Annotated in this window: 45 protein-coding genes, 1 pseudogene and 1 CRISPR repeat array (1 of these 47 cut by a window edge); of the genes and pseudogenes, 21 read left to right on the plus strand and 25 right to left on the minus strand. The window is 70.0% G+C overall.

The genetic code is table 11. From position 1 onward, the window contains the following. From flgL to H566_RS0119690, 5 genes are all read right to left on the minus strand, one after another. Positions 1–388, minus strand: the 5' end (the start) of a protein-coding gene (gene flgL, locus H566_RS0119670; protein ID WP_028312777.1) for a flagellar hook-associated protein FlgL. It extends 824 nt beyond the left edge of the window; the window shows 388 of its 1,212 coding nt (coding positions 1–388); it begins with the start codon at positions 386–388; its stop codon lies beyond the left edge, outside the window. A gap of 16 nt (positions 389–404) precedes the next feature. Then, complete coding sequence (flgK, locus tag H566_RS0119675) at positions 405–2,300, minus strand: flagellar hook-associated protein FlgK (protein ID WP_084545308.1); 1,896 nt, start codon at positions 2,298–2,300, stop codon at positions 405–407. A 175-nt stretch (positions 2,301–2,475) separates the two neighbouring features. After that, the gene (flgJ, locus tag H566_RS0119680) at positions 2,476–3,411 is read right to left on the minus strand and encodes a flagellar assembly peptidoglycan hydrolase FlgJ (RefSeq protein WP_028312779.1); all 936 of its coding nucleotides are present in this window, start codon (positions 3,409–3,411) and stop codon (positions 2,476–2,478) included. Between the two features lie 106 nt (positions 3,412–3,517). Further along, positions 3,518–4,609, minus strand: a complete 1,092-nt coding sequence (locus H566_RS0119685) for a flagellar basal body P-ring protein FlgI (protein ID WP_245591428.1) — start codon at positions 4,607–4,609, stop codon at positions 3,518–3,520. Between the two features lie 34 nt (positions 4,610–4,643). Then, positions 4,644–5,369 carry a flagellar basal body L-ring protein FlgH gene (locus H566_RS0119690; RefSeq protein WP_051379040.1) on the minus strand — a complete coding sequence of 242 codons (726 nt, stop codon included), beginning with the start codon at positions 5,367–5,369 and terminating at the stop codon, positions 4,644–4,646. A gap of 178 nt (positions 5,370–5,547) precedes the next feature. On the opposite strand from H566_RS0119690, the gene H566_RS0119695 reads away from it, so the two are divergent. Then, complete coding sequence (locus H566_RS0119695) at positions 5,548–6,366, plus strand: hypothetical protein (RefSeq protein WP_028312782.1); 819 nt, start codon at positions 5,548–5,550, stop codon at positions 6,364–6,366. 121 nt (positions 6,367–6,487) lie between these two features. Here the strand turns inward: H566_RS0119695 and flgG are convergent, their stop codons facing one another. The 6 genes from flgG to H566_RS0119725 all read right to left on the minus strand — a co-directional run bounded on the left by flgG (position 6,488) and on the right by H566_RS0119725 (position 11,109). Beyond that, positions 6,488–7,270 (minus strand): flagellar basal-body rod protein FlgG, encoded by a 783-nt coding sequence (gene flgG, locus H566_RS0119700; protein ID WP_028312783.1) that lies wholly within the window; start codon positions 7,268–7,270, stop codon positions 6,488–6,490. A gap of 71 nt (positions 7,271–7,341) precedes the next feature. After that, complete coding sequence (gene flgF / locus H566_RS0119705) at positions 7,342–8,094, minus strand: flagellar basal-body rod protein FlgF (RefSeq protein ID WP_028312784.1); 753 nt, start codon at positions 8,092–8,094, stop codon at positions 7,342–7,344. A gap of 9 nt (positions 8,095–8,103) precedes the next feature. Beyond that, positions 8,104–9,327, minus strand: a complete 1,224-nt coding sequence (flgE, locus tag H566_RS0119710) for a flagellar hook protein FlgE (protein ID WP_028312785.1) — start codon at positions 9,325–9,327, stop codon at positions 8,104–8,106. Positions 9,328–9,340: 13 nt separating this feature from the next. Then, positions 9,341–10,063 (minus strand): flagellar hook assembly protein FlgD, encoded by a 723-nt coding sequence (locus H566_RS0119715; protein WP_028312786.1) that lies wholly within the window; start codon positions 10,061–10,063, stop codon positions 9,341–9,343. A 2-nt stretch (positions 10,064–10,065) separates the two neighbouring features. Further along, positions 10,066–10,470, minus strand: coding sequence for a flagellar basal body rod protein FlgC (gene flgC, locus H566_RS0119720; protein ID WP_028312787.1), 405 nt, complete (start codon positions 10,468–10,470; stop codon positions 10,066–10,068). A 24-nt stretch (positions 10,471–10,494) separates the two neighbouring features. Then, positions 10,495–11,109 (minus strand): flagellar basal body protein, encoded by a 615-nt coding sequence (locus H566_RS0119725; RefSeq protein ID WP_028312788.1) that lies wholly within the window; start codon positions 11,107–11,109, stop codon positions 10,495–10,497. 180 nt (positions 11,110–11,289) lie between these two features. Between H566_RS0119725 and flgA the strand changes: the two genes are divergently transcribed. From flgA to H566_RS29220, 3 genes are all read left to right on the plus strand, one after another. Beyond that, positions 11,290–12,117 (plus strand): flagellar basal body P-ring formation chaperone FlgA, encoded by an 828-nt coding sequence (flgA, locus tag H566_RS26550; RefSeq protein WP_084545309.1) that lies wholly within the window; start codon positions 11,290–11,292, stop codon positions 12,115–12,117. A gap of 104 nt (positions 12,118–12,221) precedes the next feature. After that, a complete protein-coding gene (gene flgM / locus H566_RS26555; protein WP_028312789.1) occupies positions 12,222–12,524 on the plus strand; it encodes a flagellar biosynthesis anti-sigma factor FlgM in 303 nt (100 codons plus the stop codon). Positions 12,525–12,541: 17 nt separating this feature from the next. Then, positions 12,542–13,003: a hypothetical protein gene (locus tag H566_RS29220; protein WP_028312790.1), complete on the plus strand. Its 462-nt coding sequence runs from the start codon at positions 12,542–12,544 to the stop codon at positions 13,001–13,003. A 412-nt stretch (positions 13,004–13,415) separates the two neighbouring features. Here H566_RS29220 and H566_RS0119745 read toward each other — a convergent pair whose 3' ends face one another. From H566_RS0119745 to flhA, 4 genes are read right to left on the minus strand one after another with little or no spacing between them, the layout of a single operon-like run. After that, positions 13,416–14,129 carry an RNA polymerase sigma factor FliA gene (locus H566_RS0119745; protein ID WP_028312791.1) on the minus strand — a complete coding sequence of 238 codons (714 nt, stop codon included), beginning with the start codon at positions 14,127–14,129 and terminating at the stop codon, positions 13,416–13,418. 16 nt (positions 14,130–14,145) lie between these two features. After that, complete coding sequence (locus H566_RS0119750; protein ID WP_156924508.1) at positions 14,146–14,919, minus strand: P-loop NTPase family protein; 774 nt, start codon at positions 14,917–14,919, stop codon at positions 14,146–14,148. 4 nt (positions 14,920–14,923) lie between these two features. Next, positions 14,924–17,077, minus strand: a complete 2,154-nt coding sequence (gene flhF / locus H566_RS0119755) for a flagellar biosynthesis GTPase FlhF (protein WP_028312793.1) — start codon at positions 17,075–17,077, stop codon at positions 14,924–14,926. Then, positions 17,074–19,188 (minus strand): flagellar biosynthesis protein FlhA, encoded by a 2,115-nt coding sequence (flhA, locus tag H566_RS0119760; protein WP_425387962.1) that lies wholly within the window; start codon positions 19,186–19,188, stop codon positions 17,074–17,076. The genes flhF and flhA overlap by 4 nt, the downstream gene beginning before the upstream one ends. A gap of 255 nt (positions 19,189–19,443) precedes the next feature. Here flhA and H566_RS0119765 point away from each other — a divergent pair, with 255 nt between their 5' ends. The 3 genes from H566_RS0119765 to H566_RS26560 all read left to right on the plus strand — a co-directional run bounded on the left by H566_RS0119765 (position 19,444) and on the right by H566_RS26560 (position 24,688). Next, a complete protein-coding gene (locus tag H566_RS0119765) occupies positions 19,444–21,363 on the plus strand; it encodes a methyl-accepting chemotaxis protein (RefSeq protein ID WP_028312795.1) in 1,920 nt (639 codons plus the stop codon). Between the two features lie 157 nt (positions 21,364–21,520). Next, positions 21,521–22,921 carry a lactonase family protein gene (locus H566_RS0119770; protein ID WP_084545311.1) on the plus strand — a complete coding sequence of 467 codons (1,401 nt, stop codon included), beginning with the start codon at positions 21,521–21,523 and terminating at the stop codon, positions 22,919–22,921. Positions 22,922–23,017: 96 nt separating this feature from the next. Continuing rightward, a complete protein-coding gene (locus tag H566_RS26560) occupies positions 23,018–24,688 on the plus strand; it encodes an amidohydrolase family protein (protein ID WP_084545312.1) in 1,671 nt (556 codons plus the stop codon). Between the two features lie 34 nt (positions 24,689–24,722). Here H566_RS26560 and flhB read toward each other — a convergent pair whose 3' ends face one another. The 7 genes from flhB to flhD form a co-directional block, all read right to left on the minus strand. After that, positions 24,723–25,868, minus strand: coding sequence for a flagellar biosynthesis protein FlhB (gene flhB / locus H566_RS0119780; RefSeq protein WP_028312797.1), 1,146 nt, complete (start codon positions 25,866–25,868; stop codon positions 24,723–24,725). 349 nt (positions 25,869–26,217) lie between these two features. Continuing rightward, complete coding sequence (locus tag H566_RS26565; RefSeq protein WP_051379042.1) at positions 26,218–26,946, minus strand: protein phosphatase CheZ; 729 nt, start codon at positions 26,944–26,946, stop codon at positions 26,218–26,220. Between the two features lie 16 nt (positions 26,947–26,962). Further along, positions 26,963–27,358 carry a chemotaxis response regulator CheY gene (gene cheY / locus H566_RS0119790; RefSeq protein ID WP_028312798.1) on the minus strand — a complete coding sequence of 132 codons (396 nt, stop codon included), beginning with the start codon at positions 27,356–27,358 and terminating at the stop codon, positions 26,963–26,965. Positions 27,359–27,467: 109 nt separating this feature from the next. Then, positions 27,468–28,499 (minus strand): flagellar motor protein MotB, encoded by a 1,032-nt coding sequence (gene motB, locus H566_RS26570; protein WP_084545313.1) that lies wholly within the window; start codon positions 28,497–28,499, stop codon positions 27,468–27,470. 10 nt (positions 28,500–28,509) lie between these two features. Further along, positions 28,510–29,361 (minus strand): flagellar motor stator protein MotA, encoded by an 852-nt coding sequence (gene motA, locus H566_RS0119800; RefSeq protein ID WP_028312799.1) that lies wholly within the window; start codon positions 29,359–29,361, stop codon positions 28,510–28,512. A gap of 151 nt (positions 29,362–29,512) precedes the next feature. Continuing rightward, positions 29,513–30,109 carry a flagellar transcriptional regulator FlhC gene (flhC, locus tag H566_RS26575; RefSeq protein ID WP_084545314.1) on the minus strand — a complete coding sequence of 199 codons (597 nt, stop codon included), beginning with the start codon at positions 30,107–30,109 and terminating at the stop codon, positions 29,513–29,515. A 74-nt stretch (positions 30,110–30,183) separates the two neighbouring features. Continuing rightward, positions 30,184–30,519, minus strand: coding sequence for a flagellar transcriptional regulator FlhD (flhD, locus tag H566_RS0119810; protein ID WP_028312800.1), 336 nt, complete (start codon positions 30,517–30,519; stop codon positions 30,184–30,186). Positions 30,520–31,032: 513 nt separating this feature from the next. Here flhD and H566_RS0119815 point away from each other — a divergent pair. From H566_RS0119815 to fliK, 6 genes are all read left to right on the plus strand, one after another. Then, positions 31,033–31,893 (plus strand): flagellin N-terminal helical domain-containing protein, encoded by an 861-nt coding sequence (locus tag H566_RS0119815; protein WP_028312801.1) that lies wholly within the window; start codon positions 31,033–31,035, stop codon positions 31,891–31,893. A gap of 133 nt (positions 31,894–32,026) precedes the next feature. Then, complete coding sequence (locus H566_RS27775; RefSeq protein ID WP_051379043.1) at positions 32,027–32,446, plus strand: flagellar protein FlaG; 420 nt, start codon at positions 32,027–32,029, stop codon at positions 32,444–32,446. A 36-nt stretch (positions 32,447–32,482) separates the two neighbouring features. Continuing rightward, entirely contained in the window at positions 32,483–33,931 is a 1,449-nt protein-coding gene (gene fliD / locus H566_RS0119825) for a flagellar filament capping protein FliD (protein WP_034412266.1), read from the plus strand. Positions 33,932–34,039: 108 nt separating this feature from the next. Beyond that, positions 34,040–34,537, plus strand: coding sequence for a flagellar export chaperone FliS (gene fliS / locus H566_RS26585; RefSeq protein ID WP_051379045.1), 498 nt, complete (start codon positions 34,040–34,042; stop codon positions 34,535–34,537). Between the two features lie 31 nt (positions 34,538–34,568). Continuing rightward, complete coding sequence (locus H566_RS26590; protein ID WP_051379046.1) at positions 34,569–34,877, plus strand: flagellar protein FliT; 309 nt, start codon at positions 34,569–34,571, stop codon at positions 34,875–34,877. A gap of 16 nt (positions 34,878–34,893) precedes the next feature. Beyond that, positions 34,894–35,997, plus strand: coding sequence for a flagellar hook-length control protein FliK (gene fliK / locus H566_RS30225; protein ID WP_028312803.1), 1,104 nt, complete (start codon positions 34,894–34,896; stop codon positions 35,995–35,997). A gap of 1,259 nt (positions 35,998–37,256) precedes the next feature. Here the strand turns inward: fliK and H566_RS30510 are convergent. Continuing rightward, positions 37,257–39,794: pseudogene (locus H566_RS30510) on the minus strand (glycosyltransferase); the annotation flags it as partial. 250 nt (positions 39,795–40,044) lie between these two features. On the opposite strand from H566_RS30510, the gene H566_RS0119850 reads away from it, so the two are divergent. The 5 genes from H566_RS0119850 to H566_RS0119870 all read left to right on the plus strand — a co-directional run bounded on the left by H566_RS0119850 (position 40,045) and on the right by H566_RS0119870 (position 44,828). Continuing rightward, entirely contained in the window at positions 40,045–40,347 is a 303-nt protein-coding gene (locus H566_RS0119850; RefSeq protein WP_084545315.1) for an EscU/YscU/HrcU family type III secretion system export apparatus switch protein, read from the plus strand. Further along, positions 40,344–41,090, plus strand: coding sequence for a flagellar brake protein (locus H566_RS0119855; RefSeq protein ID WP_028312805.1), 747 nt, complete (start codon positions 40,344–40,346; stop codon positions 41,088–41,090). The genes H566_RS0119850 and H566_RS0119855 overlap by 4 nt, the downstream gene beginning before the upstream one ends. 205 nt (positions 41,091–41,295) lie before the next feature. Next, positions 41,296–42,999, plus strand: a complete 1,704-nt coding sequence (locus H566_RS26600) for a glycosyltransferase family 9 protein (RefSeq protein WP_034412268.1) — start codon at positions 41,296–41,298, stop codon at positions 42,997–42,999. Next, positions 42,996–43,757 (plus strand): hypothetical protein, encoded by a 762-nt coding sequence (locus H566_RS0119865; RefSeq protein WP_028312806.1) that lies wholly within the window; start codon positions 42,996–42,998, stop codon positions 43,755–43,757. The genes H566_RS26600 and H566_RS0119865 overlap by 4 nt, the downstream gene beginning before the upstream one ends. A gap of 99 nt (positions 43,758–43,856) precedes the next feature. Then, positions 43,857–44,828, plus strand: a complete 972-nt coding sequence (locus H566_RS0119870; protein ID WP_028312807.1) for an FkbM family methyltransferase — start codon at positions 43,857–43,859, stop codon at positions 44,826–44,828. A gap of 3 nt (positions 44,829–44,831) precedes the next feature. On the opposite strand, the gene H566_RS0119875 is transcribed toward H566_RS0119870, so the two are convergent. Then, positions 44,832–45,737: a ferritin family protein gene (locus tag H566_RS0119875; RefSeq protein WP_034412270.1), complete on the minus strand. Its 906-nt coding sequence runs from the start codon at positions 45,735–45,737 to the stop codon at positions 44,832–44,834. Then, positions 45,725–45,955 carry a hypothetical protein gene (locus tag H566_RS29225; protein ID WP_156924509.1) on the minus strand — a complete coding sequence of 77 codons (231 nt, stop codon included), beginning with the start codon at positions 45,953–45,955 and terminating at the stop codon, positions 45,725–45,727. The genes H566_RS0119875 and H566_RS29225 overlap by 13 nt, the downstream gene beginning before the upstream one ends. Positions 45,956–46,487: 532 nt before the next feature. On the opposite strand from H566_RS29225, the gene H566_RS0119880 reads away from it, so the two are divergent. Genes H566_RS0119880 through H566_RS0119890 form a run of 3 tightly spaced genes read left to right on the plus strand, consistent with a single transcriptional unit; the run spans position 46,488 to position 48,826 of the window. Then, positions 46,488–47,033: a cytochrome b gene (locus tag H566_RS0119880; RefSeq protein ID WP_051379048.1), complete on the plus strand. Its 546-nt coding sequence runs from the start codon at positions 46,488–46,490 to the stop codon at positions 47,031–47,033. A 51-nt stretch (positions 47,034–47,084) separates the two neighbouring features. Then, positions 47,085–48,428, plus strand: a complete 1,344-nt coding sequence (locus H566_RS0119885) for a hypothetical protein (RefSeq protein WP_028312810.1) — start codon at positions 47,085–47,087, stop codon at positions 48,426–48,428. Between the two features lie 17 nt (positions 48,429–48,445). After that, on the plus strand, positions 48,446–48,826 hold the full coding sequence (locus H566_RS0119890) for a c-type cytochrome (RefSeq protein ID WP_028312811.1): 381 nt from the start codon (positions 48,446–48,448) through the stop codon (positions 48,824–48,826). Positions 48,827–49,039: 213 nt separating this feature from the next. Continuing rightward, positions 49,040–50,112: a CRISPR direct-repeat array (repeat unit 29 nt; unit sequence CGGTTCATCCCCACGCCCGTGGGGAACGC). Positions 50,113–50,116: the final 4 nt, after the last annotated feature.

Consider the following 50,116-nt stretch of genomic DNA (forward strand, 5'->3'; position numbering starts at 1 on the left):
CGTCCTGGGTGTTGGCCAGGTTGACGAGTTCGGACAGCTTGCCGCGCAGCGCGGTGGCGATCTGCTTGCGGTCGCTCGCGGTGAGCCCCGCGTTGCCGAGTTGCAGCATCGACTCGCGCGCGCCCTGGATCGTGTCGCTCATGTTCGACAGCACCGAGTCGGTGAACTGCATCGTGTTCTTCGCGTTGGCGATGTTGCGCGCGTACTGGGCGTTCGTGTCCTTCTGCACCGTGAGCTCGGAGGCACGCACCGCGCCGCTCGGATCGTCGGCCGCCGAGTTGATGCGCTTGCCCGAGGCGAAGGCGAGCTGCGCCTTGTACAGATCGGACTGGGCGCGCGCCAGGCCGATCGCGCCGACGGAATTGAGGGTGTTGGTCGAGATGCGCATGCGTGTCTCCGGTCGTTCAGCCCGCCAGCGTCAGCCAGGTCTTGAACATCTCGTCGGCGATGGAAATGGACTTCGCGGCGGCCTGGTAGGCCTGCTGGTACTTGAGCAGGTTGGTCGCCTCCTCGTCGAGGTTGACCGAGCTGACGCTCTGCTCCTCGGTGGTGATCTGGTCGAGCAGATGGGTCTGGGCGGTCGACTCGATGGCGATCGCCGCCGCGCGGTTGCCCACCACGCCGGCCAGCTCGGTGTTCAGGCTGGTGAGCGTCTGCCCGTCGGCGATCGGCGACTTGGCGATGTTGGCCATCGCCACGAGGTTGCGGTTGTCGCCGGTGCTGTACGAGGTCGGTCCGACCGTGAAGCTGTCGCCCGCGCGCGCCGCGCCGGTCATGGCGAGCGTCCAGCCGTTGAGCGAGAAGTTGCCGTTCTGGTCGAGCGAGCCCGCCACCTCGGCGCCGCCATCGACGCTGTAGGTGAAGTCGGTCGCGCTCGTGAAGGTGAGCTTGACCGGGCTGAGCAGGCTGGTGTCGCGCTCCGGCCCGTTGACCGTGACCGAGCTGATCGCGCCGGTGCCGAGGTTGGTGCCGGTCGCCTGCCCGATCACCGGATTGGACGAAGCCAGCTTGTCGGTATCGCGCAGCAGCATCTTGAAGTTCGAGGCCGCCTCGCGCGTGGGCTGGAGGATGAACACGTCGCCCGTCTGGGCCGGCACGTCGCCCACGTCGATCGAGATGCCGTCGTTGCTGGTGATCGAGGTCGGTGACGGCAGACCCGAGAACTTCTGCGTCGTGCCGTCGCTCAGGCGCGTCAGGGACCATTCGCTGCCGTCGTAGGCAAGGCGGTAGTCCGAGCCCTTGAGCTTGCTCGCATCGCTGACGCTCAGGCTCACGCGGCCGGTGGTGGTGGGCAGCGCCACCACGCGCGTCGGCCCGACCGAGAACATGTCGAGGCCGGCATCGCCGTTCTTGTCGTTGCCGAGCGCCTGCTGCGTATTGAAGGCCGAGGCCACCGAGGCCGCGATGCGGCCGATGTTGTTGCGTGCGTCGCTGATGTCGCTCTGCACCAGCAGGTCGCCGCCGATCGTGCCGCCGAGATCGACGCTGGCCTTGAGCTGGTGCGACGACTTGCTGCGGTCGGTGATGGCGATCGCATAGCTCGACGGATCGCTCTCCGACGGCTGAACCGCCAGCGTGCTGACCGAGCCTTGCAGCACCAGCGGATCGCCCGAGGCGAGAAACAGCTGCACCCGGCCGTCGGGCATCGCCAGCGTGTTGACCTTCACGTCCTTCGAGATGTCGCGGATGAGCGAGTCGCGCTGGTCGAGCAGATCGTTGGGCGTGAGACCGGCGCCGGTCTGGGTGGCGATCTGGTCGTTGAGCATGCCGATCTGCTGCGCCATCGCGTTCACGCGCACGACCGAGGTCTGCAGGTCCTGGCCGATCTGGCTCGTCATGCCGGCAAGCTGGGTGTCGAGATCGGAGGTGCGCACCGCGAAGGAATTGGCCTTCGACAGCACCGACTGCCGGTCGGCCTCGCTGGTCGGGCGCGCGGTCGCGTCCTGGATCGCGCCGAAGAAGTCGTCGGCGGCCTGGGTGATGCTGGTCTCGGTCTGGGTCAGCAGGTCGGCCACGCGGTTGAGCAGGCCTTGCTGGACCGTGGCCGAGCTTGCCGACGAGGTGGCCGAATTGACCTGCGCGCTGATGAGCGCATTGGTCGAGCGGGTCACGCCCGTCACGTCCACGCCGATGCCCTGCACCGTCGAGCCGACCTGCGAGCCGATGGCGGCGCGCTGGGTGATCGACTGGCGCGCATAGCCCGGCGTGTTGACGTTGGCGATGTTGTGGCTGGTGGTGGACAGGCCCAGGCTCGCGGCGCTCAGGCCGGAGCGGCCGATCGACATCAGGGATGCGGTCATGCTCGTCGCCCTCGTGGATTGGCGGAGGAGGCGCGATTCATGCGCCCGACGCCTGGTTTTCGGCTGCCGGCGGCCGGTCTGTAGCCGGGCCGATCGGCGGAACAGCGGGCCGCTTCCGCCGGGTTGGCGAACGGCTCGCGCGGCGGACCGGACGCGGCGGCTGCCGCGGCCGGCGTCATGCGGTGCGCGACAGGCGCAGCGCGGTGTTGATGGTGGCGGTCAGCTTGTCGGCATAGGCCGGGTCGGTCGCATAGCCGGCGGACTGGAGCGCGGTGGCGAAGCCGCGCGCCGAGGTCTGCTGCAGCACCGGCGCGTAGCGCGGCTTGCTGCCGACGATCTGCGCATAGTCGGCAAAGGAATCGGCATAGCTGTCGTAGGCGCGGAACTTCTCGGTGCGCCGCACCGCCTTGCCGTTCACGTACTCGGTCGTGACCGCGTCCACGGTCCTGCCCTTCCAGTCGGGCGTGGCCTTGATGCCGAACAGGTTGTTGCTCTGGCTGCCGTCCACGCCGGTGATCTGGCGCTTGCCCCAGCCGGTCTCGAGCGCGGCCTGGCCGATCATGAACTGCGCCGGCACGCCGGTGCGCGATTCCGCCTCGCGCGCCTGCGACCACATCTGACGCACGAAGCCCTGGGCGCCGGTGGCCTGGGGGGCGGCGGCCGCGGTGCCGGTGGCGCCGGTCGCGGCCGGCGCCTTGCGCTCGGCGGCGCCGGCGGCGTCGCCCGCGGCCTGGGTCGCCTCCTTGAGCTTCTCGATGCGGGCGGCGTCGGGCTCCTCGGTATGCAGGCCCTTGGCAAGCTGCTGCACGATCATGTCGGCCAGCCCCACGCCCTTGCCGCCGTTGGCCTTGCCGAGCGAGGCGACGAGTTCCTGGTCGAACATGCCCTGCCAGTTCTTCGTCTCGTTGCCGCCGGTCAGCTCGCCCTGGGGCACGGTGTCGCGCATGCTTTTCATGAGGGTGTTCATGAACACCGACTCGAACTGCTGCGCCGCGCCGCGCAGCGCCTTGTGCGGGTCCTTCGACGCTCCCGCGCGCAGGCTGTCGAGCGAACGTGAATCACTCGCCAGGCCGGCGCCGGTGCTGCTGTCGATCGCATTGGAAAAAGCCATCGCCCTCGCCTTTCTTCTTGATGCTTCGCCGCGCCGGCGGACGACGCGGTGCTGATGCGCAAACGCTTGCAGGGCGCGTCGGCCTGTCGCCGCCGCGCCCCGCGGTTCAGATGATCTCGAGCTCGGCCCGCAGCGATCCGCTCGCCTTGAGCGCCTGGAGGATCGCCAGCAGGTCCTGCGGCGTCGCGCCCAGCGTGTTGAGCGCCTTCACCACATCGGCCAGCTTGGCCGAGCCGGGCAGCAGGATCAGCTTGCCGGGGTCGGCCTTGATCGAGATGTCGCTCTGCTGGGCCACCACGGTCTGCCCGCCCGACAGCGCATTGGGCTGGCTGATGACCGGCGTCGAGCTGATCGTGACCGACAGGTTGCCGTGGGCGATCGCGGCCGGTTCCAGCGTCACGTTCTGGTTCATCGCGATCGAGCCGGTGCGCGCGTTGATCACCACCTTGGCCGCGCCGCCGCTGGTGTCGACGTTGATCTCCTCGAGCTGGCCGAGGAAGGCGACGCGGTCGTTGGCCTCGACCGGCACCGCCACCTCGATCGAGCGGCCGTCCAGCGCACGGGCGATGCCGCTGCCGAGATTGCGGTTGATCGCGTCCACCACGCGGCGCGCGACCGAGAAGTCGCTCGCGTACAGGTCGAGCCTCAGCGTGCTGCCCTGGGCAAAGGGGCTCGCCACCGCGCGCTCGACCGTCGCGCCCCCCGGGATGCGCCCGGCCGCGAGATGGTTCACCTGCGCCTTCGAGCCGCCGGCCGACGCGCCCGCGCCCGCCACCACCACATTGCCCTGGGCGATCGCGTACACGTTGCCGTCGGCGCCCTTGAGCGGCGTCATGAGCAGCGTGCCGCCCTTGACGCTCTTGGCATTGCCCATCGACGAGACGGTCACGTCCAGCGGCTGGCCCGGCGCGGCAAAGGGCGGCAGCGAGGCCGTCACCATCACCGACGCCACGTTCTTCAGTTGCAGCGACTGGCCCGGCGGCAGGTTGACGCCCATCTGGCCGAGCATGCTCTGGATGCTCTGCACGGTGAACGGCGTTTGCGTGGTCTGGTCGCCGGTGCCGTCGAGGCCCACCACGAGGCCATAGCCCACGAGCTGGTTGTCGCGCACGCCGGCGATGCTCGCCACGTCCTTGATGCGCTCGGCGTGCGCCTCGCCCAGCCAGCCGACGCCGATCGCGGCTGCGAGCATGAACATCCAGAAACGGTTCAGATAATGCATGGCGCCCTCCTCAGTACGGCCAGACCGACTGGAAGAAGCGCTGCAGCCAGCCCATCTTCTGCGCCTCGTCGATGCTGCCCTTGCCACGCGTCTCGATGCGCGCATCGGCCACCTGGGTGCTCGTCACGACATTGCCGTTGAGCACCGTGGCCGGGTTGACCACGCCCGACAGGCGCAGCGTTTCCATGTGCTGGTTGATGCCGACCTGCTTCTCGCCGGCGATCACCAGGTTGCCGTTCGACAGCACCTCGATGACGGTGCAGGTGATGGTGCCGGTGAACAGGTTGTCGGCCGCCGCCTGGCCCGAGCCGTCGAACTTGCTTTCGGAGCCGACCGTGGCCGAGATGCCCGGAATCTTCAGCGGCCCGAGCAGGCCCGTGACCGATGGCGAGCTGGCCGTGATGTCGGCCTTGCGATCGGCGTTGGTGGACTGCTTGCTCGACGCGCTCGTCTTCTCGCTGATCTGCACGGTGATGGTGTCGCCCACGTAGCGCGCGCGCCGGTCCTCGAACAGCGGGCGGAAGTTGCCGCCGTTGCCGCCCGCGTAGATCGAGCCGGTCGGCTGCTGCTGCAGGGGCTGCGCCGGTTGCGGCCGCGCGGTGAGCGGCGTGTTGATCTCGACCTGCGGCCGCTCGCCGATGGCGCAGCCGGCGAGCAGGCCCGCGAGCGCGAGCACCGGCAGGCCGGCGCGGACGGATGCGCGGCGCGTTGGCCCCGCGACGCGGCGACCGGGCATGGAAACTGGGATGTGCGGCATGGCGTTTTGCGGCGCGCGAGCGCCGGCGGCTGATTGCTACGGCCATGGTCGCCAAAGCCTTAGCTGACAAAGCCCTGAAAAGCGGCCGAAAGCGGCGCACGCACACGCTCCCGCCCGTTTCACCCCAAAACCAGACGACAACCACAGGAAGGCACCCATGTCCCTCACCCTCACCCGGCAACTGCTGCTCGGCCTCGCCCTCGCCGGCGCGCTCGTCGCGCCGGCCGCCCAGGCCTTCGAATCGTTCGCGCTGTATGACGATTTCAACGACAGCGCCCTCGATGCCACGCGCTGGCCCGGCGGCTTCGGCGAACGCATCCGCGGCATCAGCAGCGGCCGGCTGCGCCTGTTCATGCGCGAGCACGGCGACACCGGCAGCAATGTCGGCTACGCCGGCTACACCTTCGCGCAACGCCTGCCCGATCCGGCGGCCGTCAACGAACTCAAGGCGACCATCACGGTCAAGACCGTCGAGTCGGTCGGCTGCGCCGGCAATGCGTCGGCCACCTCGGCACGCGCGCGCATCTACGGCGATTTCTTCAACACGGGCGCGCGCACCGCGGGCAGCCAGCTCAACGACGTGTCGGCCCAGGTCCGCGTGAAGCGCGATTCCGACACCAGCGATGCCGCCGGCGTGCTGCGCGTCGAGGGCATCCTGCTGATCTGCGGCGACGCCTCGTGCAACACCAGCACCACGATCGGCAAGGTCGCGCTCGGCACCGCCGCGCTCGGCGAGGCGGTCAAGGTCCGGCTGCAATGGGACAAGACGCGCAATCGCTTCCTGTTCGGCCGCGACGGCACCGGCGCGACCAGCGGCTACGTGAGCTACACCGTGTCGGACGCGACCGCGCCCGGAGTGCCGCTGGCCGACGTGAGCACGCGCCTGCAGGTGGCCAACTGCCCGAGCGGCGACGCGGTGGCTGCCATCGACGCCTATTTCGACAACCTCTACGTGAACAGCTCGGCGGCGCCCTGACGGCGCACGAAAAAACGGCTCCGGGCCGCGAGGCGCCGGAGCCGCAAGGCATGACCGCCGCGCGGTCGCCAAGGGGGTCTTGATCGTTGGAAACCCACCGCCGCTCACGCGACAGCCGGAATCAGAGCTGGGTCAGCTTCTGGAGCATCTGGTCGGAGGTGGTGATCGACTTCGAATTGATCTCGTAGGCGCGCTGGGTCTGGATCATGTTCACCAGTTCCTCCACCACGTTCACGTTCGAGGTCTCGACATAGCCCTGGTTGACCGTGCCGACGCCGTTGGCGCCCGGCGTGCCGGTCTGGGGCGTGCCCGACGACGCGGTCTCGCCGTAGAGGTTGCCGCCCTTGCTTTCGAGACCGGCCGGGTTGATGAAGGTCGCGAGCTGGATCGAGCCGATCTGGGTCGGGTTCACGTTGCCCTGCTGCATCGCCGTGATCGTGCCGTCGGCGCCGATGGTGATGCTCGTGGCATTGGGCGGCACCGTGATCGCCGGCGACAGCGGAAAGCCCTCGCCGTTCACGATCTGGCCGTTGGCGTCGGTGTGGAAGCTGCCGTCGCGCGTATAGCCCGTGGTGCCGTCGGGCAGCTGGATCTGGAAGAAACCGTTGCCGTTGACCGCGAGGTCGAGGCTGTTGTCGGTCTTGCTCAGGTTGCCCTGGGTGTGCAGCCGCGTGGTCGAGACCGGGCGCACGCCGGTACCGATCTGCAGGCCGGCCGGGATGGCGCTGGTCTGGGTGCTCTGGGCGCCCGACTGGCGCATGTTCTGGTACAGCAGGTCCTCGAACACCGCGGTCGATTTCTTGAAGCCGTTGGTGCTGACGTTGGCCAGGTTGTTGGAGATGACATCCATCTTGGTCTGCATCGCATCCAGACCGGTCTTGGATATCCACAGCGAACGCATCATGGTTCGGCTCCCGCGCTTGGCGTGGCGGCCTGCGGATCGACACCTGGGTCGCCGCCGGCCGCCGCGCCGGGTTAACTGTTCGACAGCAGCTGCTGCGACTTCTGGCCGTTCTCGTCGGCCTTCTTGATCATCTGCATCTGCACCTCGAACTGCCGTGCGAGCGAGATCATGTCCACCAGGGTGCCGACCGGGTTCACGTTGCTGCCCTCGATCGAGCCCTGCGCCACGCGCACCGTCGGGTCCGGATCGGCCGGGTTGCCGTCGCGCGTGCCGATCAGCCCGTCGGGCCGCTTGGTCAGGTTGGCCGGATCGGGATTGACGAGCTGGAGCCGGCCGAGCTGCTGCACCTGGGCCGAGCTGCCGCCGCCGGCCACGGCGCTGATCGTGCCGTCACCGCCGATCACCACCCTGGCGTCCTGCGGCACGATGATCGGCCCGCCCTCGCCCAGCACCGGCAGTCCCTCGCGCGTCACGAGCTGGCCGTTGCTGTCGATGTCGAACCGGCCGTCGCGCGTGTAGGCCTCGCTGCCGTCGGCCGCCTGCACCGTGAACCAGCCCGCGCCGTTGATGGCGACATCGAGCTGGCGCTCGGTCTTCTCGAGCGGGCCGGGCGTCACATCCAGACCGGTGATGCTGTCCACCGCCATGTAGCGCGTCATCTGCCCCTCGCCGGGCCGGCCCGGAATCACGGGCGCGGTGCGGTACGCGGTCAGCTCGGCGCGAAAGCCGGTGGTGCTCGCGTTGGCGAGGTTGTTGGAGACGGTTGCCTGGCGGTCGAACAGCGCCCGCGCGCCAGTCATGGCCGTGTAGATCAGCCGGTCCATGCATCAGCCTCAGCGCATGTTGACGAGGGTTTGCAGCATCGAGTCCATGGTCTTCACGGTCTGCGCATTGGCCTGGTAGGCACGCTGCGCGGTGATCATGTTGACCAGCTCGTTGGTCAGGTCGACGTTGGCCTCCTCCAGCGCGGCCGACTGCATCGTGCCGAAGTTGCCGGTGCCGGCCGTGCCGGTCACGGGCTGGCCCGAGGCAGTGGTTTCGGCCCACTGGTTGTTGCCCAGCGAGGCGAGGCCCTGCGGGTTGGCGAAGTCCGTCAGCACGATGCGGCCCTGGGCCTTGGTCTGACCGTTGGAATAGCGGCCCGAGATCGTGCCGTCATTGCCGATCGAGAAGCCGGCCAGCGTGCCCGGCGCATACCCGTCCTGCGTGATCGCGGTCATCGCGGTGCTGGCGCCGAACTGGGTCGAGCCCGCGAAGTCGATGTCGAAGCTGAAGGCGCCCGCGCCATTGGCCGCCGGCACCGGCACGGTGAAGTTGGTGGTGGCGGTGCTCGACAGCAGGCCGTTGCTGAAGCTGAGCGTGCCGATCGCGGTGCCGCCGTTGAGCGTGCTGCCGTTCTCGACCGCGTACACCTGCCAGTCGCTGGTGGTCGGATCGGGCCGCGCGAAGTACAGCTGGACCGCGTGCGAGTTGCCGAGGTCGTCGTACACCGTCATGCCGCTCGCGCCGTTGTAGGTGGTCGAGTCCACCGGGTTGAACGGCGTGTTGGGAATCGTGTCCTCGCGCGAGTCGAAGTTGCCCTTGATCGTCGACTTGGTCGTGACGGCCGGCGCCATCGCGGTGGTCGACAGGCGCAGCCGGCCCGGTGCGTCGGCGGTGATGGAGCCGCCCGCGTCGGCCACGAAGCCGGTCACGTGCTGACCGCTGGCGGTGACGAGGTACTGGTCCTTGTCGACCTGGAACTGGCCGTTGCGCGAATAGGTCACGACGCCGTTGTTCTCCAGCCGGAAGAAGCCGTTGCCGTTGATCGCGATGTCGAGCGGATTGGACGTGACGCTGATGTTGCCCTGCCCAAACTGCTGGGTGATCGCGGCGGTGCGCACGCCGATGCCCGGGATGGTCTGCGAGCTGCCGAGCAGCGAGTTCGCGTACATGTCGCCGAACTCGGCGCGCTGGCCCTTGAAGCCGATGGTGTTGGCATTGGCCACGTTGTTGCCGATGACGTCGAGGTTCTTCGACGCGGCATTGAGACCGGACAGACCTTGCTGGAAGCCCATGTTGAATTCCCTGTCAGTACACCGAGCGGACGTCGGCTTGAGAGTGGTAGCCCATGCCGCCGAGGTCGAGCATCGTGCTGATGCTGCCGTCGGTGGCGGTGATGCGCTTGACGCCGTCCACGCGCGCGACCGACAGCGCCGAGGCGCTCACCGTGGACGTGTTGCCGTTGGCCGTGTTGGTGGCCGCGACCTTGAACGTGTAGTAGCCGTCCTTCGACTCGGCGCCGGCGGCGGTCTTGCCGTCCCACGAGAAGGTGTGGGTGCCCGAATCGGCGGCCCCCATGTCGAGCGTGTCGACCAGCTCGCCGGCCGAGTTGTAGACCTGCACCTGCACGTTGGCCGCGGCGGTCGTCAGCTCGAATCCGCCGCCAGCGATGCGGCTGCCGTCGGTGGAGGTGGACAGCTCCATCTTGTTGCCGTCGATCAGCACGCTGTGGCCGATGAGCGAGGTCGAGTTCATCTGCTGCGACACGTTGAACTGGTCGAGCAGCGACTTGACCGTGTCGTTCAGCTTCGAGATCCCGTCCACCGTCGACAGCTGGGCCATCTGGCTCGTGAACTGCGAGTTGTCGGTCGGGTTGAGCGGGTCCTGGTTCTTCATCTGCGCGACCAGCAGCTTCAGGAAGCGGTCCTGGGTCGCGCTGGAGGCCGAGGTGTTGGTGCTGCTGGTCGAGCTGCCGCTCTTGGTCGTCGATGACGACGAGTTGGTGCTGCCGATCGTGAATTCGGTCGCCATGTTCAGCCGCCCATCTGGAGGGTTTTCTGGAGCAGCGACTTGGTGGTGTTGAGCACCTCGACGTTGCTTTGGTAGGAGCGCGAGGCGGAGATCATGTTGACCATCTCCTCCACCGCGTTGACGTTCGGATAGGTCACGTAGCCCTCGCCGTCGGCCATCGGATTGGCCGGGTCGTGCACGCGGCGCGCGGGCGTCGTGTCTTCGACGATCTGCTTCACCTTCACGCCGTTCTCGCCCTTGGCCTGGCCCGGCACGGTCTGGAACACGACGTGATGGGCGCGATAGACGCCGGTCTCGGAATCGGCCGCCGATTCGGCGTTGGCGAGGTTGCTCGCCGTGACGTTGAGCCGCTTCGACTGGGCCGAGATGCCCGAGCCGGAGATGCCGAAGATGTTGAACATGGACATCGTGTTTCTCCGTCAGGAGGCAACTCAGGTCGCCTGGCCGTTGATGGCGCTGGTGAGCGTCTTGATCTGGCCGTTGAGGAAGCGCAGCGAAGCCTCGTAGCGCAGGGTGTTGTCGGCGAAGCGGGCCTGTTCGGTATCGCTGTCGACCGTGTTGCCATCGACGCTGGGCTGGCCCACGGTGCGGTAGCGCACGGCCGGGCCGTCGGCCGAGGCCTTGGCCAGCGTGCCGGGCAGATGGCCGGCATCGGTGCGCGCGAGCCGGCCGGTCGCGGCCAGCGTCACCGGCGTGACAGCGCTTGCAGCGGCGCCGGCCTCGGTCGCGCCGACCGACGCGGCATTCGACCCGGCAGGCGTGGCGCCGGCCGATGCGCCCGACGCCAGCCCGGCCGAGGCCAGCGCGAGCGTCGGCAGATTGCTCGGGCCGCTGCGCGCGAGCTGCGCCGCCGGGCCGGCCGGCACCGGCGCCTCGCGGGTGCCGCGCAGCGCTGCCGAGAAGCTCTTGCCGAAGTCGAAGTCCTGGGCCTTGTAGCCGGGCGTGTCGGCATTGGCGATGTTGGCCGCCAGCAGCTTCTGGCGCTCGGAGCGCAGCCGCAGCGCCTGCGCATTGGCATCCAGCGATGAACCCAGCTTGTCGAACATGCCCGCTCCACGGAATCGGTCGGTGCGTCGGATTATCGAAACCCCTCCGCGCTTCCTGAGGCCGATAAGCAGCGCCTTTGCCGGGGTGTTCCCGGCTTTCCGGGTCGGTACCGAACCTAGAGTCCCGATCGGACTTCCTTCCCTTTCACGCCTCAGGATCGCGCGCCGTTCACGCCCGCCATGTCAGCCTTCCGCCGCCCCGCCCAGGTACTTCGCGTCCCGACCGCCCGATCACGCGTGCTGCGCGCCCTGGCGCTGGTGGCGCTGGTCGCGGGCGGACTCGCGCTGGCGCCGGCAGGCGCACGCGCCGCCAGCCCGGCCGACGAAGCCGCCTGGCGCGGCGCGGTCGAGCGCGCGGTGCGGGCCAGGCTCGCCGGTGCCGATACGCACGCCGACGGTGCCGCGCCGGGCGCCGGCGCGCCGGCGGCACCCGCCGCCATCCGCGTCGAGATCGAGGTCGGCGCGCCCGACCCGCGCCTCGCGTCGCCGCCCTGCACGACGGTCGAGGCCTTCCTGCCGCCCGGCGCGCGGCTCGACGCCGGCCGCTTCAGCGCCGGCCTGCGCTGCGCCGGCGCCGATGCCGCCGGTCGCGGCTGGACCGCCTATCTGCCCGTCACCCTGCGCCGCTATGCGCGCGTCGCCGTCGCCGCGCGCGACATCGCGGCGGGCACGCCGCTTGCTGCCGCCGACCTCGCGATCGAGGAGCGTGAACTGACGCGACTCGGCAGCGCGGCCGTCACCGACACGGCACCGCTGGTCGGCCGCAGCCTCACGCGCGCCTTCCCGGCGGGCCAGCCGCTGCTGTCGAGCGCGCTCAGGCGCGAGCCGGTCGTGACGCCCGGCGAGGCGGTGCAGGTAATCGTCAATGGCGGCGGTTTTACGATCCGCGCCGAGGGCATCGCGCTCGATCTGGCCGAGGCTGGCCAGATGGTGCGGGTGCGCCTCGACAACGGTCAGCGCGTGCAGGGCACCGCGCGCGCCGGCCACCTCGTCGAATTGCAGCTCTGACCCGGGTTGCCGCGTGTCCGAGTGCACAATCGCCCGGCCGCCTGGCACTCAAGTTCCGGTCCAAACCGCCGAATAAGCGAGTGAGATCGGTTGAAGGAGTCAACATGAAGATCGGGAAGACCACGGAAGCGTTCACCAGCGAGAACGTTGCCCAGCAGAAAGCCAAGGCCAAGGTGTCGTCCGACGCCGGCAAGACCGCGCCCAATGGCGAGTCGGTCAAGCTGTCGTCGCTGTCGAGCACGCTCAAGAGCGTCGAGGCCGACATCAAGGAGCCGTCGTTCGATGCCGCCAAGGTCGAGCAGGTGAAGGCCGCGATCCGTGACGGCAAGTTCGAGGTCGACAGCTCGGCGGTGGCCGACAAGCTGATCGCGGGCTCGAGCGACATGCTCGCCCGCAAGTCGAGCTGAATCGACAGGAGTCAGTCATGACCACGCCCATCGCCCGCCTGCTCGCGCAGAGCGCCCGCCTCGTGCCGCAGCTGCACGACGTGTGCGCCCGTGCCGCGACCGCGAAGCCGGATGAACTGGAGGCGCTGGCGCTGGAGCATGCGGGCCTGACCCAATCGCTGGCCGAATGCATTGCCGAGGTGCGCCACGCGATCGCGCCGATGACGCTGGCCGAGGCACTCGCCCGCCACGCGCTCGACCATCCCGACCAGGCCCGCGACTCTCGGGGGCGCGACTGGGTCGATGCGCTCGAGGATCTGCGCCGCGCGAACGCGATCGCGGGCCGGGTGATCCTGCAGCGGCTGCATCTGACGCAGGCGATGCTGAGGGTGGTGAACGAGGCGCGCGGCGCGAATGACGGCGGCGGCTTCGTCGATCCGTCGGGCGGGCCGTTCCGGCGCGCCGGCAACGGCACCGGGTATTCGCGCGCCGTCGCCTGAGCCGATTTCCGCTTCTGCTTTTCCGTGCACGCTGGCCCGGTTGCGGGTGCGGCGTGCTTCCGGCGTTTCCGTGCGGGATGTCTTCGGCTGCGCTGTCTTTTGCGGCTGTGGCCGTCTTCGGAGGCACGGCGTCGCACGGGAGCGGGCCAAGGCGCGGCCGATGCCTTGGTGAAGCTTCGACGACGGTTGAGGCGAGGTCCGCTCATGGCCGAGGCGCAGTTCGTGCGCCTGCGGCAATGATTCGACGGCCAGGATGATGGGCCGGGGCGGTGACCGGGGATGAACCCCTGATGCCACGAACACCGGACGCCGTACCCCGGAAGAAACGCCCGGCGCGGCAGCCCCGGGAGGAAGCCCTCGGCGGCCTAAAGAAGCCGCACGCCGCGCCGTCAAACAGGAAACGGCCGCCGGCTCACCAGGCCTTGAGCTTGCTGCGCAGCCGGCTCACCGCCTGCGTATGCAGCTGGCACACGCGCGACTCGGTCACGTTCAGCACCGCCGCGATCTCGCGGAAGTTCATGTCCTGCTCGTAATACATGCCCATCAGGAAGCGCTCGCGCTCCGGCAGTTCGTCGATCGCGGCGATCAGCGCCTTGCGGAAACGCTCGTCGCGGATCTGCTCGAACGGGTCGCCGGCCTTGTCGGGGCAATGGCGGTCGAGGTAGTCCTCGTCCTCCTCGTCGCCGCTGAAATCCTCGATGTGCACGAGCTGGAGTCCGCGCGCGTCGGCCAGCATCGAGTGGTACTCGTTGATGTCGAGGCCCATCTCCTTGGCGATCTCGAGTTCGGTGGGCGGGCGCTGGAGCTTCTGCTGGAGCGCGTGGATCGCCGATTCGATGCCGCGCTGGTTCTTGCGCACGCTTCGCGGGAGCCAGTCGGCGGCGCGCAGTTCGTCGAGCATCGCGCCCTTGATGCGCTGCGTGGCGTAGGTCTCGAACTGGGCGCCCTGGTTGTCCTCGTAGCGGTTGACGGCGTCCATGAGGCCGATGAGGCCGGCCTGCACGATGTCGTCGAGCTCGACGTTGGCCGGCAGCTTCGCCAGCATGTGATGGGCCATGCGCTTGACGAGCGGCGCGTACTGCTTGATCGCGGCCTGCTTGTCGAGTTTTCCTGTGGTTGCGTACATCTTTAGGTTCTCCGCGTCAGGCCAGATTCATGCTGCCTGCCGATGCCGGGATCGGGAATTCGGCCGGACACCATTCGTGCACCGCCGTGCGCAGGCGCGCGGTCAGCGCGCTGCCCGGGTTGCGCCGGTCCTCGCTTTCCGGCAGGGCCAGCCCGAAGGCCAGCGGCAGGTCGAGAAAGCGGTCGGCGGTGGCCGCGAGCCGTTCGTACATCCGGCGGCCGGCAAGCTCGTCGCGCGCGAAGGCGGCGATGCGAAGGTTGGACCCGTGACCTGCTCCCGCGACGGCCTTGATCCGCGAATAGGCTTCACGGATCGAGCCCGGATCGTCGTGCACGGCTAGCACCAGGTCGCCATTCGCTTCCATCAACTCGGCTGCAAGCTCCAGCGACTGCGTATTGATTAGAAGCCAATCGGGGGGTTCGGCAAGCGCCAGAAAGCCGCCGAAAAGATCGGCTATTTGCGCCTGCCCGGCCGCGACATGGGCCAGGAACACATCGGCGCCGTCGCGCATCGACAGCAGGGCCAGGCGCTCGCTCGCGCGCACCACGGCCTCGGCGAATTCCAGCTCGCCCGACAGCAGGTCGGCGAGGTCGCCGCGCTGGCGGCGCTGGAAGCGCGTGAACATGTCGGGCGCCGCATGGTCGAGCACGAGCACGTCGCCCTCGTCTGCAAGCGTTTGCGCGATCCAGCCCGCGAGCCGGCCGGAGCCGACCACGGGCAGCACGCGCATCGTGCGGTGCGCCGGCTCGAACAGCTGGCGCAGGCCTGCGGCCTGATCGAAGCCACTCATCGCGTCACGCATGGGCGGGACCGGCCGGGCCGGCGAGCATGTCGGGGCCGCGATCGACATAGGTCATGCCGACCTCGTCGTCGTTGACCCGAAAGGGGCGCGCTGGCGCGTGCGCCAGCGCCCTCATGACGAGCGAGCCGGCCGAGGCCGGCGTGATGTCTTCCGGCACGCGCTGGCCGGTGGTCTCGTAGTACAGCGGCAGGCGGTGGCGGATCAGCACGTCGAGCGCCTGGCCGAGGCGCACGGCCTCGTCGGTCTTGGTGAGCACCGCGCCGGCGAAGTCGGCCACGGTCTTGCCGTTGGCCGCCGTGGCGCCGGCCACGCGGTAATGCGCGACCACGTCCTCGAGCGTCTCGGCATGGGCGGCGGCGTTGAGCACCAGCAGGCGCTTGATGGCGCCGGCGCCCACGGCGCTGAGCAGCTCGGCCACGCGCTCGTCGCGCTGGCCAAGGCCGAGGGTGTCGATGAGCACGAGCTTCTTGCCGGTGAGGCCGCGCAGCACGCCGAGCAGGCTCTCGCGGTCCTGCGCCGTGTGCACCGTGACGCCGAGGATCTTGCCGTAGATGCGCAGCTGGTCCTGGGCGCCGATCCGGTAGCTGTCGATCGTCACCAGGCCGACGGCGTCGCGGCCGTACTTGGCGGCGCAGCGCGCGGCGAGCTTGGCGACGGTGGTGGTCTTGCCCACGCCGGTGGGGCCGACGAGGGCGTAGATGCCGCCGCTGTCGACGAGGTCGTGGGCCATGCCCATGACGTGCAGGTTGCGCTCCAGCACGGCGCGCGCCCAGCCCCGGGCCTGTGCCTCGTCGACGAGCTGCTCGGGCAGACGCGCGGCGAGATCACGCGCGAGCAGCGGCGAGAAGCCGTCCGCCAGAAGCATCTTCTGCATCGACGCGGCCACCGGACGGCGGCGCTGGCGCTCGTTGAAGGCGATGGTGTCGAACTGCGAGGTCATCCAGCCGCGGATCGAGTCGAACTCGTTGCGCAGCTCGGCGCGCAGGTGGTTCTGGAGTTCGCGCTTGAGATCGGCGCCGAGTTCCTCGCGCAGCGAGGCGCTGAGCTTGTCGCGCAGCGCGTCGGCGAGGTCGATGGCCGAGAGGTCGGGCACGGGCAGCGCGCTGCCGGCGGGCAGGCTGAGATCGGGCGCGGCGGCCTGGAGCGCGGCGGCCGACGAGATGGGGCCGTCGGCATGCAGGTCGGGCAGGTCGTCGTAGAGCGGCTCGGGCTGGGACCGCGCGACCGGCTCGGGCGGGCGGCGCAGGAAGGCGGGCGCGAGCGGCGACGGCTGGCCGTCGCGCATCTCGCCGTGCAGCGGCCGGCGCGGCAGCGCGGGCTGGGTGACGGTGGGCGGCTCGGCATGGCGCAGCGGCACCGGCTCGGCACGCATCGGCTCACGCCGGACCGGCTCGTGCCGCATCGCGTCGTGGCGGGCGGATTCGTGGCGCGGCGGCTCGTGGTGCACGGGTTCGTGGCGTGCCGGCTCGGGCGCGCGGCGCGCGGCGGCGGCCGGCATGGCGGGCGCCGCCGGCGCGGCATGGCGCGCGGGCTGGGGCGGCATCGGCGCGTGGGCCGAGGTGTGGGTGAGGTTGCGCTGGGTCTGGCCGAGGTCGCCCCGGGTCTGGGCCAGGCCGGCCTGGGTCGCGGCGAGATTGGCGCGGGTCGCGGCGAGCGCGGGCTGGGTCGCGGTCGGGTCGGCTTCGCCGCCGGGGCGGCGCAGGTAGTCGAGAAAGGGCACGGGCGCGCCCTGCTTCGGCGCGCTGGCGCGCGGCTCGGTCTGGCGCACGCGCTCGGCGAACGGTGCGCGCGGCGCGGCACGCGGATTGCGGATGATGCTGGGCAGCGCCTCGTCCTCGTCCACCGGCACGGCCGGGCGCGGCTGTCCGCCCGCGCGCGGCGCGCTGGCCGTGGCCGGACGCTGCGGCGCTGCGGCGCGCTGCGGAGCGGCCGGCGCTGCGGCGCGCTGCGGAGCGGCCGGCGCCGCGCCACGCGCCGCGCCCTTGCCGGCGGTGAGCTGCGACAGCTCGGCCTCCGACGCGGCCACCACCTCGACGCCCGAGCCGGTGCGGCGGGTCGAGATGACGACGGCGTCATCGCCGATCTCGCGGCGCGCTTCCATCAGCGCCTCGCGGCTGGTGGCACCGAAGAATTTGCGGAGGCTCATGAGTTAGCTCCAAGGATGGCTTGCACGCGGATCGAGTGCGATTCTGGGATTTCTGCATGGGCGATCACGCGCAGGCGCGGCGCAAGGCGGCGGAACAGGCGGGCCAGCGGCTGACGGATCGCATCCGGAACCAGCAGCGTAGCGGGTTGGCCGATGGCTTCCTGCTTTTGCGTGACGTCGCTGGCATTGCGCAACAGTGCCTCGGCCAGCCCGGGTTCGAGCCCGATCGGCTCGTTGGGGCGCTGGTTGCCGAGGGCGTTGGCGAGCACGCGTTCGAGTTCGGGCTCCAGCACGATCACGCCCAGCTCGCTGGCGTAGCCGTAGATCTGCTGGACGATGGCCGGCCCGAGCGCGACGCGCACCGAGGCGACGAGTTCGGACGGGTCTTGCGTGCGGGCGCCGGCGTCGGCCAGGGTTTCCAGGATGGTGCGCAGGTCGCGGATGTGCACGCCCTCCAGCAGCAGCCCCTGCAGCACCTTGTGGAGGATGGCGAGCGGGACGATCTTGGGCACCGTGTCCTCCACCAGCTTGCCCACGGTCTTGCCGATGTGGTCGAGCAGCTGCTGCACCTCGCCGCGGCCGAGCAGCTGGGCGGCGTGCATCTGGAGCACATGGTTGAGGTGGGTGGCGGCCACGGTCGAGGCATCCACCACGGTATAGCCCGACACCTGGGCCGCGTGCTTGTGCGAGTTGTCGATCCACACCGCCGGCAGGCCGAAGGCCGGGTCGGTCGTCATCGTGCCGGGCAGGCGGGCGGTCACGCCGCCCGGGTCGATGGCGAGGAACATGCCGCTCACCGTCTCGCCCTCGGCCACGGTCGCGCCCTTGAGCGTGATGCGGTACTGGTTGGGCTTGAGGTCGAGGTTGTCGCGGATGTGCACGGGCGGCGGCAGGAAGCCGATTTCCTGCGCGAACTTCTTGCGGATGCCCTTGATGCGCTTGAGCAGGTCGCCGTCCTGGCTCGCGTCCACCAGCGGGATCAGGCGGTAGCCGACTTCGAGGCCGAGCATGTCCACCGGCTCCAGGTCATCCCAGCTCGCCTCGCTGCCGGGCTGCACCTCGGGCACGGGCAGCTCCTCGGGCGCGGCGGCCGCCGTCTTCTGCTGCTTGTCGAGCCACCAGGCGAAGTAGCCGGCACCGGCCGCCATCAGCAGGAAGGGGATGTGCGGCATGTTGGGAATGAGGCCCAGCAGCGCCATGATCGCGGCGGTGATCGCCAGCACGCGCGGCATGTTGAACAGCTGCTGGATCATCTGCGCGCCGACATCCTCGCCGGTGCCCACGCGCGACACGATCAGGCCGGCCGCGATCGAGATGATGAGCGACGGGATCTGCGCCACGAGGCCGTCACCGACCGCGAGCAGCACGTAGTTCTCGCCCGCCTGCCCGGCGCTCAGCCCGTGCTGGACCATGCCGATGACGAGGCCGCCGATGATGTTGATGAACAGGATCAGGATGCCGGCCATCGCGTCGCCGCGAACGAACTTCGACGCACCGTCCATCGAGCCGAAGAACTCGGCTTCCTGCGCCAGCTCGGCGCGGCGCTTGCGCGCGTCGGCCTCGCCGATGAGGCCGGCGTTCAGGTCGGCGTCGATCGCCATCTGCTTGCCGGGCATCGCGTCGAGGGCGAAGCGCGCCGACACCTCGGCGATGCGGCCCGCGCCCTTGGTCACGACCACGAAGTTGATGACCACCAGGATCACGAACACCACCAAGCCGACCGCGAAGTTGCCGCCGACGAGAAAGTGCGCGAAGGCGTCGATGACCTTGCCCGCCGCGTCGGGGCCGGTATGGCCTTCGAGCAGGATCTTGCGGGTGGACGCGACGTTGAGCGACAGCCGCAGCAGCGTGGTGATGAGCAGCACCGTCGGGAAGGCGGCGAACTCCAGCGGCTTGCGCGTGTAGGCCGACACCAGCAGCACCACGACCGACATCGCGATGTTGAAGGTGAAGAACAGGTCGAGCAGGAAGGCCGGCAGCGGCAGCACCATCATCGCCAGCACCAGCACGATGAAGATCGGCGCGGCGAGCGCCTTCACGTCGATGCCGGTGGACTTGAGACGGGCGATGAGGTTCATGGGTTGGGCGGTGAGTGCTGCCGGATGGCGCAATGCCCCGGCCTGACGAAAGCCATTCTCGAAAACCTTAGGGTTCGGCAAGCGGGGATTAGCGGCAGTAAGGCGCGCCTTATCCCCCGCCCGTCCGGAGCGGGCCCTGCCGGCCCGCGCCCTGCGCCGACGAACCGATGAACGCGACTTGCGCGGCAAACAACGGGCTGTTTTCCCGAACAGCCCCTGTCGGCCGGCGGGACACTCGCGGGCACAAGAGGGCAGTCCGCCCCTTTCCAACAACGCAGAGAACCAACGATGCTCAGCAGCTTCCTGCTCCCGGGCGAACGCGCCATGCAGCGCGTGCGCATGCCGGTCAAGTTCGCCCTCGTGTGCGCAGCCTTCCTGATCCCGCTCGGTCTGTTGTTCTGGTTCTACCTGGACCGCGCGCTGGCCGACATCAACACCACCGACCACGAAGCCGCCGGCTCCGCCTATCTCTCGGCCGCGCTGCCGGTCGTGACCGCCGTGCAGGAGCATCGCGGTCAGGCACTGCTGGGCCTGCTCGGCAAGCGCGACAACGCCAGTGCCGACGCCGCCGCGCGCACCATCGACCAGGGGCTCGCCAGCCTCGCGGCCCTGATCGAGAAGGACGGCAATGCCATGGGCGCGCGCGCGCCGCTCGACGCGCTGCGCAACAGCTGGAACGCGGCCCGTGCTGCCACGACCAACGACCCGTCCCTGATCACCGCCGCCTACGCGCCGGTGCGCACCGGCATCGGCCAGCTGCTCGACACCGTCAACGAGAAGTCGACCATCGCGCTCGACCCCGACGCCGACAGCTACTTCCTGAGCCAGTCCGTGTTCGTGCGCGGCTGGGCGGCGCTGAACGCGCTCGGCCCCCTGCGCGGCTACGCGGCCTGGACCGAGCACTCGCCCGACGATGTGACGGCACGCGCGCGCACCGCGCAGTTCGGCGCCGTGGCACGCGCCGAACTCGAAGCGCTCAAGAGCCAGTACGCCCAGTACACCGCCGCCAACCCGGCCTCGGCCGCCCGGCTCGACGCGAGCGGTCTCGACCTTGCGCTCGACTACGCCACCCGCATGATCGAGCACGCCCAGCACCCGCAGCCTGGCAACACGGTGTACGCCGATGGCAACCGCGCGATCGACGGCGTCGTCAGCTTCATCACCGGCGGCACGGCCGAGTTCGGCCGGCTCATCCAGGCGCGCCAGAACAGCAAGGTCGAAGGACTGACGGCCGTGATCCTGCTGGTGGCGGTGTCGCTGCTGGTCGCGGCCTATACGCTCACGACCTTCTACCGCTCGTCGGTGCGCGGCTTCGATGCGATCAGCACCCGCGTCGGCCGGCTCGGCGAGGGCGACCTCACCGAAACCTTCCCGGCCCGCGGCACCGACGAGATCGGCAGCACCATCGAGGCGCTGCGCGAGCGTGTGATGTCGCTGCGCCAGATCATCCACGGCGTGCGCGACGCGGCCGATTCCATCTCCACCGCGAGCGAGGAGATCGCCTCGGGCAACCAGGATCTGGCCCAGCGCGGCTCGCGTCTGGCGGCGACGGTGCAGGAGACCGCCGCCTCGATGGCGGCGCTGAACGAGACCGTCGCCCGCAGCCAGCAGAACGCCCGGCACGCCTCGGAACTCGCGGGCAGCGCCATCGGCACCGTCGAGCGCTCGGGCGCGGTGGTGGGCAAGGCGGTCGAGACGATGGGCCGGATCACCGGCTCGTCGAAGAAGATCGGCGAGATCATCCAGGTCATCGACGGCATCGCCTTCCAGACCAACATCCTCGCGCTCAATGCCGCGGTCGAGGCCGCGCGCGCGGGCGAGCAGGGTCGGGGCTTCGCGGTCGTGGCCAGCGAGGTGCGCAGCCTGGCCCAGCGCTGCGCCACCGCCGCGCGCGAGATCAGCGCGCTCATCGCCGAGTCGATCGACACCATCGAGACAGGCGCGCGCTACGTGAACGAAACCGGCCGCACGATGAACGACGTGACCAGCGCGGTGCGCAGCGTGGCGACGCTCATCGGCGAGATCGAGCAGGTGACCGAGGGCCAGGTGTGCGAGATCCGCCAGATGGCGGACGCGATGCAGGCGATCGACCAGAGCACCCAGCAGGACGCGGCCCTGGTCGAGCAGACCGCCGCCGCCGCCAGTTCGCTCAAGGACCGCGCGTCCGAGTTGGCGGACTCGGTGCGGGCCTTCCGCGTCGCGCCCTGACGGGCGGCGCGGGCACCGACCGGCGGCGCTGCCGTCGGGCCACCGGCGGTGCCGGCAGCCGGGCGCGCGGGCCCGGGCGCGGCGGCAAACCGGCCGCATCAATCGGGCAACACGCGCCGGGCACATAGCGGGCTGACGAATCCCGAGGCCCGCCAAGATGCCCAGCCCATCCTCCCCACGCCCGCGCGACACCCGCGCGACCGCCCTCGCCTTTCCGCCATCGGCCGCGCCCGCCCCGGCCGCAACGGCCCGGCCACGCCGGCGTCGCCTGCCGGTGCAGCTCGCGCTGGCGAGCGCGATCACCGCGCTCGCCAGCCTGCTCGGCGGCTGCCTTGAAGTGAGCGAAGGCAGCTACACCGTCGGCGGCACGATCACCGGCCTGAGCAGCGCCGGCCTGGTCATCGCCAACGGCAGCGACACGCTGTCGCTGTCGGCCGGCGCCACCAGCTTCACCTTCTCGGAAGAGGTGGACGTGGGCGACACCTGGGCCGTGAGCATCAGCACCCAGCCCGACGGCCAGACCTGCTCGGTCGGCAACGGCAGCGGCACCATGGGCACGGCCAAGGTGAGCGACGTGGTCATCACCTGCCGCGCCTACGTGGCGCTGGTGGTCAACTCGGGCGACGCGACCGTGAGCGGCGCGAGCGTCAACGACGACGGCACGCTCGCCACGCCGGTCGGCAACAGCGCGGGCAGCAAGCCGGGCGGCATCGCCTTCTCGCCCGACGGCCAGTACGCCTGGGTGACGAACACCGGCTCGGGCTCGGTGTGGAGCTATTCGGTCGCCGCCGACGGCACGCTCACCAAGCTCGGCAGCGTCACCACCGGCAGCGCGCCGGCGGGCGTGGCCGTCGCGCCCTCGGGCGATTACGTTTACGTCGCCAACGGTGGCGGCACGACGATCTCGCAGTACGTGGTGGGCGACAGCGGCGCGCTCACCGCGCTCAGCACCGCGACCGTCAACTCGGGCAGCCAGCCGACCGCGATCGCGGTCACGCCCAACGGCGGCCATGCCTATTCGGTCAACTCGGGCGCCAACACGATCACGCAGTACTCGGTCGGCTCGTCCGGCTCGCTCTCGACGCTGGGCACGGCCACGATCGCCACCGGCTCGACGCCGGTAGCGGTGGCGGTGCATCCCTCGGGCATCGCGGTGTACGCCGTCAACTATGCGAGCCACAGCGTGTCGCAGTACACGCTCGGCAGCACCGGCGCACTCACGGCCATGAGCAGCGCGACGGTGTCGGCGGGCACCAATCCGGTGGCGATCGCCGTCAAGCCCGACGGCAAGTACGCCTGGGTCGCCAACAGCGGCAACGGCAGCATCACGGCCTACAGCGTGTCGAGCGCCGGCGTGCTGACGGTGGCGGGCACGTATTCGGCCGGCTCGTCGCCGACCGGCATCGCGGTGAGCCCGGACGGGCAATGGCTGTACGTGAGCAACGGCGGCGACGCGACGGTGTCGCAGTACGCGATCGGCAGTGGCGGAAAGCTCACGGCGCTCGACACGGCGACGGTGACGGTGGGAGCGACGCCGGCGGCGGTGGCGGTGCGCTGAGGCGACGTGACGGGATCGACCGCGTGCGGCGATGAAGGCGCGTGCCGGGGCGGGCTCGGCTAACCTGCGCGGCCCGCCCTCGACCGTTCGCCGCCGATGATCGCCCTGCTCCGCTCCGCCGCCTTCGCCGACCCTCCGCCCACCGCGCCCGTGCCGTCCCGCGCCCCCGCGCCATGCCGCGCGGCCGGCGCCGTAACCCGCGCGCTGACAGCGCTTGCAGGCGCCGCGCTGCTCGTGCTGGCCGCGCCAGCCGCGGCGCGCGACGCGGGCGCCGCAACCGGCCCGCGCGCCGCCGCGGCGTCGCGCGACGAGGCGGCGACGGCGCGCTACTACGCCGCGCTCGTCAACGCCAGCCCGCAGCGGCTCGCCGAACTCACCGCCTTCACCACCCAGCTGCCCAAGGGCGGCGACCTGCACCATCACTACTCGGGCGCGCTCTACGCCGAGACCTATCTCGACTGGGTCGGCAAGGCCGGCGCCTGCGTCTGGCGCGACGACGTGCCGGGCGTCGCGGGCGCCCAGCGCTTCCACATCGCCACCGCGCCGGCCACGCTGCCCGAGACCGCGCGCGAGCACTGCCTGAGCGCCGACAAGGTCATCGCCGACGACCGCTTCTTCCGCCAGCTGCTCATGACCTGGTCCGACAAGGACTTCGGCAACCATCCGCATGACGCGCTGCCGCCCGACGAGCAGTTCTTCGACACCTTCGGCTACTTCGGCCCGATCTCGGGCTGGTCCTACCGCGACGGCCTGGCCCAGCTGCGCCAGCGCGCGCTCGACGAGAACGTGCAGTACCTCGAAACCATGCTGCGCAGCGGCCCGAAGCTCGGCGCCGCCTCGGCCGACGGCCCGCACCAGCAGGCGCTGATCGACCGCATCAGCGCGCTCGGCCCGGCGGCCGACGAAGGCGAGCTGATCGCCGCGCTCGCCGCCCTTGCCGACGCGGTCGAGGCCGACCCGGCCAACCGCGCCACGCTCGACCACTACCTCGCCCAGCTCGCCGAGGCGCATGCCGGCCTCGACGACGAACGCTTCACGCTGCGCTTCCAGACCTATGTCACGCGCGGCAACCCGGCCGGCGACGTGTTCGCGAGCCTGCTCGGCAGCTTCCTCGCCGCCAAGGCCAGCCCGCTGGTGGTGGGCGTGAACATCGTCGGCCCCGAGAACGGCCATGTGGCGATGCGCGACTACGCGCTGCACATGCGCATGTTCCGCTTCCTCGGCCAGCGCTATCCCGGCGTGAAGCTCGCGCTGCACGCCGGCGAACTGGTGCTCGGCATGGTGCCGCCCGAGGGCCTGCAGGACCACATCCGGCAGGCGGTGGAAGTGGCCGGCGCGCGCCGCATCGGCCACGGCATCGACCTCGCGCACGAGCGCCGCCCCTGGGAACTGCTGGACGAACTGCGCGCGCGCCAGGTCGCCATCGAGATCAACCTCAGCAGCAACGACTTCATCCTCGGGGTGAAGGGCGAGGCCCATCCGCTCGTGCTCTACCGCCGCGCCGGCGTGCCCTATGTCATCAGCACCGACGACGCCGGCGTGTCGCGCAACAACCTGAGCGGCGAGTACGCACTGTTCGCGAGCCGCTACCGGCCCGGCTATGCCCAACTCAAGCAGGCCGCGTATTCGAGCCTCCGCCATTCGTTCATGAGCGAGGCCGACAAGGCCGAGCAGCTGCGCCGGCTCGACGCGCGCTATGCCGCCTTCGAGGCGAGCGTCGCGCGGGCGGCGCGCCGGCTCGATGCCGGCGGCGCGAAGGCGCGCTGAAGCCGCGCGCGATCTGCAAAGGCTTGCAGCCGGCTCAGGCAGCCGCGGCCTTCGCCATTTCCTTCTCCAGCGGATCCATGCCCGGCGGCACCGGCACCTCGCCCAGCTCGCCGGCCGCGATGCCGTGCCGCAGGCGGTAGACGTAGGCCAGCACCTGGGCCACGGCCGAGAACAGCGCGCCCGGAATCTCCTGCTCCAGCTCGGTGTTGGCATAGAGCGCGCGCGCCAGCGGCGGCGCCTCGACGATGAGCACGCCAGCCTCGTCGGCGATCTCGCGGATGCGCGCGGCCGTGATGTCCACGCCCTTCGCCACCACGGTCGGCGCGCCGGTCTGACCTTCCTTGTACGACAGCGCGACCGCGTAATGCGTCGGGTTCGTCACCACCACGTCGGCGTTCGGGACCGCGGCCATCATGCGGCGGCGCGCCATCGCGCGCTGCTGGGCGCGGATCTTTCCCTTCACCTCCTGGTTGCCCTCGGACTCCTTCATTTCGTCCTTGATGTCCTGGGCCGTCATGCGCAGGTCGCTCGCATGCTTCCACCACGCGAGCGCGCCATCGGCCGCGCCGATGCCGATGAGCGGAAAGATCAGCAGCAGCAGCGCGCCGCCGAGCCGATCGGCGCCCGCGCCGATCGCCGCATGCACCTCGCTCGCGGCGAGCGCGGGCAGCTCGCTGAAGCTGCCGCTCGAATAGCTGAGCGCGACCGCGCCGACGAGCACCACGGCGAGCAGACCCTTGCCGACCTGTGCAAACGTATGCATCGAGAACATGCGGCCGATGCCGTTGACCGGATTCATGCGGTCGAACTTGACCCCGAGCGGCTTGGTCGTGAAGTTCCAGCCGCCAAGCGCAAGCGTGCCGATCAGCGCGCCGACGAAGGCAACGGTCATGAGCGGCGCGAACACGCCGAACCCTTCCAGCGCGACGTTGGCGAAATGCCGGGCCATGGCCGACGGATCGCCGATCGCGCGCCGCTCGATGGTGAGGCCGTGACGCAGCACCTGCTGGGCGCCGCGCGCCAGCTCGTCGGCGGTGAACAGCAGCGTGGCGATGCTGCCGCCGAGCATGCCGAGCGTGGTGAGTTCGCGGGCGCGCGGGAGGTTGCCTTCCTCCCGGGCGTCGGCAAGACGTTTCTGTGATGCCGGTAGTGTCCGGTCTTCCTTGTCGCTTTCGGCCATGGCGGCTCGCTTCGCTGATGTGTGCGGGCGAGTGTGGCGGCGGCGGGGGCACTGGCATCAGCGGATGAACGGCCGGCAGGCAGGGGTGCTTCGGCATTCTGGCGCCGGCGGGCTTGCACGGGCCGGGGCCGGACGCGGGAAACTGGCGCGGTCGGCTGCGCCGACTGCCCTCGCGCGGCACGGCGCCGCCGGCCCGGTCCGCCAACTCGCCTTGCGCCCCAGGCGCAAGGCTCAGACATGCGGTGCCACGCCGTTCCCGCCTCCAAAAGCAGAACGCCGGCATTGCAATCGCTTGCAACGCCGGCGCCCTGGTTCCGCCATGACCATCCCGCGCCGGATCGGACCCGTGCTAGAACCCGAGCGAGTCGAGCAGCGAGTCCACATCCTCCTGCCCATGCGCGACATCGGTGCGGCTCTTGTCCACCACCGGCCCTTCGAGGAACTCGGTCTTCGCCTTCGCGCGCTGGTCGGGCGGCGTCGTGTCGAGCAGCAGCTGCACGAGCTGCGACTCGATGCTGTGCGCCAGATCGGCGATCTTCTTGATCATCTGGCCCGTGAGGTCGTGGAAGTCCTGGGCCATCATGATCTCGGTCAGCCGCTGCCGCGACACCTCGCTGTGCGCCTGCACCGCGAGCGCGAACTCGTGGGCCTCGGCACGCAGGCTCGGCACCTGCATCGAGCCGAGCTTGTTCGCGATGTCGTTCGCGCGCTCGCCGATCTGCTCTTCCGCCGCCATGCCCTCGTCCACCGCGCTCAGTACCCTGTCGGCAGCCTTGCCCGTGAGGTCGGCGATGTACGACAGCCGGGCACGCGCGTCGGGCAGCGCGCCCACGGCGGTCTCGATGTTCTGATCGTAGCCCAGTTCGCGCAGCGCGTCGTGCAGCTTGCGCGTGAGCTGGCCCACGCGCACGAACACGTCGTAGTTGCCCGGATCGTCGGACGCGCCGCCGCCATCGCTGGCCGGCACGGACTCCGCAGCAGCGGCTGCCGGCACTTCGGCCGTGCCCGGCTCGACAGTGATCTCGCCGCTCGCAACCGCGTCGAACAGGGAGTCGATATCCACATCATTCGGTGACATGCGCTCCTCCCGGTGATCAGGCCGCGGCCTGCATTTTCTGGATGATCTTGGCAATCTTCTCTTCGAGAGTCGCCTTCGTGAACGGCTTCACCACGTAGCCGCTGGCACCGCGCTGGGCCGCGAGGACGATGTCCTCCTTCTTGGCCTCGGCCGTCACCATGAGCACCGGAATGTGCTTGAGCGACGCGTCTTCCCGAATGTTCTGCAGCAGGTCGAAGCCGTTCATGTTCGGCATGTTGATGTCGGACACGACGAAGTCGAAGCCGCCGCCGCGCAGCTTGTTCAGCGCGATCGCGCCGTCCTCGGCCTCGTCCACGTTGTTGTAGCCCAGCTCCTTCAGCAGGCCGCGGACGATCCGCCGCATCGTCGAGAAATCATCGACGACGAGGAACCGCAGATTTGTATCGCTCATGCTCACTCCCTTGATAGGCGCTAAGTCGGTTTCGGCACGGCGGGCGAGAGCTTGACGGTCCCGCCGCGCGGAGAAGGGGCGCCTTCGCCCCGCTGTTCGGGCGACGGTCTCAGCGCCGTTCGCTCCGTGCCGCGCCACGCGCGGCCTGATCGTTCAGGCGTTCGAGCGGCGACATCTGCCGCCCGGCGCCTCCCTGGTGCTCGATCGCGTTCTCGGCCGCGTCGGCGTCCGGTACCGCGGTGGACTGCTTCTCGCGGTTGTACATGCGGTCCACCGCCACCTGGTTCATCACGATGATCGAGATGCGCCGGTTCATCGGGTCGAGCGGATCGTCGGGGTTGTAGGGCACCGACGAAGCCAGCCCGGCCACGCGCACGATGCGATCGGGCTCGATGCCGCCCACCATCAGCTCGCGCCGCGACGCGTTGGCGCGGTCGGCCGACAGTTCCCAGTTGCTGTAGCCACCGAGGCCGCCCGCGTAGGGCGAGGCGTCGGTGTGGCCGAGCAGCGTGATCTTCTTGTCGACGTCGTTCACCACCGGGCCGATCTCGCGCAGGATCTCGCCCATGTAGGGCTTCATCACCGCCTTGCCCACGTCGAACATCGGCCGGTTCTGGCTGTCCACGATCTGGATGCGCAGTCCCTCGGGCGTGATGTCGATCTTCACCTGGTTCTTGAATTCGGCCAGGCGCGGGTTCTCGGCGATCTTCGCCTCGATGTCGGCGCGCAGCTTCTCGAGCTTGGCCTGCTCCATGCGCTCGCGCTCCTGCATCTCCTTTTCCATCTCGCGCTTCTTCTCGGCGTTCGACATGCCCTTCTTGACCTGGCCGGTCGAGCGCTGGAGATCGGTGCCGCCGCCGGGGATGATCGCGGTCGCGTCGCCCGCGCCCGAGCCGCCCGCGCTCGCCACCTTGAGCGGGTTGGCGAAGAAGTCGGAGATGCCCTGCAGCTCCGCCTGGGTGGTCGAGCCGAGCAGCCACATCAGCAGGAAGAAAGCCATCATCGCGGTCACGAAGTCCGCATAGGCGATCTTCCAGGCGCCGCCGTGGTGGCCGTGCCCGCCCTTCTTGATCCGCTTGATGACGATGGTGGGCTTGGCCTTGTTGCCGCCCGCGCCCCCGCCGCCGCCGCCGCTGCTCATGGCGCGCTCCTCACTTCTTCTTCACGTGGCCTTCCAGCTCGCTGAAGGTCGGACGCTCGGCCGCGAACAGCACCTTGCGGCCGAACTCCACCGCGATCTGCGGCGCATAGCCGTTGAGGCTCGCGAGCAGCGTCACTTTCACGCACTGGTACTGCTTCGATTCCTCGTCCACGTAGGTCGCCATCAGCGTGCCGATCGGGCCGACGAAGCCGTAGGACATCAGAATCCCCATGAACGTCCCGACCAGCGCCGCGCCGATCGCGTGACCCAGCACCGCCGGCGGCTGGCCGACCAGGCCCATGGTGTGCACCACGCCCAGCACCGCCGCCACGATGCCCATCGCGGGCAGGCCATCGGACACGCGCGTGATCGCATGCGAGGGCGCGAGCGCCTCGTGGTGATGCGTCTCCAGCTCGTTGTCCATCAGGTTCTCGATCTCCATCGGATTCAGGTTTCCCGACACCATGAGACGCAGGTAGTCGCAGATGAACTCGATGAGATGGTGGTCCTTGAGGATGTCGGGGAATTTCTGGAAAAGCGGCGAAGCATCGGGGTTCTCCACATCGCCTTCCACCGACATGAGGCCTTCCTTGCGCACCTTGCCGAGGATGTCGTAGAGCAGCGCGAGCAGGTTCATGTAGTGCTCCTTCGACAGCGACACGCCCTTGAACACGGCAGGGATCGCCTTGAAGGTTGCTCCGAGATGCTTCTTTGGCGTGCCGACCACGAAGGCCCCCGCCGACGCGCCGCCGATGACCAGCAGCTCGATCGGCTGGAACAGCACCGCGAGGTGGCCGCCCGACAGCGCGAAGCCGCCCACCACGCAACCGATGATGATCACGTATCCGATGATGATGAACATGGTCTGACCCGTGTTTCCTGGTTTGATCGATGCCGGTGCCCCAAAAGCGAACGGCGCCGGCTTGACTCAAGCAACGGCGCCGTTCGGCGGAATGAAAGGCTGGGGTAACGGCGAGTCTGGCCGGTTGCGGCCCGGGTGTTCGCCGTTTCGGTCAGGCTTCGATCTCGTCGTCGTGCAGGGGCAGGACGAGGCCCTCGCCACGCGCCTGCTGCTCGCGCTGACGCGCGGTGCGCGCGGCGACGGTCTTGCCGGCGCGGGCCGGCGGATTGCACAGGCCGCACACATAGCCTTCGGTCAGGTCGTAGGCATGCACGACGAAATGGCCGGCGCACTTGGTGCAACCCGTGAGCCGCAGCATGCCGGCGTCGACAAACTTCGTCAGGCGCCAGGCACGGGTGATGGAGAGCACGCGTTCAAGGTTCTTGGCCTCGATCTGTTCGAGGTACAGACGGTAGGCCTTGATGACCGCGTCGATGGGCTCGATGTCGGTCGCCTTGTTGAGGTACTCGTACAGGTTCAGGAACAGCGAGCTGTGGATGTTCGGCTGCCAGGTCATGAACCAGTCGGTGCTGAAGGGCAGCATGCCCTTCGGCGGCGACTTGCCTTCCACTTCCTTGTACAGCTTCAGCAGTCGTTCATACGACAGCTTGGTTTCCGACTCCAGCACTTGCAGCCGGGCACCGAGCTTGATGAGTTCCACCGCGCGTTGAACGTCGCGCGAGTCGCCGATGATGCTCTTCCTGGTCATGTTCTTTCCCTCCTGATCGGGCTCTTCGTATGGCGCGATACCGGACGGTCTCGCGTTGCTGCGGCCTTGGGAAATTACTGGCGCGAAGTGGCTTCGGCGAAGTTCGACGCCATCACGATGCTGGCGTGCAGCGCGTGGGCGCTGTCTTCGGTAGCGGCAGGCTTGTTGTGGCTGGTGAGGAGGTTCCACACCATCTCGTCGTCGAAGCGGAAGCGCGACATCAGCGTGGCGCCGCTGGCGACCTTGAGCATCTGGGCCGGGGTGAGCGAGTCGATGACGCCGGCAACTTCTTCCGAGATGCCGAGGCGGTAGAGCGCCTGGGCCTTGTCGGCACGGATCAGATGCTGGGCCAGCATCATGTACGAGAGGTTCACTTCGCGAATCTCTTGCATCAGTTGTTCGGTGTTCATGCTTCTCTCCTCGACTTGGAACCAGACACACGGTTGAGCGGCTTTCGCCGCATCGGCGCTTGCTGTGTGAAGCGCCTTTCAATGGGACCCATTGTCGGCAGGGCAACGGGAGACATGAATCCGAAACTCGCTGTATCGCGTGTACGAAGCGTCTGGCGCCGGCTTGTAGGAAGTTGCCTTACAAGCGGCGGCGTCCCGCGGCGCTGCCTTGATTGCAGCTAACGGCGGGAGGCATGGCGACTTGAGAGTCGATCGGAAGAAAAGCTGTGCGGAAGTTGGCAATTCCGCCGGCAGACGCGGTCGAGTCGGTCTGCGGAGCGCATTGAAGCGCCGAATATGTGATTTAAGTCACACATTCAGCGCTCAAGTTCTGGCGCTTTTGCCGCATTCAGCTGCGGCCTGTGCCGCCGGCTGTCGCTGGCTCTCAAGTTTTTTGGCGGGGCCACGTTAACTGGCTCATCGGCACACACAACACAACGTGCCCAAACGAATGCACCCCCAGGGGAGTCAGCCATGCCCGCCATCATCAATACCAACACCGCGTCCCTCAGCGCCCAGCGTTATCTGAACAACTCGCAGGGCGCCCTCTCGACCGCGATGCAACGCCTGTCGTCCGGCCTGCGCATCAACAGCTCGAAGGACGATGCCGCCGGCCTCGCCATCGCCGACCGCATGGACTCGCAGGTGCGCGGCCTGACCGTCGCCACCCGCAACGCCAACGACGCGATCTCGCTGTCGCAGACGGCGGAAGGCGCGCTCGGCCAGATCGGTGATTCGCTCCAGCGCATGCGTGAACTGGCGGTGCAGTCGGCCAACACGACCAACTCGTCGAGCGACCGCGACAGCCTGCAGCAGGAATTCACGCAGCTGTCGAACGAAATCGACCGCGTGATCAAGAACACCAACTTCAACGGCACGTCGATCCTCCAGATCTCGGGCGACCTGACCTTCCAGGTCGGCGCCTCGACCGCGTCGGACAACCAGGTCAGCATCAGCTTCGCCAGCGCCTTCTCGGCCTACGGCGAAATCTCGGGCATCGCCACCAGCTCGACCGCCGGCCCGACGGGTGCCGCGATCTCCGGCAGCGACGGCCTGGCCGCGCTGAGCGCGATCTCGGCGATCGACGCGGCGCTGTCGCAGGTCAGCTCGCAGCGCGCCACCTTCGGTGCCGCGCAGAACCGCTTCCAGGCCGTCATCAACACGCTGTCGGTCTCGAAGGAAAACCTGGCCGCCTCGCGCAGCCGGATCATGGATGCGGACTACGCGTCGGAAACGGCCAACCTGACCCGCGCCCAGATCCTTCAGCAGGCCGGTACCGCGATGCTGTCGCAAGCGAACTCGGCGCCGAACTCGGTCCTGAGCCTGCTGCGCTGATGATCGCGCGACGACCCGGCGGTGATCGCCGCCGGGCTCACTTCCCTCGCGCAGGTGGGCGTGACGGGATGGTCCGCAAGGGCCATCCCTGTTCGACCATGCAGCGTCACTCTCTCAAGACAAGGTGAACGCCATGATTCGCGTCGCCAACGACAGCAGCAGTACCGCCACCCTCGAACTCGCAACCACGGGTCAGAAGACGGCGGCCACGGCACGCGCCCAGCGCGGCGAGGACGCATCGTCCACCGCCGCGAGCGCGAAGGCCGAAGCCACCGAGAAGGCCAAGGCCGCGAAGGAGGCCAAACCCGAGGACGTGAAGGACGCGGTCAAGAAGCTCAACCAGTCCCTGGAGGATGACAACCGCCAGGTCCGGTTCGAGATCGATCCGTCGAGTTCCCGGGTGATCACCAAGATCGTCGACACTTCGACCAAGGAAGTGCTGCGGCAAATTCCATCCGAGGAAGTGCTGCGGATGGCCGAGGCGCTCAAGGGCAAGGACACCTCGTCCTCGTCGAGCAGCAGCGACATCCCCCTGGTACGCACACGCGCCTGACGGCGCCAACGCAACGCTTAAGGAAGGGTGGGACGCATGGCAACCGGAACCATTTCGAGTGCCGGCATCGGCTCGGGGCTGGACGTCGCAAGCCTTGTCTCGGGCCTCATGCAGGTCGAGCAGGGCACGCTCACGAACCTCAAGAGCCAGGCCTCGTCCTACCAGTCCAAGCTTTCCGCCTACGGGCAGATTTCCTCCAAGCTCTCGGCGCTGCAGACCGCCGCGCGCGCCCTCAAGCGCCCGGCCGACCTGGTGTCGCTGAGCGGCACCGTGGTCGACACCAAGGTGGCCGCGGTGTCGGTCGGCAGCGGCGCGGTCGCGGGCGACTACAGCCTCGAAGTCTCGCAGCTGGCCCGTGCCCAGCGCACCGCCAGCGCGCCCTTCTCGAGCACGACGGCCAGCGTCGCCACCGGCGCGGGCAGCCTGCACATCGCCTTCGGCACCTACAACTCGACCGGCAACAGCTTCACCGCCAATGCCGACCGCGCCGCGATCGACATCGCCATCCCGGCCGACCAGATGACGCCGATCGGCATCCGCAACGCGATCAACGCCGGCAAGCAGGGCGTGACCGCGAGCCTGATCAACGACGCCTCGGGCACCCGGCTCGTCATCACCAACGACAAGACCGGCGAGAACCAGGCGATGAAGATCACCGCCACCGATCCCGACGGCAACGACACCGACAACGCGGGCCTCTCCTCCCTCGCCTACGACCCGACCGCGACGGCCGGCAGCGGCAAGAACGCCACGCTCATGGCGGCCGCGCAAAACGCCAAGTTCACGCTCGACGGCATGTCGATGAGCTCGACCACCAACTCGGTGGCCGACGTGATCGACGGCGTGACGCTCACGCTGTCGGGCACCAACGTGGGCGAGCCCACCACGCTGTCCGTCACTCAGGATTCGGGCACCGCGCTCAAGTCGATCAACGCCCTCATCGACGCCTACAACGCGGCCAACTCGACGATGCGCAGCCTCACGGCCTACAACGCCTCGACCAAGACGGCCGGCGCGCTCAACGGCGACGCGGCGGTGCGCGGCATCCAGCAGCAGCTGCGCAGCACGCTCACGAGCGCCTTCGGCAGCGGCTCGATGCAAAGGCTTGCAGATGCCGGCATCACGATCCAGACCGACGGCAGCCTCAAGCTCGACTCGACCAAGTTCAACGCCGCCTTCAAGGCCGACAACGACGCGGTCACGGGCCTGTTCACGCAGGACGCGAGCGGCACGGCCGGCAAGGGCCTGGGCGGCGCGCTCGACACGCTGATCACCTCGATCACGGGCAGCACTGGCGTGCTCGCGGCGCGCACCGACGGCCTCAACGCGAGCATCAAGCGCAACAGCGCGCGCCAGGACGCCGAGAACACCCGGCTCGCGACCGTGCAGGCCAGCTACCAGAGCCAGTTCACCAAGCTCGACACCATCGTCTCGCAGAACAACGCGACGATGTCCTATCTCACCACGCAGCTCGCGAAGCTGTGAGCAACGGCGCGGGCATGGGCCTGTTCACGCTCACGCCCGACCGTCGCGCCTCTCAGGTTCGAGCCGTGACGGCCGTGATTAACGATAGTCAGAACGGGGGACTCCCTCATGTTTTCCAGCGCCAAACGCAGCAGCAGCTACGCCACCGTCGGCCTTGAGAGCCGCGTGCTCGGCGCCAGCCCGGTCGGTCTCGTCGTGATGCTCTACGACGGCGCGATCGAGGCCATCGACCGCGCCGTCGCGCTCGACGAAGCCGGCGACCAGGTGCAGCGCGGCCGGCTCGTGGGCCGGGCCTGCGCCATCATCACCGAGGGTCTGCGCGTAAGCCTGAACAAGCAGGCGGGCGGCGCCATCGCCGAGAACCTCGACCAGCTCTACGACTACATGACACGCACCCTGCTCACCGCCAGCTCGCGCCGCGACATGGACGCGATCCGCTCGGTGCGCGCGCTGCTGCAGGAGCTGCGCGACACCTGGAACTCGATCGAGGCGCCGACTGCCGGCGCGCGACCGGGAGCCACGACGGGTCGCCCGGGCGGCGCGCATGCCGCCGGCGCCTTCGCAGCAGCCCAGCCCACGGCACCTCGCCGGGTGCTGACCGCCTGACCTCCAGGCACGCCCACGACCACCAGGCCTCATGAGTCGCTCCGAACGCATCATCGACTGCTACACCCGGCTCGGCAGCGCGAGCGCCGAGATGCTGTCCGCCGCCCGGGTCGGCGACTGGCAGCGCGTCGAAGCGATAGAACTGCGATGCATCGAGCTGATCCGCGAACTGCGCGACGTGACCGCGGAACCGGCGCTCGATCAGGACATCGCCCAGACGCGCATGAACACCCTGCGCCAGATCCTGGCCGACGATGCCGAGATCCGCAGTCTCTGCGAGGACGGTCTCGCCAGCGTGCACGCGCTGATCGGCCTCGCCCGCAACGCCGACCGGCGCTGAACGGCATGATGCGGCGATGGACCCGAGCATCACGCCGCCCGCCGGGCCGGCCGCGCCCGTAGCGCCGGTCAGTCCCGACACCGCCGCCCAGCGCGCGCTCGCGCGCCATGAGCACCGCCTGCCCGCGCCGCTGTTCAACGCGACGCGCGAGGCCGGCCAGGCCGCCGTGGTCGAGGGCGGCATCGCCCGTCTGGCCCAGCTCCAGCGCGCCCTGCCACCGCCCGATCTGCCGGGCAGCCAGCCGGTGGCGCACGCCGTCTTTCCGTGGACCGCGAGCGCCGAGGCCGTGCCGCTCGCCACCACCCAGAGCGCGCTGCTCATCAAGCGCGCCACCGAACCCGCCGCCGCCCTTGCCGACCTGCACACGACACCCGCGCCGGGCACGCCGGCGGTGGCCGTCGATGCCGGCCTGCTCACCAACTGGACCAGCGCCGTCAACGCCGGCTCGCCCGGCGACGGCGCCGGCTCGCGGGATGCGGACGGCCAGGACCGGCAGCCTCCCGGCCAGCGCGGCACCGACACCGCGACACCCGCGCGTTCGGCCTCGGGCGACGCGGCCCCCGGCGCCGACCATGGCATGCCGACCGCCGGCGGCGCCTCCGCCAGCCCGGCCACCCCTGCGACCACCACCCCTGCGACCACCACGCCTGCGGCCGCGCCTGGCCACGCCACGCCGGCCGACGACGGCGGCCCCCCCGGCAGCGCCACGCTCGCGCCCGACACCCGCGCGTCCGCCGCGCAACCGCGGCCGACGCCGGAGTCGCAGCCGGCGCCGCAACCTCAGCTCATCGCCGCCCTGCCCCAGCCCGACCCGCGCTGGCTCGCGCCCGAGCCGCGCCCGACGGGCCTCGCCCTGCTCGACATCGCCGAGGACGGCCGCCACGGCGCACAGCAAGAAGGCGCCGCGCCGCTCATCGCGACGCTGCGCCTTCAGCTGCCCAATCTCGGGCCGGTCGAGCTGCGCCTCGCGCTCAGCGGGACGCAGGCCGATCTGTCGATCTACGCCGGGAAGGAGGCGTTGGCCACGCTCGCGGCCGGTGCCTCGTCGCTGGCCGGCTCGCTGTCGGCCTGGGGCATCTCGTCGTCAACGCCCTCGTATTCGCCGATCCGCAAGTCCTGAACACCGCGCGGCGAGAACGCCGAGGCCCAGTCGTCGAGGTGATGGTCGAGCCAGAAACCGTTGCGCACCCAGTCGCGCAGGCCGTCGCCGAGCTTCGCGCGCACGTCGGGCGAATGCGCGAGTTCGCGCAGCGTCGAGATCCACTTGGCCGGCTCGTTGGGCAGGCGCACCACCGGCGCGTTGGCCTCGCGGTAGGGATGGATGTCGGTGCACACGACCGGCCAGCCGCAGGCGCCGTACTCCAGCAGCCGCAGATTGCTCTTGCACTCGTTGAAGGCGTTCACCTCCAGCGGCGCGATCGCCAGGTCGAGGTCGAGCGCGGCCATGCGCTTGGGGTAGTCCTCGATCCTGGTCCAGCCCACGAACTCCTTGACGTAGGGCCGGATCTCGTCCGGGCACATGCCCATGAAGACCCAGTCCACCTCGCCTGCAAGCGCTTTCACGACCTCGAACACCAGTTCCAGATCGCCGCGATGCTGGGCCGCGCCGACCCAGCCGAAGCGCGGCTTCGCGCCTCGGTTGCGGCGGCTGCGCAGCCCGTCCCAGCGCGCGCGGGTCAGGCCGTTGGGCACGATGCGGATGTCGTCGATCATGCCGGCGCAGAAGTCGGCCAGCGGAGCGGTCGACACCACGAGCCGGTCCGACAGCGCGAGCGATTCGCGCAGGCGGCGGCGCATGTCGCGGTACTGGCGCTTCATGTCGTCGTGGATGCTGCTCTTCTCGGGGATGGCGGTGATGAGGTCGTCCAGCCCCTGCACGCGCAGGATGTTGGGCAGGAAGCGCTTGTAGCGCTTCCAGGCCGCGATCAGGCCGTCGCTCACCGCCGTGTGCAGCACGAACACGTCGGGCTCCAGCCGCGCCAGCTCGGGCACGCTCGGCAGACGCAGCTTGGCGCCGGCGAAGCGCACGTAGTCGGTCTGCATCAGGCCCGCCTCCGACAGCCCGCGGAAGGGGTCGATCATGCGGTAGTCGCCCGCGCCGCCGGGGGCCGGCAGACCGAACACGCGCGGCCGGTCGTGGAAGGCGCGGTCCCAGTTGATGGGCAGCGCGGTCTCGGGCAGCGCGCGCGAGTTCGAGAGCGACAGGTTGGGGTTGTAGAAGCGGTCGTTGGCGATCTGCGGCAGCCAGCGCGTCAGGAAGCGGTCGCGCTCCTGGCTGCGCGTGACCGACTTCTGCGCATCGGCCACGGCGCGCTCGGCATCGAGGCCGAACTCGGCGCGGATCGACACGCTGCCGTGATGCACCAGCGTGGCGAAGGGCGTCATCAGCACCTTGAGACCGAGGCGGCGCACGCGCAGGCAGTAGTCGACATCGTTGTAGAGCACGGCGAAGGCCTGGTCGTCCATGCCACCGAGCTGCTCCCACACCTCGCGCCGCGTCATGAGGCAGGCGCCGGTCACGGCGCTGGCCTCGTGGTCGGTGACGAGGGTGTTCATCCAGCCCGGCTGGTCGGGCGATTCGCCGATGTGCAGATGCTGGGCCGGCGAGACGATCGGGTCGCCCGCGCCGTCGCGCATGCCGAGCACGATGCCGGCGTGCTGCAGCAGCCCGCTCTCCGGAAACACCAGCCGCGCGCCCACCACGCCCACGTCGGGGCGCATCGCGTGCTGGACCATGCGTTCGAGCCATTGCGCCTGCACGATCTGGCAGTCGTTGTTGAGCAGCACGATCACGTCGCCGGTGGCGGCGCGCACGCCGAGGTTCATCTGCGCGGCGTAGTTGAACGGATGCGGATAGCCCACGACGCAGAAGCGCGAGCCCCATTCGGCGCGCATGCGGTCGTAGAACTCGAAGGTCTCGGCCTCGCTCGACTGGTTGTCGATGACCACGACCTCGAAGTCGGCGTAGTCGGTCAGCTCGAACACGCTCTGGATGCAGGGCTCGAGAAATTCGATCTTGTCGCGCGTGGGCACGAGGATGGACACGCGCGGATGCGCATGCTTCCAGGTCGTGCGCACGGTGTTCTGCATGCGCCCGGCGCCGGCCGTGGCGCAGCCGGGCGCCTGGCGGTCGAGATGGGCCTGGACGATGGCGATGAGTTCGGGGCCGTGGTCGGCCGGCGGCTCGGCCTGGAAGTGGAACAGCGGCGCGGCCACATGGCGCACGACGTATTCGCTGAAGCTGTCCACCACGCGCAGCAGCGCGCCGTACCAGGCGAGGCCGTCCACGTCCTCCAGCCCGCCGGCGTCGGCCAGGGCGCGCGCGTCGGCGGCGCAGGCGGCGCCGATGTAGTCGTGGCCGCGCAGCAGTTCGAGCGTGAAGTCGGGCTTGAAGTGCGGCCGGCGCTCGTCGCCGTCGCCGGTGGCCTGGTCGTGGTCGGCGTACACCACGCGGGCGTCGCCGCGCAGGTTGATGTGGTCGGCGATCTGCACCAGCGCCTGGGTGGCGAGCGTGCTGCCGGGCGGCAGGCAGAGCACCCAGTCGGCGCCGATCTGGCCGAGGCGGCGGTTGACCACCGCGCGCCAGCTTTCGCCGGCTTCGCGCCGGGTCCAGGCCAGGCGGCCGTCGGTGTTGAACACCTCGCCGGGCGCGCCGTCGGTGGAGACCACCTCCAGCACCCAGTTGCCGTACATCTGGTGGTAGAGGCTTTCAAGCGTGTCGCTCAGGGCCTTGAGTTCATGCGACTCGGCGGGCACGAACACCCGGAAGCGCGGCGCGTGCGACCAGGTGCTGCCGATGCGCTCGGCGAACAGCTGGCCCTCGATGCCGTGCAGCTCGTGCACCTTGGTGAAGTCGCCGTACAGCCGCACCGCGAGTTCCTGGCGCTCGTCGTCGTCGCGGGCGTTGCCGCAGGCGCGCTTGTAGCCGAAGGGGTCGAGCCGGCGCGCGAGTTCGGCCTGCCAGGCCAGCGTGGCGGCGCGCACGCCGGCATCGGGATGGGCGGCCAGCCGGCGCAGCGCCGACCAGATGTGCAGGTCGAAGATCGGCTCGGTCAGCAGGCTCTCGATACGCAGCGGCAGCAGCGCGTCGCAGGCCCAGCCCTTGCCGTCGATCTCGGTGGCGAAGGCGGCGGCATGCAGCGCGGGCGGCAGCGTGGTGGCGAGGTCGAGGCCGTCGAGGCGGCGCAGGTTCTGCTCGGTCACGTCGGCCGGGCCGCCGACAGGCACGGCGCGTTCGTCGCCCACCAGCCAGATCGCGGCCGGCAGTTCGAGCATGGCCGGGCGGCCGGCGTGCAGCGCGAGCGCGAGGCCGCAGGGCCGGGCCACGCCCACGCCGGCGGCGCGCAGCGCGGCCAGACCGGCGCGCAGCGCGGCGCTGCGCGCGACCAGGGTGCCGTCATGCGGCAACTCGTTGGCACGCACCCAGCGCGCGAGCCAGCCGGCGCTGTCGGCGCCGGGCAGGTTCACGGCCCTGGCCTTGCCGGCGATCTGGTTGGCGCGGGTTTCGAGCGGATTGCGCGAACGCGCTTCCACATGGGTCCAGACCGCCGGGCAGCCGGCGTCGGCCAGCAGTTCGAGCTGGCGCGCGAGCTTGCCCTCGACCCAGACACAATCGGCGCTGGCGATGGCGATGAAGGCGCCTTCGGCGCGGGTGATGGCGTCGGTCAGGCCGGTCGGGCCGGCGCAGTCGCGCAGCACGAGGCCGGCGGCCGCGACGCGAGCCGACAGCTCGGCGCGCAGCGCGGCGTCGGCGCCGTCGAGCAGCAGCACCTCGGCCCAGGCCTCGGACTGCGTGAGCGCGCTGGACAGGACGAACAGGGCGGTGGCCGGCGCGGGCGCCGGGTCGAGCACGAGCGAGACGCGGGCGGGGCCGGCGGCGATGCGACCGAGCGCATCGGCTAGGGAATTCGGGGTCATCTTTTTTCGACTCCGTTGATCGGGGCGGGGCCAGCATCGGATTTCTTGAGTCCGTCGATTGCCTGAAAACCCGGCCCTTCCCGCGCCAATTGGAATCCGCCGCCGCCAATCGGCACGCCTTGCCACCAACGCCGTGAGACGACGATCGCAAGCGCCGAATTGCCGCCACCGACCCGCGCTCTTCAAGGCATGCAAGCCGGCCCGACCGGACTAACTTCCGGACACCTGCCGACGAACGGCATCCAAGACCATGACCCGCCGCCCCGACGCCCCCGCCCCCAGCCAGCCGGCCGCGCCGCCCCTGGCCGCCACCCTCGCCTACGACCCGCAGCGCGACGCCGCGCCGCGCGTGACGGCGCGCGGGCGCGGCGCGATCGCCGAAGAAATCCTGCGCCGCGCCGACGAGGCCGGCGTGCCCCGCGTGCACAGCGAGGCGCTCGCCGCCGCGCTGGTGCGCATGGACATCGACATGCAGATCCCGCCCGAGCTGTATCTGGCCGTCGCCGAAATCCTTGCCTGGGTGGCCAGACTCGACGAGGAGGCCGCGCGATGAGCAGCGAAGACGCCTTCTCCTGGCGCGCCGAGCGCTACCTCATCAGCAATCCGATCGAGGTGCTGGGCTGGATGCGCACCATCGCCGAGCGCCGCGTGCTGTGCAGCGTCACCACGCCCGACGGCCGCTCCAGCTTCCTGTCGCCGCTGGCGCGCATCGACGACCGCAAGCGCACGATGCTGGTGGACGCGCCACGCGACCGCTCGATCGAGCGCGCGCTGGTCAACGAGCGCGAGGGCATCTGCGACGTGCTGCTCGACAACATCCGCATCGCCTTCGACGTGAGCGTGCGCGGCACGGTCGAGGGCGGTGACGACACCACCGGCCATTCGGGCCGCGGCGTGGTGCTGGCCGTGCCGAGCCGCCTGCACCGGCTGCAGCGGCGCGAGAGCTTCCGGGTACTGGTGCCGCCGCGCCTCGCGCCCCGGCTGCGCATTCGCGGCTTCGAGGCGAGCTGGAAGGTGCGCGACCTGAGCGTGGGCGGCGTGGGCATCGTGCTGCCCAACGACACCCTGCTGCCCGAAGTGGGCCATGTGTTCGAGGACGCCTCGCTCGACCTGGAGGACATGCGCTACTTCATGAGCCTGCGCGTCTGCCACGTCACCACGAGCGACCCGCGCCAGCTCAAGCCCGAATGGCGACTGGGCCTGCAATTCATCAAGCCCTCGGCCGGACTGGAGCCGGCCATCGCGCGCGCCGTCAACGACATGGCGCGCGAGACGGGGCATGTGAAGGGGCGCTGAAGCCCGCGCGGGCCGCCGGGGTCGGAGCCATCCGCCGGCACACGCCATGGCCGACGCGACGCCCTCAAGATCCGCGCCGCCGCGCCGATAACGCCCCCTTCCCCGCGCTTATCGGCCGATCCGTCGCCGGCCCGCTGCCGAGAATGGCCTGCATCCGCCACACCGCAGGCACGACGATGAATCCCCACCGCTCCGGGAGCCGGTCATGACCGCCCCGACCATGGCAAGCGCGCGCGTCAGCGCCCTCGCCCATGACCTCGCCACGCGCCGCGCCGGCAACCAGCCGGTGCTGCTGCTGTTCGGCCTCGGCAGCTTCGGCGACATCCTCCAGATCACGCCGGCGCTGCACGCGCTGCGCCGCCGGCTGCCGCGCGCCTGGATCGCCGTCGTGCATGCAAGCGCCTTCATCGACGACCTGATGCCCGGTCTCGGCGACGCCGACGTCTGGCTCAAGGCCGATTCGGCCGACCACGCCGCGCTGCGCGACCTGGTGCGCCGGCACGACCTCGCCGACCTGGTCGTGCAATGCAAGTACGCCCTCGTGTACGAACTCGGCCGCGACGCCGCGCGCCGCCTGTCCGCCGGGGAATTGCAATTCGTGCGCGAGGCGCAGAAGGCACAGGCGCCCTGGCTCGACTTCCTGCGCGACTTCCCGCGCGACAACGACGCGCTCTGGCGCGCCGCCGCCGCCGAGGGCCTGGACATGGCCGGACTCATGGCACGCACCGGCGGCTTCGATGCCGGACACGGCGTGCCGGCCACCCCGGCCACCGCGCCCGGCGCCGACTTCACCGCCTACCGCATCGCGCCCGCGCCGGCCGATGCCGCCGACCTGCCCGCGCTGCCGCCGCGCTACTTCACCGTCTGCAACGCCGCCGAGGCCCTGCCGTGGCGCGAAGGCGGCTGGACCAAATGCCTGCCCGACGCGCGCATGGCCGACCTCGCCGGCCGGCTGCGCGGCCTCGGCCTGCCGCTGGTGCAGATGGGCACGCCCGACGACCCGCCCATCCCCGGCTGCGATCTCGACCTGCGCGGGCGCACCGGCCTGCGCTCCGCCGCGCTCGTGCTGCAAGGCGCCGACGCCCACATCGGCCCGGAGGGCGGCCTCGCCAACCTCGCGCGCGCGGTGCGCACGCCGGCGGTGATCTTCTTCGGCTCGACGCCGCCGGAATTCTTCGCGCTCGGCGCCAACCGCAACGTGCTGCCGCGCCAGTGCGGCGGCTGCTGGTGGACCACGCCCGACTACCTGCACCAGTGCCCGCGCCTGCAACGCGAGCCCGAATGCGTCGGCTCGCTCGACCTCGACGAGATCGTCGCCGCCGCGCGCGCGCTGCGCGATGCCGCCGGCCCCGGCGCGTCCGCGCCAGAAGTCCGCGCCGATGCGATCGACCGGCTGATCGGCGCCCATCTGCAAGCGCTTGCGGACGGCGCCGCGCCGCCGGTCGTGCCGGCCGCGCTGCAACGCGCGCTCGACGGCGATGGCCATGGCGCCGACGACGATCGCGGCGGCGCGTCCGCCGCTGACGGCAAGGACCGCGACGACGATGCCGCCACGCCGCGCGCCGCCCTCTTCGCCCACGGCCCGCGCCGCCTGCTCGCGCTGGCCGCCGCGCTGCCGCCCGAACTGGCCGGCGCGCGCCGCGTCTGGCTCGACGACGGCCAGCCCGGCGCCACGCCCGACCGCGCGCGCCACGCCGGCGACTGCGAGCGCGCGCCGCAGCTCGTGCCGCCCATCGATGCCGGCAGCCTCGACCGCGCGGTCTGGCTCCTGCCCGCCGCCGACGCCGCCACCCTCGGCCGCATCGCCCGCGCGCTGCTGCGCGGCCTCGCGCCCGGCGGCAAGCTCGTCGCCATCGGCGCCCATGGCGCCGAACTGCTCGTCCAACCCGGCGCGGAGACCCGGCCATGACCACCGCCCTCGACTTCCAGCCCGCGCTGCTGCGCTGCGCGCGACCGCTCGACGCCGCGCCGGCCGAGATCGACGCCCTCATCCGCGACGGCCTCGCCGCCCAGGCCGCCAACCGCCAGCGCGACGCCGCCCGCCTGCTCGAACTCGCCGTCATGGCCGTGCCGCCGGCCCAGGCCGTCGCCGTGGCCGAGGTGCTCGCCACGCTGCTGGTGCAGATCGGCGCGGCCCGGCCGCTGCACGCCCTGTACGCGCGCCTGCCCGACGACCTGCCGCTCACGCCCACGCTCGCGCTGCGCCTGCTCGCGCTGCTGCGCACCCGGCGCCGCGCGGCCGGTCATGGCGCGCCCGACGATGCCGACACCGCCGCCCTCGACGCCCGCGCCGGCCGCAACCTCGAATGCCTCGCCCTCGCGCTGCGCGACAACCGGCTCGACATCGCCGAGCTCGACCTGCTCGCCGGCATCGGCTGGCAGCTCGGGCTGGTGGAACTCGCCTTCGACGCCCTCGTCGCGCTGTTCGCGCGCGGCCACTGGAACGCCGGCCGGCTCGCGCGCGCATTGATGATCGCGCGCGACCTCGACCGCCTCGACCTCGCGCGCCAGCTGCTCGACGCAGCCCTCGCCGCGCCCGACGCCGCCACGCTGCCGATCGCGGGCCATGCGCAGGAGCTCGGCCTGGACGACATTGCCGAACGCGCGCGCGCCGCCAGCCCGCGCCCCGACAAGCTCGCGCGCTTTCTCGCCGCGCGCCGCGCCTGAGCGCGCCGCAGCCGCCGCGCCCGAAACGCAACCGCCGCACGCACGCCCACCCGCCAGGCACGCCGCACGCCGACCGCGCCACCCGCACCGGACACCGCCATGACCGCCGACATCCTCGCCTTCCCGGCCACGCTGCCCCACTTCTTCGACCTCGAACCGCGCTCGGTCTGCGGCCGGCTCTCGCGCATGGCCTACTTCGACGGCGCGACGCGCGACGGACTCGGCGCCGTCATCGCCGACCTCACGCGCGGCGCGGGCGACCCGGCCGGCGCCGCGCTCGGCCACGAGACGCTGCGCTTTCGCGTCGGCGATGCCTGGCGCGAAGTCACGCTCGATGTCACGCGCAACAACCAGCTGCTCGGCGCCGCGCGCGCGATCGACGCCTTCGCCTGCGGCTACGAACCCGAGATCCACGCCGTCATCGACCTGTTCACGCCGGCCGACGCCCGCCTCGCCGACATCGGCGCCAACTGGGGGCCGATCACGTTCCAGGCCGCGTTGCGCCCCGGCTTCGCCGGCCGCATCGACTGCTTCGAGCCCCAGCCCGCCGCCCACGCCGATCTCGCGCGCATCGTCGATGCGCTCGGCCTCGGCGATCGCGTCTTCCCGCACTGCCTGGCGCTGTCCGACGCGCCCGGCGAGGCCCACCTCACCGACGACGGCTGGTCGGGCAACGTGTCGGTCGGCAGCGGCACGCGCGCCTGCCGGCTCGCCCGGCTCGACGACGTGCTCGACGGCGACCTCCACCTGCTCAAGATCGACGTCGAGGGTCATGAGGAAAAGGTGCTGCGCGGCGCCGCCGGCCTGCTCGCGCGCTGCAAGCCGCTCGTGGTGTTCGAGGACTGGCGCCATCTGCCGCGCGGCCAGTACGCCCAGCTCGAAGCGCTCGGCTACCGCTTCCACCAGCTCGGCTGGTACGACCCCTTCAGCGACAGCCTGCGCGAAAAGCCGGCCCGCGAACTCGGCCGGCAATTGCTCGGATTGCGCCCCTTCCGCCTCGACGAGCGCGAATTGCTGCCCGAGCGCATCAACGTGCTCGCGGCCGCCGGCGAATTGCGGCCGCGCGCCTGACCGTCAGGCCGTGACCGCCTCCGCCTCGGAACGCGCAGCGGATTCGGTCTCGATCCAGCGGCGCAGGTTCTCGACATGCTCGGCTTCCTCGCGCACGAATTCCTTCGCCACCTTGCGCACCTCGGCATCCTTCGCCGTATTGGCGACGCGGTAATAGAACTCGTAGCCACGGGTTTCGCCTTCGAGCGCGGCCTTCAATGCGCCGAGCCGCGACAATTCCGGATCGCCGGCCCACAGCCCGGTACGTTCGGGCGCATGGTTCTCGGGCCAGGCGGTATCGGCCGGCAGATGGATGTCGGCGTGATAGCGCTCGCAGCGCGCGCGAGCCGCTTCCAGATGCAGGCGCGAATAGCCGCCCAATTGCCGGAACAGCCCGGCCACATCGGGATTGCCAGCCGCCGCCATCGCCTCGGCCAGGGTTTCGTAATGGCGCGCGGCGTCTTCCTCCAGCTTCACGGCAAAGCTCAGGAATTCATCGAGCGAATGGATCTCGACTCCGCCCTTGTAGATGCCGGCCGCCGTCGATAGCGCCGGCCCCTTTGCCGGCAGCGTGTGATCGCCGTCGAAGGAAACGAAGCTGTCTTCGTCGCGCACGAAGCACTGGCAGGCCAGCCGATAGCGCGGCGCCACGTCATTGACCTCGGCCTCGCGGATTTCCTCCGGCGTGATCTTGCCGAGCTGACGCAGCATTTCCTTTTCCTTCTCGGTCAGCGCGATCGCGTGGCGCGAATGCGCGTCGAGATTCTTCGTCTCGACCACGCAGGAGCCGCATTCGCCATCCTGGCAATCGAAGGGAATCGGAATGTGATGGGCCTTGGCAAGCGCAAGCAGGGTGCCGCGATCGCCCGCCACGGCATACACCGTGATGTCGCGCGGCATGATCGGGGAAGAAAAGGTCACATTGGCCATGATTCACCGCTCCTCTTGATCGGCGGAATGCCGGGCATCGGCACCGGCAATTCGCGCCTGAATGGAAAGACAAGGCTGGATCGAATTGCGTTGCAAGGCTGCTGAATGACGGTGGCAAGACTCCTTTGACCGAAACGATTCATCCGGCACCGCCGATTGACCTGAAACAATGCGGCGGCGGTGAATTCATCGTTGCCTTGCCCGATTCGGGCTGCCATGGGCGTTTTCCCGAAATATTGAAGCGATAGCGCCTGTCGCATTTCCGACAGGCAATTGCCTGAATATCGATTGAACGATTTGCGACAAGGCTGCTGCAATGCCGCAATTCCGGCATTGCCCGGACGCCCGATGCCTCACGGATGCATTGAATCGCGGCGCAACAAGCACCATCGCCAGGCAAGCCCGCCACGCCACGCCAATTCCGCCGAGGCGCGAATGTAGGAATCGCTACACGAGGGTTTGCCGCAGGCAGCAGCCACCGCGCGGCCGCCATGGCTTGCGCGAGGTTTGCGTCCGCCCGAAGCCGAGCGGAATGCACGGATATCTCGCGCGATCGGGTCCGCGCGATCGCGCTGCAATGACGCCAGTCGCTTGCCGGCCGCCCCTCCCGAAACCGCACCGAAAGAAAAGCTTCAGAAGAAATTAAGAAGCGGCGCCCAGACTGGTGCGTAGGGCGAAATGATTTCGCAACCTTTGCTGCGCAATCATTGCGCCGGCGCTTCGACTGTGTTTTTTTCACATTAAAAAGCCATGCTCAATCACACTCCCGCCATCCATCCTCCGCTGCTGCGCGCCCTGCACTGGGCCACTCTCGCCTGCGTGCTTGCCGCGCTGGGCATCGCGCTGGCGCGCGAAAGCTTCGAATCGCATGCGCTGCGCATGACGCTGCTGCAATGGCACCGGCTGGCCGGGCTGCTCGCCTTCGCGCTGACGCTGGCGCGCATCGTCAGCCGCTTCGGGCTCGCCACCGCCGAGCCGCTGCGCGACGCGCCCGCGGCCCAGCGGCTGCTCGCGGCCGGCGCCCATCTCGGGCTGTACGCGCTGCTGGTGCTGGTGCCGCTGCTCGGCTGGCTCGCAAGCAATGCCCATGGCAACGCGACGCTGCCCTTCGGCATCCACCTGCCCGTGCTCGTCGAGGCCGATGACGACCTCGCCGACCAGCTGGAGGAGGCGCACGGCGTCGCCGCCTGGAGCTTTCTCGCGCTGGCAGGCCTGCACGCCGCCGCCGCGCTCTGGCACCACCACTTCAAGCGCGACGACGTGCTCGTCGCGATGCTCCCGCGCCTGCGGCGCTGATCCCGGCGGCCCCGCCGGCCGGGGCGCGCCTTCCTCCTGGAGTCTTTCCCGATGCGTCACTTCCCCCGTCGCGCAGCCTTCGGCTCGCTCGTCGCGCTCGCGGGCCTCGCCGCCCAGCCGGCGGCCCAGGCCGTCCCGAGCTTCGCGCGCCAGACCGGCGAGGACTGCGCCGCCTGCCACATCGGCGGCTATGGCCCGCAGCTCACGCCGCACGGCATCCGCTTCAAGCTCGGCGGCTATACCGACACCGACGGCAAGGACGGCAAGGTGCCGCTGTCGGCGATGGCGGTCGGCTCGTACACGCGCACCGGCAAGGACCAGGACCCGCCGCCCGACGGCGGCAAGGCCAACAACAACCTCGCGCTCGACGAGGCGTCGGTGTTTCTCGCGGGGCGGCTGGCCGACCAGTTCGGCGCCTTCGTGCAGGTGACCTACGACGGCATCGGCAAGACGACCGCGCTCGACCAGGCCGATCTGCGCTTCGTGAAGGACACCCAGCTCGGCGGCCGCGATCTGCTGCTCGGCCTGTCGCTCAACAACAACCCGGGCGTGCAGGACCCATTCGCGACGCTGCCGGTCTGGCGCTTTCCGTACACGAGCTCGGCGCTCGGCTTCGGCGGCGTCGATGCGGCCAGCCTGCTCAACGGCGGCGTCGAAGGGCGGGTGCTGGGGCTGTCGGGCTACGGCTTCTGGGATGACCACCTGTATGCCGAGCTGGGCACCTACCGCAGCCTGTCGCCCGCGATGCAGACCAAGTTCGGCCTCGGCAGCGCCGACGATCCGGGCCGGCTCGGCCACGGCACGACCTACTGGCGCCTCGCCTGGTTCGACGACCGCAAGCGCGACGCCTGGTCGGCCGGCGTGTACGGCTTCAACAGCCTGATCCGGCCCGACCGCCAGCTCGCCTCGCCGGGCAACCGCTACAACGACCTCGGCGCCGACGCGCAGTACCAGTACCTCGGCACGCGCGAGCACGTGTGGACCGTGCAGGGCAGCTATCTGCACGAGAAGCAGCGCCGCGACGCGCTCGTGGCCGACGGCGGCGCCGAGCAGGTAGCCGGCACGCTCAATGAATGGCGGCTCAACGGTAGCTACCACTGGCGGCAGACCTGGGGTGTGACGCTCGGCCAGTTCATCACCACCGGCAGCGCCGACGCCCTGCTCTACGCCGACAACAGCTCGCTCAAGCCCAACACGACGGGCCAGATCCTCCAGCTCGACTGGACACCCTTCGGCAAGGAAGGCTCCTGGGGCGAGCCCTGGGCCAATCTGAGGCTCGGCCTGCAATACACGCGCTACGGCCGCTTCAACGGCAGCCGCAGCAACTACGACGGCAGCGGCCGCAACGCCTCCGACAACAACACGCTGTTCCTGTTCGCGTGGACCTCGTTCTGAACCGCAAGGGCAAAGCCATGAACGCCTCCCTCCTCCGCCGCGCCGCCGCGCTGCTGCTCGGCGCCGCGATCGCCACGCCCGCCCTCGCTGCCGGCGATGCCAAGCTCGGCGCCGACCTGTTCTCGGAGCATTGCGCCGAGTGCCACAGCCTCAAGGAAGGCCGCAACAAGAAGGGGCCGTCGCTGTTCGCGAGCGTCGGCCGCAAGGCCGGGCAGATCGGTGATTTCTCGTACTCCGACGCGCTCAAGGCCAGCGGCATCACCTGGACGCCCGAACAGCTCGACGCCTATCTCAAGGCGCCGAAGCAGGCCGTGCCGGGCGGGAAGATGAAGTACGACGGCATGGCGGAGGCGAAGGATCGGGCGGATCTGATCGCGTATCTGGCGACGGTGCGGTGAGGAGGTAGGCGAGTCGGTCTCCCGGAGACCAGCGGGTCGTCGCTCTGCTCGTGGGAATGCCTGTGCGCGGGCTGCTTGACGGAGTTGGCGCGCAGGTCATCGCCATGTGCTTGGGGGCGCAAGGGAGGAACGGGGTCGAATCGCGCGGTGGGGTGTTCATCCTCATGCCTGTGGGAAACGCGACAGCAGGCGCGACATGGCGTCGAGCGGCGCTGGTTCATCCCCATGCTCGTGGGGAACGCGGTGTCGCCCGTCTCCGCGCAGTGCTTCCAGAGCGGTTCATCCCCACGCCCGTGGGGAACGCAGCACTGGCGATTGCTGCAGCCGTCGGTGGTTCGGTTCATCCCCACGCCCGTGGGGAACGCTCCCAGAATCCCGTCCAGACCGACGTCCCAAGCGGTTCATCCCCACGCCCGTGGGGAACGCGCCGACCTCAGCGCCTGCTTCTGGCCGATCACCGGTTCATCCCCACGCCCGTGGGGAACGCAGCACTGGCGATTGCTGCAGCCGTCGGTGGTTCGGTTCATCCCCACGCCCGTGGGGAACGCTCCCAGAATCCCGTCCAGACCGACGTCCCAAGCGGTTCATCCCCACGCCCGTGGGGAACGCGCCGACCTCAGCGCCTGCTTCTGGCCGATCACCGGTTCATCCCCACGCCCGTGGGGAACGCAGCCCGGCCGCGCAGGCCTTCCCGAAGGGCCACGGTTCATCCCCACGCCCGTGGGGAACGCTCCTCGACGTGCGCGAACCAGTTGCCGCCGTCCGGTTCATCCCCACGCCCGTGGGGAACGCGCGCCGAAAAAGGCCGCGAGCGCGAGCACGCCCGGTTCATCCCCACGCCCGTGGGGAACGCGATTTCGGCGCGATCGAGCGGGCGTGGAAGGATCGGTTCATCCCCACGCCCGTGGGGAACGCGCCATAGGCGGCCCACACCTGCATCAGCCCGGGCGGTTCATCCCCACGCCCGTGGGGAACGCGAGCGCGCGATACCCGCCCGCCCGGTCGGTCCCTGGTTCATCCCCACGCCCGTAGGGAACGCAGCTTGGCGAGGCTCTCGGCGATGTCGTCGAGCGGTTCATCCCCACGCCCGTGGGGAACGCGCCGGCCGCCGCACAATCCGCCCCCGCCCCGAACGGTTCATCTCCACGCCCGTGGGGAACGCCTCATTGATCGGCGGCGGAGGCGGAGGCGCCTTCGGTTCATCCCCACGCCCGTGGGGAACGCCGTGGCCTTCTGGGTGCTGAGGTAGCCGATCGACGGTTCATCCCCACGCCCGTGGGGAACGCGCAC

This window comes from Derxia gummosa DSM 723 (assembly GCF_000482785.1).
Lineage (GTDB): Bacteria > Pseudomonadota > Gammaproteobacteria > Burkholderiales > Burkholderiaceae_E > Derxia > Derxia gummosa.

Coding starts and splice junctions, on each gene's coding strand:
- flgK (WP_084545308.1), bottom strand. CDS start 2,300: ATGACCGCATCCCTGATGTCGATCGGCCGCTCCGGCCTGAGCGCCGCG.
- flgJ (WP_028312779.1), bottom strand. CDS start 3,411: ATGGCTTTTTCCAATGCGATCGACAGCAGCACCGGCGCCGGCCTGGCG.
- H566_RS0119685 (WP_245591428.1), bottom strand. CDS start 4,609: ATGTTCATGCTCGCAGCCGCGATCGGCGTCGGCTGGCTGGGCGAGGCG.
- H566_RS0119690 (WP_051379040.1), bottom strand. CDS start 5,369: ATGCCCGGTCGCCGCGTCGCGGGGCCAACGCGCCGCGCATCCGTCCGC.
- H566_RS0119695 (WP_028312782.1), top strand. CDS start 5,548: ATGTCCCTCACCCTCACCCGGCAACTGCTGCTCGGCCTCGCCCTCGCC.
- flgG (WP_028312783.1), bottom strand. CDS start 7,270: ATGATGCGTTCGCTGTGGATATCCAAGACCGGTCTGGATGCGATGCAG.
- flgF (WP_028312784.1), bottom strand. CDS start 8,094: ATGGACCGGCTGATCTACACGGCCATGACTGGCGCGCGGGCGCTGTTC.
- flgE (WP_028312785.1), bottom strand. CDS start 9,327: ATGGGCTTCCAGCAAGGTCTGTCCGGTCTCAATGCCGCGTCGAAGAAC.
- H566_RS0119715 (WP_028312786.1), bottom strand. CDS start 10,063: ATGGCGACCGAATTCACGATCGGCAGCACCAACTCGTCGTCATCGACG.
- flgC (WP_028312787.1), bottom strand. CDS start 10,470: ATGTCCATGTTCAACATCTTCGGCATCTCCGGCTCGGGCATCTCGGCC.
- H566_RS0119725 (WP_028312788.1), bottom strand. CDS start 11,109: ATGTTCGACAAGCTGGGTTCATCGCTGGATGCCAATGCGCAGGCGCTG.
- flgA (WP_084545309.1), top strand. CDS start 11,290: ATGTCAGCCTTCCGCCGCCCCGCCCAGGTACTTCGCGTCCCGACCGCC.
- flgM (WP_028312789.1), top strand. CDS start 12,222: ATGAAGATCGGGAAGACCACGGAAGCGTTCACCAGCGAGAACGTTGCC.
- H566_RS29220 (WP_028312790.1), top strand. CDS start 12,542: ATGACCACGCCCATCGCCCGCCTGCTCGCGCAGAGCGCCCGCCTCGTG.
- H566_RS0119745 (WP_028312791.1), bottom strand. CDS start 14,129: ATGTACGCAACCACAGGAAAACTCGACAAGCAGGCCGCGATCAAGCAG.
- H566_RS0119750 (WP_156924508.1), bottom strand. CDS start 14,919: ATGAGTGGCTTCGATCAGGCCGCAGGCCTGCGCCAGCTGTTCGAGCCG.
- flhF (WP_028312793.1), bottom strand. CDS start 17,077: ATGAGCCTCCGCAAATTCTTCGGTGCCACCAGCCGCGAGGCGCTGATG.
- H566_RS0119765 (WP_028312795.1), top strand. CDS start 19,444: ATGCTCAGCAGCTTCCTGCTCCCGGGCGAACGCGCCATGCAGCGCGTG.
- H566_RS0119770 (WP_084545311.1), top strand. CDS start 21,521: ATGCCCAGCCCATCCTCCCCACGCCCGCGCGACACCCGCGCGACCGCC.
- H566_RS26560 (WP_084545312.1), top strand. CDS start 23,018: ATGATCGCCCTGCTCCGCTCCGCCGCCTTCGCCGACCCTCCGCCCACC.
- flhB (WP_028312797.1), bottom strand. CDS start 25,868: ATGGCCGAAAGCGACAAGGAAGACCGGACACTACCGGCATCACAGAAA.
- H566_RS26565 (WP_051379042.1), bottom strand. CDS start 26,946: ATGTCACCGAATGATGTGGATATCGACTCCCTGTTCGACGCGGTTGCG.
- cheY (WP_028312798.1), bottom strand. CDS start 27,358: ATGAGCGATACAAATCTGCGGTTCCTCGTCGTCGATGATTTCTCGACG.
- motB (WP_084545313.1), bottom strand. CDS start 28,499: ATGAGCAGCGGCGGCGGCGGCGGGGGCGCGGGCGGCAACAAGGCCAAG.
- motA (WP_028312799.1), bottom strand. CDS start 29,361: ATGTTCATCATCATCGGATACGTGATCATCATCGGTTGCGTGGTGGGC.
- flhC (WP_084545314.1), bottom strand. CDS start 30,109: ATGACCAGGAAGAGCATCATCGGCGACTCGCGCGACGTTCAACGCGCG.
- flhD (WP_028312800.1), bottom strand. CDS start 30,519: ATGAACACCGAACAACTGATGCAAGAGATTCGCGAAGTGAACCTCTCG.
- H566_RS0119815 (WP_028312801.1), top strand. CDS start 31,033: ATGCCCGCCATCATCAATACCAACACCGCGTCCCTCAGCGCCCAGCGT.
- H566_RS27775 (WP_051379043.1), top strand. CDS start 32,027: ATGATTCGCGTCGCCAACGACAGCAGCAGTACCGCCACCCTCGAACTC.
- fliD (WP_034412266.1), top strand. CDS start 32,483: ATGGCAACCGGAACCATTTCGAGTGCCGGCATCGGCTCGGGGCTGGAC.
- fliS (WP_051379045.1), top strand. CDS start 34,040: ATGTTTTCCAGCGCCAAACGCAGCAGCAGCTACGCCACCGTCGGCCTT.
- H566_RS26590 (WP_051379046.1), top strand. CDS start 34,569: ATGAGTCGCTCCGAACGCATCATCGACTGCTACACCCGGCTCGGCAGC.
- fliK (WP_028312803.1), top strand. CDS start 34,894: ATGGACCCGAGCATCACGCCGCCCGCCGGGCCGGCCGCGCCCGTAGCG.
- H566_RS0119850 (WP_084545315.1), top strand. CDS start 40,045: ATGACCCGCCGCCCCGACGCCCCCGCCCCCAGCCAGCCGGCCGCGCCG.
- H566_RS0119855 (WP_028312805.1), top strand. CDS start 40,344: ATGAGCAGCGAAGACGCCTTCTCCTGGCGCGCCGAGCGCTACCTCATC.
- H566_RS26600 (WP_034412268.1), top strand. CDS start 41,296: ATGACCGCCCCGACCATGGCAAGCGCGCGCGTCAGCGCCCTCGCCCAT.
- H566_RS0119865 (WP_028312806.1), top strand. CDS start 42,996: ATGACCACCGCCCTCGACTTCCAGCCCGCGCTGCTGCGCTGCGCGCGA.
- H566_RS0119870 (WP_028312807.1), top strand. CDS start 43,857: ATGACCGCCGACATCCTCGCCTTCCCGGCCACGCTGCCCCACTTCTTC.
- H566_RS0119875 (WP_034412270.1), bottom strand. CDS start 45,737: ATGGCCAATGTGACCTTTTCTTCCCCGATCATGCCGCGCGACATCACG.
- H566_RS29225 (WP_156924509.1), bottom strand. CDS start 45,955: ATGGCAGCCCGAATCGGGCAAGGCAACGATGAATTCACCGCCGCCGCA.
- H566_RS0119880 (WP_051379048.1), top strand. CDS start 46,488: ATGCTCAATCACACTCCCGCCATCCATCCTCCGCTGCTGCGCGCCCTG.
- H566_RS0119885 (WP_028312810.1), top strand. CDS start 47,085: ATGCGTCACTTCCCCCGTCGCGCAGCCTTCGGCTCGCTCGTCGCGCTC.
- H566_RS0119890 (WP_028312811.1), top strand. CDS start 48,446: ATGAACGCCTCCCTCCTCCGCCGCGCCGCCGCGCTGCTGCTCGGCGCC.